Here is a 57,671-nt window from a genome sequence, read left to right as displayed (position 1 = left end):
GTCTCATGCGATACTTGCTTTGTCGCTGCGTGAATCTCAGGATGCAACTTGAAATGTGCTTTCTTCTCCAAAGACACCCATTCTCCAGTACATCTGAAGATCAATTCATGGAGCTTACATAACGCCTGGTGATGCGTAGCGATATAGATGAGACTAACCAAACAACTCGCTAATACGAAAGCAATCAGCGATAATATAATATTTTTTCCATTCATCTGCCAAGAAAGTACTCCTTTAGTATTTCCTATATCTTATCACGTACTTAACATATTTATTGTAATATGGTTTGCAATTTAAAATAAACGTAATATAGGTAATACAAAGGTAACAGACGCCGTCATTCTGCTACATTTTACAACACAATGTGCCTACAAGTATCCTTAAACCTTGCACTTACGTAACGCTTTTTCAATAAAAATCACACCGATACCTAAGACCATCACTAACGTGGACATGTAGAGCGGAAAGTTATAATTCACATCGTATAATCCACCTGCTACGAGCGGGCCGATAAAGTTCCCCATACTCGTAAAGGTTGAGTTGAGACCCCCTGCGAAGCCTTGACGGTTACCCGCGATGTTTGAAAAGTAATTCGTTAACGCAGGACGAATCATGTCGAAACCGATAAAGACGACGAAACTAATAATCATAATCGTCCAATAATGACTTGCGAATGTTAATGAAATCAAAATAATGCCTGAGTACACGAGCGCGTAGTTAATAAATGTAAGTTCTTTCAAATACTTCATAAACTTATCAAATAGCAAGACTTGGAAGATGGCGCCGAGTATACCACCGCCTGTGATGGCAATCGAAATATCAAACGGTTGATAGTGTGCTTTGTCAGCCGTGTAGAGTGGGAATAGTGTTTCGAACGCTGAGAGACCAAACGCGAGAATGAGTGTGATCAATACTGGTGTCACGAATACTTTCCAATTAATCTTGCCTAGCACATCTGTTTGATAATGTGTAAAGCCAGCCTGCGTATGATGTTTCGGATTGTGAAGTAACGTTACTGAAAGGATGAGCGCTAATACACCTGTCGTACCTGCCATATAGAATGGCAGACGGTGAGAGAACTCAGCTAGAAAGCCACCGAGACCAGGACCGAGGATAAAGCCTGAATTAATGATGGCTGACATGTACCCAAAGTTCTTCGCTTTATCTTTCGGATTGGAAATATCCGCAATCATGCCCGTTACACCAGGCATAATCATACCGGCACTCCAACCACCAAGCACACGTGAAACGATCAATAACGAGAACGTATGACTCGTCGCAAAGAGAAACTCAGAAATAGAGAAGAGGACGAGACCTATACAAATAATGAGTTTCTTCCCTAACTTGTCTGCGAGCGTCCCACCAAAGGGGGAAATAATCATTTGAGCCAGTGCGAAGACGGCTACGAGTATACCGAGGTCGCTCCCTTTCAACCCTAAATCTTTCAAATAGACTGGAAGAACTGGAATCACAAGACCAATACCTAGAAAGACAAGAAAAATATTAAAGTATAAGATGAGAAATTGTTTCTTCATATAGATCCTCCAATCCTATAATGATGTTATCTTTGATGTTCAACAACTTATGATTGATACAAGACTTATCGCTCATATTATTTTATAATTTTAAACTATCCGTGCGTTCCTACACAATCAATACATATTATAAGCCGTTAACCGTTGCATAAAGTACTACATCCTAGTATCATTTACATTTCAATTCTCACATCTTGCGTAGGTTTCACGTTAATATTTAATAATAGTTGCATGTCATCGTGACCGTGCGATAGTTAAACTTTATTTCATCATCGGGATCATTGATGACCATCGACGAAACCTGACATGCCGAGATGTGAATTTCAATGAAAGTAGGTGACGTTGTGAGCGCACGTTATATCGCTCGAATCGTCTTTCTCATATTATTTGTCTTATCTTTATTTGATCATATTTTTCAATTTATGACTTTGAATTTATTTTTAGCTTATGTACCGTTCGAACTGTGCTTTCTATTGAGACTGTTTAAACCACAACACCGTTTCGAATGGCCGTTATTTATTATTTTCAGCTTAATCTTTATATTTATGGTGCCGAATACGTTCTACATGATTACAGATTTAATCCATCTCAAGCAGTTTATCTTTAATTTCTACGCTGGATTGAATTTAACCGAATGGATGTATTTCACTTATCTCTTAGCTGGCGTGTTTCTCGCACTATATTGTCTCGTTCTTATGTTCCGTGAAATTCGTTATTTCACTCCGTATCGCTGGTTCAATCGCGCACTTATCTTGATCATGATGTACTTAAATGGTTTCGGTATTTACATCGGTCGTTTCCTGAGATTACATTCCGTATATCTCATTAACGAACCGCTTCGCATCATCCGTAAGCTCGTGACCCAAGTTGACTTGAAAGCGATGGCCTTTGTATTGTTGATGGTCGCCCTTCAACTCTTACTCTATATCTTTATGAAAGGAGTACGCAGCTTTAATTAATATGAATATCCTATTATTTATTATCATTATCGTCTTACTGCAACTGCTCATCGGTCATCTCTGGCACAAAGTCGGTATGAGCCGTGGAGTTGCGATCATTCTGTGCTGCCTTCCTTTAGGCATCGGACTTTTCCTAATGCAGCTCTTCTATTACGAACGCCGTTATCCACATTGGGAGCTTGATAAGGCCAAGAAATTGCCGTTAAAGTACATCTATCTTATGACCTTTGTCGAATTCGTCGCATTATATATTTGTATTTTTAAAATGTAAGCTAAAAAGAGCAGGACAATGCACACGCCATTGTCCCGCTCTTTCTTCGTATTCTCTATTTTCCTATTACAATCCGTGCTTTTTATCCAATAAGTGATTAGCATCTGCGTAAAGATACATTAACGTTCCAAATAAAGCTAAGGATAGTATAAACAATATCAATGTTAATATCGTCGCTCGTTTGAAATGTTTAATAAACGCAATAAATAAAATTCCACCATTATATAAGAAGAAAAGACCAAATAATACGAGCATGATATTGATATCCGCGAAAAAGATATTGCATAACAGCACGATTACTGCAAATACAACAAATGGAATTCGAATGAAATTACGTTCAAATTTGTATTGTCTTTCATAATAATCTTCATTATGAGTTGTCATAGCATCGTCGCTCCTTTTCCTTAATTATACTGTAAATCATGCACTAAAGATTGTCTATTTCATGACGTTCTTATCAAGTAAACTGCAACATATCTAATTGATTTCTTAAGCGATTGATATCCAACTCTTCTCCTATCAATACGAGCGTTAATGACGCTTCTCTTTCTACTATCTCATAACTTGGCATACCTGATGCATATTGGAAGAAGTAAGTCGTCTCAGGCATGTCTCGAAAGCGCATATAACCCTTTAACCGCAGTACATTTGAAGGTAGCTTTAAGATGAACTGATAGAACAACTGCCGATGTACAGGTCCCGTAAAGGTATACACCAAGCTGTTGATACCGAGATGAGATTTCTTGTAAGATTCATTCGCCGTGCCCTCAGGATGTTCCACAGGTTCAATCTGAGCGAGATCCACCTGCCCATAGGAAGTATACACACGTGGTGCAAAGGTATTACTGTATGACAACAGATGATCGATGTGCTTTAAATGGTCATCCTCAACTAAATCTGTCTTATTAATAATGATAAAATGACTCGCAGCAAGTTGATCACTCATCAATCGTGACATATCTTGTGAATATTCATCCGTTGTAAGTAAACCTTGTGCATCTGCCACTCCGATAATGGTTGGCACAGCCAAGCGGTCCGTTAAATCAGGAAACAGACATGCCGAATAAATATCGAGCGGCTGAGCAATTCCTGTTGCTTCTATTATAATGTGTGTCAGAGATTGATCTTTCGTTAATTCCATAAGTCGATCGATTAAATCTGTGCTCGAATCACAACATACACAACCATTCAATATTGGATACACCTTAGTTTGACTCTGCTTTATGTCATCTTCAACGTAAAAATTTCCATATTCATTAAGGATAATAGCTAATTTCTCATCATTATTTAATAATTATTTAATATACTCATTAAGAAAGGTCGTTTTACCACTCCCTAGAAATCCGGTGATAATTGTAACCCGCACTTCTTTATTTGTTCTTTTCTTCATATTATCACTCATTTCTTTTCAAACGTTTGCGTAAAAATTAAATATTATATTTTATTTGACCTTTAGTAGTTATCTCAGTAATTATCTTCTTACTTGATAAAACAAGGGATATCTTCTACACTTTAATCATACTTTATTTTAGCAATGCAGTGCGAAAAAGTATTTTAAAAAATTTGTATCACACAACAAAGACGGATTCAAATCCGAATACAGAGAGAGAAAATTACGGATAGAATGTCTGGAGGAGAACTTTATGTCTGAACAACTTAATTTGAAGGAGCAACTTTGCTTTAGTTTGTACAATGCTCAAAGACAAGTTAATCGCTACTATTCAAACAATGTCTTCAAAAAGTACAAACTTACTTACCCACAATTCCTAGTTCTTACTATATTGTGGTCAGAGTCACCAGTCAATGTTAAGAAAGTTGTTACTGAACTTGCATTGGACACTGGTACAGTTTCACCACTACTAAAACGCATGGAACAAGTTGACTTAATCAAACGTGAACGTTCCGAAATTGACCAACGTGAAGTGTTTATTCATTTAACAGAGAAGAGTGAACAAATTCGTCCAGAATTAGATTCTGCTTGTAACGAAGTAGCTGAAGCAACTTCACTTACAGAAGACGAATTTAGAGAACTTAACCGTTTACTCGGTAAGATTATCACTGCTTTTACTGAAAAAGATAAATAATAGACGATTGTTATATATAACTCATATCACAATGGTATATGTGTTAAGTGCGAGCGGGAGATGAATCTCTATGATTTCATACTCTCGCTCTATTTATGTGTGCTTAACTTTTTGCGGGAAATTGTGCTAGCACATTGCTTCTCACCCGTACTGCATAAAATGGAGTTTGGCACCCATCTCATCATATACTCCCCCTGCAATACCGTAAAATAAAGGTGCACCTCTAGTCAGTTCACGAAACCTAACTACTGAGGCGCACCATCAATCCATATGATCACAACTTAACTATTTTTAAACTTACTCTACTATACTTTCATCGTCCATAATCCCCACTACTTATGACAACTCAACTACACGTTTAAGATAAGAATCGGTAGACATCAATGTCTCGTAACGATCAAACTCAACAATTTGACCATCGATTACGACTGCCACTTTATCAAATTGCGGTAATACGTTGAGATCATGGGTTGCTACAACTAAAGTCTGCGCGCGCTCATGGAGTACATTCATAACTTGATCAGCAGTCACTCGATCTAGCGCCGTTGTAGGCTCATCGATAACCCATACAGGCAAATCGCGTAAGAGCAAACGCGCAATGCCGAGACGAACTTTCTCTCCACCTGACAGTGTTTGCCCTTCTAACGTCACCCTTTTATCTAGCTCTAGGTGGTCTAAATCTAAGAGATTTAACGTCTCGCGTAAAGTCTCATCGTTGGCATCGCTAAGTAAGTTATCTCTTAACGTTCCATCAAATAATTGTTGAGACTGAAGCGCACCACTCATATGTGTATATTTCTCTTCATCAGTAAGCTCGTGCGTAGGTGTACCTTGAATCTTTACACTGCCCGCTTCACTTTGATACAAACCTAAGATAAGTTGTAGCAACGTACTTTTACCAGAACCTGAAGGACCAATCAACGCAACATGCTCTCCTTCTTGAACACACAAGTTGACGTTACGCAGCAACTGAGTTTCTTGATTCGCATATCTAAAGTCTACATCACGTAATTCAATTTCATAAGGCTCAAATGAAGAATCATCGCTCTTATACGTGACCTCTTGAGACGTTGAATGCGCGATCACCTCATTAATATCATGCCAAGCGCGATCTGTCTCAGCCTTGTAGTACGCTACATTGCTCATCGGTACAGCTTGTTCAAACAATGTGAGCAACATCAAGACGATACTCGTTAAATAAATGACATTGACGTGTCCTGCTTGCACTTGAGCGACCCCAAGCCACAGTGTGAGAAAGAGCGCGACCATTGAAACGAGGTTCAATCCAAGGTCATAGAACGCGATAAACTGCTGCTCCTTATGACTCGAACGTTGATAACGGTGTAAATCATCCTGAGCCATTTGATGGTAGGTCGCTTGTTGGTTAAAACGAGCGAGTTCTGAATATCCTGCTTTATAATCGTAATATCGTCCTAAAAATTGCGATTCATCTCGCGCCACTTGTTGCATATAACGCTGTGCTTTCTTCGCACTCAACCAGGGCAATACACCTAAAGAAATGCTCATACTCACCAAGATGATTAACGCATGAACGTATGAAAAGAACATCATTGTTACCAATGTAATGATAGCAGTGATGCCAATAACAATGGGTGGATAGTATACTCTTAAATAAACATTCTGTAATGACTCGACGCGATTAACGATACGTGCGAGTAAATCACTTGAGCGAAAGCGACGATAGACATCTGGAACGACAGGAACAAGACCACGATACATTTGAACGCGAACGTCTCGCAACATCGTAAACGTCGTCCGATGAGAAAGGAGTCGTTCAATGTAACGTGCAATCGCTCTTAGAAAGCCAAACATTTTAACCGAAACAATCAACACCATTAAGGCAAAGAGTGGTGCACCTAATGCACTTTCTGTCACCATATAGCCACTGAGGAAGAACATACCTAGTGCAACTAAACTACCGATAATACCTACTAATATTGAAAGAATCAAATCTCTATCCGGTCTAATCTTCATTTGTGGCTTCACCTCTTCCACTCTCATACTTCGATTCAGACTGGTCGTGCGCACCGCTATGATGAATGCCACCGTCAAGTAGGACAATATGGTGCTGAACGTGATTTAACGTAGAGGCACGATGAGCTATCATCACCATAGCTGTGGTACTAAAATGTTTCTCAATTGCCTCTTGAATTAGCTGCTCGGTTTCAATATCAAGTCCGGTCGTTGGTTCGTCTAGAATAATCAAATCCGGCCGTAATAATAAGACACGAGAGAGTTCCAAACGGCGCATTTCACCACCTGAAAGCATTTCTCCCCCTTCGCCTATCGGAGTATCCAATCCATGTGTTAAATGCGTAACTTTGTCCTTGAGCCCTACTTCTTCTAAGACTTGCCAAACCTGAGCATCCGCATAATTGTAGAACATCGTCACATTCTCACGTATTGTCGCATTAAACAAATACGGGGATTGACTCAACATACCTATTTGTAAGTGAGACGAAGAATGTGTCACTGTGCCATGTGTCGGTCTTAACGATTGAGCAATTAATTGTGCAAGGGTCGTTTTACCTACACCGCTTGGTCCCACTAATGCCAGATGTTCACCTTGCCGGATGTCTAAATCGATGTGTTGCAACACTTGAGGTTGCTGGGCATCATATCGAAAGCTCACATCATTCAGACGAACGAGCGGCGTCTGAGTCGTATCATAAGCAGCGGTCGTACGATGCGTATCTTCTGATTCATCCAACATATCAAAGACCACGTCAGCAGCTCCCTCACTTTGTTTACCAGTATGGAAAGATTGTCCAAGATCTTTAATCGCGTTGTAGAACTCAGGCGCAAAGAGAATGGCGATGACTGCCGTTTCGAAAGAGATATTATGGAACAAGATGAGTCCTAATCCTACTTCTAAAGCGACAATTCCTATTCCTAACATACTGATAAATTCCAGCATCAATCCTGAGAGGAAGGCGCTTTTCAAGATTTGCATCGTCAGCGTTCTAAAGCGCGTACTTTCCTGCTCTACTGAAGCGATGGAGTCTTCCGTCTTTCTAAAGAGTCTTAGTGTCACGAGCCCTTGAACTTTGTTTAAGAAACGTTGGCTAAAATGATTGAGGTATGTCATCTTGTCTTTTGCTTCGTCTTGCGTTTTCAAACCAAAAACGATATAGAATAAAGGAATGAAAGGTGCTGTCACCATCATGATTAAAGCAGTATTGAGGTGAATCACACACATCGTTACGATAATGAAGGCTGGCACGAGCATCGATTTAAACACTTGAGGCAAATAATTATTAAAGAATGGAGAGATGTCATTGATGCTTTGCGTTAACGATGCGAGTTGAGCGCCAATCGGTTGGATGAGTCGCCGCTTTAACATAGTATTTCTGAGCCGATACTGCACACGTCCGGCTAAGTGATTACCTACCATGTCATTGGCGCTAGAGAATACTGCGCGTAGCAATAAACTTGCTAATAGAATCACCCACACCGTGACATGTGGTGCTTCGCCATGCATGAGAATACGATGGAGCACTTTACCAATCGTAATATTCTGTGCGATAACCGCACTTGCCACACCGATACTCATCAATCCTAATAACAACAGAAACCATTTATATTGAAATGCGTATTGCATGAGTCGTTTCACATTGATCACCTCTATCAATTATAAATCTTCACGTTGAAATATAAATCATTTCGCTTACTGAAACTTTAGACTGAATTAATAGAATTAGTAGCAAAATTTAAAAATCATGTGCTATGATAATGAATTGAAACGAAGATAATATTAATGAATATGAAAGTAGGTAAATTATGATCATCATTGAATTGATTAAAGGGATTATTCTCGGGATCGTTGAAGGTCTGACTGAGTTTGCCCCTGTATCTTCTACTGGTCACATGATCCTCGTAGATGATATTCTCTTGAAATCGAAAGAATTTCTTGGGCCTGAATCTGCTTTTACCTTTAAAGTAGTCATTCAACTCGGCTCAGTATTCGCAGCAGCGTGGGTCTTCCGCGAACGTTACTTCGAAATGTTACATATCGGTAAATACAAGAATGAACCGGTAGATGGTTTCCGCTCTAAACCGAAACGACTTAACTTGTTCCATATCTTAATCGGTATGATTCCTGCAGGTATACTTGGCGTGCTCTTTGACGATTTAATTGAAGAATATTTATTCAGTGTACCTACAGTTATGATCGGGCTACTCATCGGCGCATTCTACATGATCGGTGCTGATATCGTAAGTCGTCGCATCAAGAATCCACAAACGGTCGATCAAATCAGCTATTTCCAAGCTTTCGTGATTGGTCTATCTCAAGCCGTAGCGATGTGGCCAGGTTTCAGTCGTTCAGGCTCAACGATTTCCACGGGTGTATACATGAAGATGACGCATAAATCTGCATCTGACTTCACCTTTATCATGTCCGTACCGATTATGTTAGCCGCAAGCTGTCTCTCACTTGTGAAACATATTGGTAGTATTCATGCGACAGATATCGCCTTCTATTTCTTAGGTTTCGTCGCAGCATTTATCGTGGGCTTAATCGCAATCAAGACATTCTTACATTTAATCAATAAGATAAAATTAATTCCGTTCGCCATCTATCGTATTATCTTAGTCGTCATCATCGCTATTCTCTACTTTGGTTTCGGCTTAGGTACAGGTATTAGTGGTGAATAATAAGGATACACAAGGATATGTTCAGACATTCTAATCTGATGCTTGCATCGTTGCGTCTAGAACATATCCTTTTTTTACTATCTCAACTAGCTGTAGAAGAGACGTGTTATAATAAAAGTGAAATGGCGTATCAAGCCAAAGTTTACTGCCGAACGTTAAGGGGTATTAGACTACATAGTATAGATGAATATGGAGGCAACGTATATGGATAAACAGAAACTTATTCGCACAATCGTGACAGTCGCACCAGTATTTCTCGTGCCATTAATCACTGAACGTAAACGTATCAAAGAACATCCAGATGTTAAACGTGCTGCCGATGCTACAGGTCGCGCATCGAAGAAAGTAGCGCATAAATCCGTGGACTTTAAAGACGCGGTCGTTGATAAATCTGGAGACGCTAAAGACTACGTTGTTGAAAAGAAACATCAATATGATCAAAAACGCAGATTGAAACAAATCGCGAAACAAAACGATCCGAAATATATCGAAAAGCAAGAAAAGAAACAAGAGAAGAAAGACCGTAAAGAAGCACACAAACTCGACAAAAAGTTAGAGAAAAAAGCTGAAAAACGTCGTAAACAAGAAGCAAAAGTACAAAAACAGAACGAAAAACAACGTCAAAAAGATCTTAAAAAAGCCGACAAACACATGAAAAAAGCTGGCTTTACACCGAGCGAACTTGACGATGCTGCTACGCAAAAGAGTAAACAGCTCACACATGAACAAGTTCAGAACGAACAAGCAGAGCTCGCTCAGAAAGATCGTCGCGCTGCTACTAACCAAGACAACGGTGCACGCTAAGATGTTTAACCGCATACTTATAGATGGAGATGCTTGTCCAGTCATTGATTCAATCGTTGAACTTACTGAAGGAACAGGCATCTCCGTTCTTATATTACGTAGCTATACCCATTTCTCACTGAATGATTATCCAGAACATGTCAAAGTGACGTATGTTGACGATGGTCCAGATGCTGTAGACTACAAATTACTCGCCATCAGTCGTCCCACTGACTTAGTCATTACGCAGGACTATGGCTTGGCTAGCCTACTTCTCGACAAAGTCTATCAAGTTCGTAACCACAATGGTAAGCTATATAATAGTACCAATATTCAACAATTACTTGATCAACGCCACCAATCTGCACAATTACGTCGTAGTGGTGTGCGCACGAAAGGCCCTTCAAAGTACAGTGCGGAGCAGCGGCGTCAGTTTGAACAAGTGCTACAACAGTTGATTGAACATGATACAAAATAGGAGGAAACAATTGTGAAACGAATTGCAGTTTATTGCGGTGCAAGCAAAGGTCGAAATGAAATTTATGTCAAAGAAGCCTACCAACTTGGTAAATATATGGCCGAACAAGGCTACGAACTCGTCTTTGGCGCAGGTTCCGTTGGTATCATGGGAGCGATACAAGATGGCGTACTCGATGCAGGCGGTCATGCGATTGGCGTCATGCCGAAGATGTTAGATGAGAAAGAGATTACGAGTCAGAAAGTGAGCGAACTCGTACTCGTCGATTCCATGCACGAGCGCAAGAATAAGATGACTGAACTCGCAGATGCCTTTATCATGGCACCAGGTGGAGCAGGTTCTCTCGAGGAATTCTTTGAAATGTACAGTTGGTCTCAAATCGGTATTCATCAGAAACCGATTGCTGTCTTTAATATCAACGGTTTCTTTGAACCGCTTCAGAACATGCTCGATGGAATGATTACCGAAGGCTTTATCGATGCGAAATACAAGAACCTCGCGCCTCTGTGTGATACGAAAGAAGAATTGCTTGAAACGCTTGAGAACTATCAGCCACTCGGTGTACGTACATACGATTAAGTGGTAGTGGTCACTTAGGGTAAAATGCGCGCTTAGAGTGCGGGTGAAATTAGCGTTTCGTTTGAAATTTAAAGCGCCAGTCGTGGTGAGGTGAGTTTGGCACTGCACCCTTAATATGGTACTCGCATAAAAACACTTGAATTAGGCTGCTAATTTTCTGTATTGCACAAGAGATAAGTAGCCTAATTTTTGTTGAATTCGATTATTATAGTTTTCAATGTACTTTTCGACAATATCCTTTACAATGGAATTAAAGTTATTTAACTTATTTTCAGAAAGTTCCTCTAATCCTTTATTATAGTATTATAGGAGAATTGTTTGCCTACTTGTTGACTAAATCGATATGTTTCACCCTTTCTATACCATCTCCACCATGTTTTTACCTGTGTTCTATTTCTAATATTTAATTCACACATAATTTCTTTAGTTGTATAATCTTCTTCTTTCATCTTCACTGCTTTAAACTTTGTTTCAACTGAATACGCCACTCTGCGCATAGAAAAACACCTCCGTCAATTCATTTTAACTGAATTCAACGAAAGTGTTTTTATAAAGTTCCCACTATATGGGGGTCAGCTCAGTATGTTATAGAGCTCGTTTCAATATTTTAATGTCTAATCTTACCTAGTAATGAAGAAACTGCATACCAGAATGGTTTAATCGGTTTAATAAAGTCGCCGATGTACTCTTCGACTTGCGCGTTAAAGCCTTTCTTGAACTGTTGAACGCCGGCGTCTTCAGCATCCTCACTAAAGTCACCTGTGATACCATAGAAATTGTAGCGCTCAATACCGTTCTCTAACGCGAACTTAATCATTTCCCATTGTAAACGATAGGCGCCCATGTAACGATTGTACTTCGGATTGGAACCGCTCGATAAGTAATACACCTCGTGCTCGTTGTGAATGTAAAGCGCTGCGGCTAAATCTAATTCTTTGCCGTCTGTTTGAATCATTTCCTCAGTTTCAGCAATCTTGCGTTGGTTACCATTGAGTTGTTGTGAAAGCTGATTATGCTTATTCTTCTGTTTCTTAGAATTTGGACTCTCTTCTAAAGCTTTGTTGACTTCCGCAATCTGTTGCTCTAAATCATCATGTTTCTCGCGTAAAGTCGTCAAATATTTGTCTAAATCTACATAAGCTAATTTTAATGAAGCATTGTCACCATAGACTTTCTGCATATATTCAAAGTACGCTTCATCTCTAAATTTAAAGCCATGTTTTTCTTCAGCCATATGGAACAAACGATAGAACTTAGGCGTTTCCTCTATAGACAGATCTTTAACTTCTACGCCCATTTCATACGTTTTTTTAATATTACGACGTGTTTGATAGTCCATCTCATTCAGCACTTCTTTACCGTTCTTACCTTTGAGGTCGAGCACGGAAAGCCAACGAATTTGACTCATATCTGAATACCCCGTCGTATAGCCTTGATGTTTATAGCCGAGCTGTTCGAGTTCTTTTTTAAAATGTTCATTATGATAGTGTTCGAGAATTTCACCATCTGCGTTACGCACACTTTCTAACACATATGGATCTGCTAAGACGTAAAGACAATTCTCTTTTTTAAGATAGTCTGTCAGATTTTTAAAGAAAAAGTTGACCAGTTCAATATTGTTATAATCCATCACTGGTCCACGGTGCGTATAGAAATAGTTAAAGAATTTGAAAGAACGCGCTTTCGTTAATAAACAAGCGGCTAGGACGTTCTCACTATCGTCTTTCACACCTAACAAATATGCATCTTGATAGTGTTCAGCTCGATATTCATAATGCGCTGCGCTTTGGGTATAATGCGAAAAATGGTGATCGACAAATTCTTGAAATTCTTTAGTTGTAAGTTGAGTAAAATACATAGCGTAACTCCTTTATAATCATGACATCTCTTATTTCTACTTACTTTACAATGTTAAGAAACTTACAGCTTATTGTAACATTCTTTTAATATATTCGTCATATTGTACACAGCTTAACTGTGGTAGGCTAGCCATTCGACGCTAACATCCCACCACTTAAGAGGAAGTTAAATCTTTATAATATCTGACGTGGCGCTTCAACGGATGGTATTTTCCCAAATTAGGATATTCAAAGTCGTCGTAGTGCGACATCCCTATCTTCTCCATCACTTTACGTGAACTCGCATTTCCTTCCGCCGTCAACGCATATACTTCTGTGATACCTTGCTCCTGCGCATACGCTAACACCGCTTCAGCTCCTTCAGTCGCTAGGCCGTTCCCCCAAACTTCAGGAATTAACCGCCAACCTATTTCGTAAAATGGTAACTCTTTAAATTGATATTTACTTTCTTTCGGCAAATAATTCAAGCCGATAAAGCCTAACCACTCGTTCGTTTCCTTTAACTCAACGGCAAACAACCCAAGTTGATGTTTATGAATAATATCATTCATGAGCCGCATGTCCACTTCTGATTTGCGATAACTCAACAAATCCGGAAAGTACCGTCTCACTTGCGTATTCGCATTCATTCTTTGAAAGGGCAGTAAATCATCTTCGTTCCAATCCCTCAATATTAAACGGTCAGTTTCTATATAAATAGTCATATTTACACCTCTGATCCATCTCTGCTATACAGTAAATGAAAAGGGATGTTAATGACGTTGTTTCATGCGTTTCCTCGTCTAACATCCCACAGACTGTTCTATTTATAGTTGTTGGAAATCTCATCAATTTCAACTACATTTCATGCTATGACATTCCCTATTGATGCGAAGGCTCATCGCTATCATGCACGACAGATGTCATTATGACTTCGTGATATAGCTAATGAGTTCTACATGTACAGGTACTTCCTTCAAGCGTTTACGTTCTGACTTAGGTGCCGTAAACGTCGCATCGATGAAATCACTTTGATTATTCAAGTGATATGTAGCTACAAATGTATCTGTATCAGATTCGAAATTAGGTAAATGCGCAATGACGCGTTTAATTTCGCCAGTTGAATCTACAATTTCACGTCCTGTAATATTTTCAAGTTCTCTACCTAATTCTGGTAAAGTAATTGATCGACCTTCTAATAAACTGAATTCTTGTTCATGCATTTCGATTCATCTCCTTACTCTGATTACCCATCATCTCAGCACATCTTTTTTGACGGTGGCGTGCGCACCAACGTTGTTTATCTTCATTATTTTTAATTCTATTATTTGATAGCTTTCCTATAATTATCCTTTTTAATACCCTTTTTTTAAAATACTTAAACGTCTACACGAGAAAGCGAGGTCAGACGCTATCATATCAGAATGTAGCTCTTAACGTTCATTCTTGCACTTTATATATTATACAGCGAACGGTTTAACTTCGCAAAATTAGACTGGCAGTAGCGTCACCCAATGTATCCTTAGTCTTTTGACGAATTCGAATCGCTATCTTCATCACTTTTAGATTCAGTTGTGCTATCTTTGTCGTCGCTATCCGTATCCTTATCTTCCTCTTTATCACCTGCATCGCTGTCACTCTCAGAACTAGAACCGTTCACATCACTTTGAAGATCTTTTTCTTTATCTTTAAGCTTGTCGTTTTCCTCTTCAAGCTTTTTCTTTTCTTTTTTCAATGATTTATTCTCTTTTTCAAGTTTCTCTGAATCTTTCTGTAACGACGCTTTTTCGTTACTTTTACCACAAGCAGAAAGTGTCAGCGTTGCGGCGAGAATCAATACTAACCATTTCTTCATAAATGGACTCCTTTACTCAATATTTCATATTTATTCTACCATTTCAGACCGCGAAGTTCATGGATCAACTTAAATCGTCGTCATTTTACAGATAAAAGTAAAGAGAGTCATTCCTTTCAACTTCACAACTTAATCTTATATAGAAATAAGAATTGATTTATTTAAAATACTTCGTCATAATATGTCATAATACGAATTTATTAAAGCAAAGGACTGCTGACGACAATGAAATCTACCGATAAACTCACACGCGAGAACAATGTTAAAGCGCTGAGGCTAAACAATACCGACCGAGAAATCTTTGAGAACTACATGGCCTACGTCCGAGCAGAATTACGAGTGAATTCCCACGACTCTGAGAAGATGCTGAATCGCATACTCAAACGCTTGCTCGTGGCTGAAGATAAAGGCACACATGCGATGGATTTCTTCGACCATGACCCTAAGGCACACGCGCGCAAAGAGATCAAAGCGTTGCCTAACGAAACCTTTATCAATATATGTAAATATATTATTCAACATTTCATATTATTATTAGGTTTGTTCTGCTTTCTTAAAGGGTTTATTGGGTTCTTTATTCGAACTTCACGTATATATTTATACACCTTCCCTATTACGATTGTGGTAGGTATTGTTATTATCTTTCTTTTTATTTGGATGTTGTTTAAAACGATACAAATGCAGTGCTTTTCTAAATCACATTGGTCATGGATATTGGCGTATATCATCATTTTGTGCCTAATGATTTCGCTATTCTATGTTATTTTTATCCCACAATCATTTTTAGCGTTTGGTCCTTACATTCGAGTAGGTAATTGGACATTTATTCTGATTTCAATTGCGTTAGTTCCTATTTCGTTATATATTGATCACCATTTTGTGAATAAAGATGCGAATACGTCGTTGTAAACTTAGCCTGCGATATAAATTAAGCTTATTTTTTTCAATGTTATAACTCTCGCTTGCTTGGGTCTGAGACAAAATTAAAACTTATTAATTTTCAATGTTATAACTCTCGCTTGCTTATGGGACCACACTCAACTAATTCTTTTCGCTCAAAGAGCTCGAAGAATGGATTTTCGTTGTGGTCTTAAATCCATCAAGCGTCTCGAGTACACATTGAAAATTGACTTATAGTTTATTTAGATGCTACGAGTTTCAGGGTCGTAATCAATCTTCTTATATCTTAGATTGCTGTTGACCCCCCCCTCATTAATTCAATAATATTAAATATACTTAAAACGCCCTCAATTATTAGGTTTCTAATAATTGAGGGCGTTTATTTATACCTGACTTGCTTGTTCTTTCTTATTTATATACATATTAACTAATAGAAGAATTAAACCGATGAATGTGAGTATTGGTGCAATGAAACTTAAATATTGAATTGGTAAGCTTTCAACTACGACGCCACCAATAAAGGCACCGAGTGCATTTCCAAGGTTGAACGCTGATTGGTTCAGCGTACTTGCTAAAGTAGGTGCGTCTTGGGATACCAAAGTACTTTTAAACTGCAAGGAAGGGCTCATACTGAACCCGATGAAACCAAATAGGAAGATTCCTACGACCATCGCAACAGCACTCATCTGAATAAAGTAAAGTGCAATGAAGTAAACGATGAATGTGATGAAGATAAGTTGCAAGGCACGGTTCAGGTTCCAATCTGCGAGCTTACCTCCGAAGATATTTCCAAGTGTCACACCTACACCAAAGATGATGAGCATGCCAGAAATGAAGTGCTCAGGTATTTCAGTGACATCCGTCAATATCGTTGAAATATACGTGAAATAAGCAAACACACTACTGAAACCGAAGAGTGTGATGCCTAATGTGAGCCACATTTCTTTCTCTTTCAGAATACGAAGTTCTTTCAACATAGACGATTTCACTTCTTCACGCGTCATCGGTACGAAGAAGACGATACCTAAGAGCGCGATGAAACCGAGTATGGCAATAACGACGAAAGTCATTTGCCACCCAAGATTCTGACCGATGAGTGTACCAAATGGCACGCCTAAGATATTACTTAAGCTCAGTCCCATAAACATCAGCGCCATTGCACTCGCACGTTTCTCAGGTCTCACCATGCTTGCGGCAAGTATAGAACCAATCCCAAAGAATGAGCCATGTGCTAATGACGTAATGATACGGCTCGTTAACATAAAGCCGTAGTTAGGACTTAAGGCCGCAGCAACGTTACCAACAATAAATATTCCCATCAACGTCAGCAACAAATATTTACGGTTCCATTTAATCGTTAACATGACGAGAATAGGTCCACCGATTGCTACACCTAACGCGTAACCGGTAATCAGCTGTCCTGCATCACTTACTGAGACATTCAAATCACGCGCTACGTTTGGGAGTAATCCCATGATGACGAATTCTGTCATTCCAATCGCAAACGCGCCAATGGCTAACATCCAAATTGCTACAGGGTACTTCATTTCTAGCCCTCCCTCTCTTTTTTTATCAATGACATTATATATCACAAGTTTTGTAATAAAATTACACGAGAGCGATTATACTAAAAATGAAGTCCTTACCTCAACCCCTTTACTTAACTTTTTCTTATGAAAACGCACTCAAATCTAATTTTCACTAATATCCTGACGAGTAAAATGCATTGCGTGTCCCCACTTCAGCAAGGGAACATTACATAATGACAATAAATTACTCGGCCAACATAAAAACGACCAGCGCACGCTCTTCAAACATGCACTGGCCTATCATTCATTTTATCCTCAATAGTTAAAACACTAGCGCATCAAGCAAGAACCAGATCACCATAATGACCATGATTAATGCTTGTGCCACTGTGCTCGCTAAGAATGCGACAATCGAACCGAAGCTCGCGCTCAACGCTTTCGTGAAATTCGGTTCTTGAATCATTTCAACTACAAATACGGCGACGAAAGGTATGATGATAATACCAAATGGTGGAAAGACGAAACAACCCACTATTACACCAATCAATGCGACCCACTCGCTCGTCTTCGAACCGCCAAATTTGTTGACGAAATATTTATTCATCAAGAAATCAGCGAGCAGAATAAATACTGTAAATACAATCATCGCGACGTAGAATATCCACGAAAGATGACCGTTGTGTATACCAAATTGATAAATTAAGAATCCGATCCATAAGAACGGTAAGGATGGGATAATCGGTTTAATCAATCCGATAAATGCGACGACAAAGGCCGCAATAATTAATAACCATAATATGACTGTCATGCGTTATCTACTCCATTATCTTTTTTAGTAAACTGTTGGTCTTGTGTGAAAAAGATTAGTATAACTCCTAGCAAAAGCGATGTTGCAGAGACGAAGAAGACATGACCTAAACCTACCAAGTCACTCATTACCCCGCCAAGTAAATTCCCACACAGCTGACCAATGACCATCGCATTGGCGAATAGCGTTGAAGAATAACCTGGGAAATCAGGTAGAATGTCTTGGAAGTAAGTAATGCCAAGTCCTAACAGAATCGCTAGGAAGAAGGCCAAGAAGATTTGACCTATAATCATCGCAATAATGCTATCAAATATGCCTATACTAGCGAAGAAGACACTTCCGCTCAGACCACCTAACATCAGTAACGGTCGCGTACCCACCTTCGAGGACAACACGCCTAAGATAATCATGAACGGCACTTCTAAACCTGCACATATACCTGCAAGCACACCTACATAGCGGCTTGTGTCATGAAGATAATCCGTAATAAATAAAGGCATATTCATCGTATACATCCATTGCCCAATATGTAATAAGATAAACCCAACAAATGGGATGAGTAGCGGCAAATTCTTCAACATATTCGGTGCTTTCGCCTCCACATGAGTTTGCGTAGAGACTTGATGTTGCGTTTGTACATTTTTAAAGAAAAAGACTTGCAGAAGTAAGGTGAAAAGCACAATCGTAATTGTTCCTGCAAAGAGGCCAGAGAATCCTTGCGCATCAATAAAGAACGACCCGATAAAGGGGCCGAACGCGAAGCCAAAGGAGAACATCGATCTCAAAACGGCATTCGCAAACTTCGCTCGATCACGCAATGACGACTGGTTAATCGCTTCACGAGCTGACGCGTACATTTGTGGCATGGCAGGCGCAAACAAGCCCTGGAACAACGCGTACAACACGAGATAGAGCCACTTGTTATGTATATAGAAATAGAGTCCGAAACTCATCGCACCCATGAAGAGCGCACAGATAACTAAAAATTTACGGTTAATTGTATGCGTATCAGAGAAACGCGCCACTATCGCATTGACAGTGAATTGACTCACTGCGGCCGCTGCGAGCAACAGACCAAACTGCGGGCGCGACATCCCTAACTCTTTCGTAGCAAATAAGACGAGAAAAGGGATGGTAATGGCGATACCTATCCCTAATAACATCATATTGACTACAAATAATTTATAGTTCTTTATATGTAGTAGTTCTTTAAACATTGTAGTCCTCCTCGTCTCACTCAGGTTGAGACCTTTACGATTTCTTCACATACTCCATGACTAAGTTGATAAACGAATCGACTTGTGGTAACTGCACCATGCTTGAATCATAGCTGAGGAACGTTGAACGAATCAGTGGATCTTGACCGAGATGCACACGTTGCGTCGCAAATTGTTCTTGATCAATATGCTTCATCATAATCTCTGGTAGTATCGTTACACCCACGCCATTCAGCAACATTTCCTTACATGTCGCCACTTGGTCCACCGTAATCATCGCATGATAATCTTGCCCGAGATGTTGACTGTACCAATCTTTAATTTGATTAATATAAATTGGATCAGCTTGAAACTCAATAAACGGCAAATTGCTCACTTGTTCTTTACGATCACGTGGATAAATAAAGTAATGCTCATCATTGTAGAGATGCGTATTACTCAAATTCATAATCTTGTTACCGCGAATAATCATGACGTGATAATCTTTGTGATTTGCTTTAATCTGCTCACTGGAGCCAACTTGAACTTGTATTTCTACATTTGGAAATTGGCGTGTATAGAGATTGAGTACTTCAGGTAATAACGTTTGCCCAATAAGAGAGGAACAACCAATCGAAATCTTCCCATTGACCTCCCCGATATGCGCTTGCATCTTGTCACGGAAGAGACGCTCACGATTCAGCATATCCTTCGCATGCTCAATGATCATAGCTCCCTCCGTCGTCGTAATCAGCTGTTTCTTCGTACGGATAAAAATGTCTACGCCAAACGCACTCTCAATGGCTTTCAAACGTTGGGTTACTGCGGGTTGAGATATGTAGAGAATCTCAGCTGCTTTACGCAAAGTCTTGGTTTCATTCAGTGTAGTCAGTAAACGATAATCTTCTATCTTCATAGTTTCCCCCTATAACAACTTTTCAGATATTCTGACTTATCTTTAGAACATTATTAGTTAAATACATGAACCGTTATGCTTCTATCAAGAATAACCCTTCGTTAATTGAAATTTGCGGTCACTTCAACTTCACCTTGTATCCTATGCCCTGAGATGACAGGCGCTCGTTTGAGTGTTGCACTATTTACGAATAAACTTAGAGTAATCTTTCAAAGTCTTAGGTTGTTCTTTCTTTACAGTCCGAGTTTGCTGCTTGCTGTCACTGTGTTTCTGTTCATTCTTATGACGTTGCCACTGTCCTTTATTTTTACGCTGTGGCTTGTGATTGCCTTTATTATTAAAATGCGATTGTTGCGCACGCGTAGTATGTGATTTCTGATTACGGCCTTTATGTTTCGGCTTGAACTTATTTCGAAATTTCGAATGACGTCCTTGCGCTTTTTGTTTTATCTTATGAAAACAATACATAATCTTATCTTGCATTGCAGGAAAATCAGCGTCGATCTTAATCATAAGTTGATGCGCGATCACATACGCCTCATGATACTGCTTGTTCGTAATCTCTGCGTCGTTGAGGGCGCGCAATAAGTCATCTTCATCGACGAGCTCATACTCACCATTCGGTAAGACCAAGACATCCAAGAAGAGGTCAAGTGTACGCGCATGCCCACGTTGCGTAATATTCTTAATATTAATATCGAAATAATACTCAAGCGGATTCCCTTTGTCATCCATCATCACTGTAATACTATAGCGTTTCTTGTCAGGCAGAATCTGTAACCATTGATAGCCATCATCAGCCACGATAATATTGCGGTTGACCACCGATACCTCGAGAGGATCTCGCACCTTGTGCATCTCAACCAAGCCGATAATGCCTTTAAACTTATTGTTGTTAACTCTAACTTCGGTATAATCTCTATCTATAATACGACGCCAGTGACGTTTATCGATATATTTTACTTTCACTGCCATCACTCCTTGATATTAATTATATAGAAGTGCTTTCCCTATGTCATCCTCTGTCTCATATGTCCCACGAATTATTTCATAGATTGTATGGCGCATTAGGGTAAAATAGTGGGTTTTACAGCCCTAATATTTCGTCAACTTCCTCAGGAGAATAGGTGTGTGGGTCATTTCTGTATGCATTCATCGCTTCTTTATAGCTTGCGAGATCTTCTTCATCTTCAATTCTTTCTAATGTTGCTTCTTTCATTAATTGACTAGAATCAATATGATGTATTTCAGCGTAATTCCGTATAGCTTTCATCTCTTCTGCTGCTAGTTCTACTGTTATCTTATGCTTCATTATTATGTCTATCCTCCCTTTTATCTTATTTATAAAAAGAGATAGACTCCGTCTGTGCGAAATCTATCTCTACTCATGCTTATGCCTATTCTAAATCTTGCGCATCTAAAGCCATGATTTCATTAACCTCTTTCAAATGAGGATATTGTTCGTTGAGCGTTTCCTTACTGAACAACTCAAATTGATTAAAATCAAAGCCAGGCTGACACATGCATCCTACTAATGCATAGTCGCCACCCTCGATATTCGAACCAAATATCGTCCCTTTAGGAACTACATATTGCAGCACATCACCTTGTTCAATGTTTGGACCTATCGTCACTTTCTCATATAATCCATCCGGGTGAATCATATGAACCGTTAACGAATCACCGGCATGATAATACCAAATTTCATCAGAATCAATACGATGAAAATGAGAAATATTCGATTGAGTTAGAAGAAAATAAATACTCGTATATGCGGGACGTTCTGACGAATGACACTCGTCTTTAATAATCTCTTTATAATACCCACCTTCAGGATGCGCATTTAAATCCAATTGCTCAACCCAACGCTTCGCTTCAGCAATCATTAATCTGTGAGCTCCACGTTATGGAATACGTTCTGAACATCTTCTAACTCTTCAATCGCATCGATTAATTTTTCAAATTGAGCTTGATCATCTGCAGATAAAGTCACTTCGTTCTGCGGCAACATTTCAAACTCAGCCACCTCAAAGTCCGTTACACCATATTGTTTCAAGGCCTCTTGAACTTGAGCGAACTGATCAGGCTCCGCATAAACTACGATAAGCCCATCTTGATCCACAATATCTCGTACATCCACATCTTGTTCCATCAAGGATTCAAGCACCGCATCAGGGTCATCACCCTCGAAAGCGAACGTCGCTGTGTGGTCAAACATGTAAGTTACCGAACCAGAAACACCCATGTTACCACCATTCTTACCGAAAGCCGCACGTAAATCCGAAGCCGTACGATTCACATTATTCGTCAACGCATCAACGATAATCATGGAACCACTCGGACCAAAGCCTTCATATCTAAGGTGGTCATAATTCTCCTCGCCGCCACCTTTCGCCTTCTCAATCGCTTTATCAATAATATGACGCGGAACAGAATACGTCTTCGCTTTCTCCAACGTTAAACGCAACGCTTGGTTAGATTCCGGATCCGGCTCACCCGATTTCGCCGCCACATAAATCTCCTTACCAAAGCGCGCATAAATTCTACTCGTATTTTTATCTTTTTGGGCTTTCTTCTCTTTAATATTATTCCATTTACGACCCATAATGTCATCTCGCTTTCTATTTCACTACTAATTATCATTATATATTATACATCATACACAAGCTATAACCTAGACGTAGACGTTGATTCCAGTTTTAATATGCGTGGTAAAATGCGTATAACGTAAGTTAATATGCATTTAATTTTCAAATGGACATATAATTTTCAATGTTATGACTCTCGCTTGCATATGGGACCACACTCAACTAATTCCTTTCGCTTTAACAGCTCTAGGAATGGATTTTCGTTGTGGTCTAACTCCATCATGCGTCTCGAGTCTCCATTGAAAATTAACTTATATCACATTGTAATCACAATTCTCTTTACTTTCTTTCCCGTCCCCAAAATAGCTAGTATATGTGTGTAATAACGATAACTTAGTACGATACACTCTATTCCCCAACATCAAAATAGTTAGGTTGTATATAATATAGTGACAACTCAAAGTTAGAATAAGACGCTAAAATTTTAACTCTAAAATAGCAGAAATATATGGGAAAATAGAAACTCTTATTTAGAACTGTACACTCTATTCCCCAAACCCAAAAATCAAGCTACTGTTGTGTTGTGAACAGAAGCTTTTAATTATTATGAACTTACTTTTTTGCTATCGCTCTATTAAGACACAGGATTGCGCCAGACACTATATCTATGGCGTCTAGCCTCAAACGCGACGCCTGAGGGATCCAAGACGAAACCGAAAATCCATTTTCGCTTGCAACAAAAGCGAAAATTAGTTGAGGTCGTCCCCTAGGCAAGCGCGTTTTAGAGGCTCAGCCATACATTCCACTATCTCCTCAAATAAGCAATCCTATGTCGTAAGACATAGAAAAATTAATACAAAACACTATAATAGAACTAACAGAAACAAACAACACAATTAGTAAGAACAAATTAGAAGCAGACACAAAAGTAGCCACAAAAAAATTGCTACTGTTCACTCCCAAACAACAGTAGCAATTATAAAAATACAAAGATTCATTACCAAAGGTGCTATTTATCTATAAAAGCCTCAACCTCATCCAACAAATCACGATACCGCTGCGCATTCCCTTCATCCATAAACAGATGAACCTTACGCTCATCCTCTTCAGAACGCACTTTACTCACACGGTCTTGATTAATCAACTTGCGAATAGAGGCTAACACTTTAGTACGACTCAAATCCAGCTCTTTCGTCGCAATCTTCAAGAAAGGTTGCATCAACATATTTTGCTTACTACAATTCTCTTCAATTACTTCCAAAATCGCCAGATCATTGATTGATAATTTATAATGAGTACTTAGAAAATCCATTAAACCTTTGTACTTCTTATAAACTTCAAGCAACTTCGCCTTCTTCTCAGAATTCATGTTGTTACACCTCCCGTTATAAGTAGGCAGTTTATATACCATTTTCTCTTATAATAGGAGGCCTTGTCTTTGCTATTTGTTTCTATTCCTTTGTCATAATTACGAATAACCTCAAATTAAGTTGTAACAAACATATAGCAATGAGCAAATAGTTTTAGAATTTATCCGTCTGTTCATTTTTAAAAATATGCATAATACGCACGCTATTGTAATGCAACTTAAACTCTAAAGCCGATTGACTGAAATCATGCTCAAAAATTTCGAACTGCGGCTGATTAAATTGCTCAATCTTCTTCACAAGCGGCGTCGACCACTCATACTTGTCCCTTAAGCTCGATGGCACAATCTGGTTAATATTCCCTTGCTTACCATCAAAGTTCTCACTATAAATCAAGTGATTCCCATTAATAATGCTGTGTTGAATGTCCATGGTCATCCGTGCAGGCAGTGCTTCACGATCTAGCGCTTCACCCTCAAGTATGCGCCAGTCGTAAATGTAAATCGTGACCTTCTCTTCCTGCATCGCAACGATATAGTGGCCGTAATCTCTTAGCTTAATATCCTCTAACTCTAAGAAACGATGGAGCAAGATATTGAGCACGGAACTAAAGCCATTTTTATCATAAAGGTAAAGATGCTCACGACCGCTCAGCTGCTGAAACAGATCTACGCCAATCCCGCCAAAGCTATTCCACGTCTCCTTCAACATTTCCATCAGAATCGGCGGACTATCCATCAGTTCGGCGATTTGGTCGTTTGAAAGCAGACGGTTCTCTAAGTTGAGCAAGAAGTATTTCTGATCATCAATATCCATCCGCTGTATGATGTCTTTAATATTGGTAAAATGAACGAGCTGCTTCGTCAGTATTTGTTCTGAATCTTCAACGAGATACGGTGGATTCAACCGTGCATTATCGATAAAGTAATATTTAAAGTTAATACGTTTAAGCTGAGCCTCTAACTGTTTAAATTCTGTCGGCTGATTAAATAAATCAGTGATATCAATTCCGAAATCAACTTGGAAGTTGTAGTTCTGCACATGAATGAGGTGACGATAAATCGTCTTCAAATCCATCGTCGCTAAATTAAAGATATAAGCGAAACCTTGCGCCGCTTCTTTCGTCAGTTGTTCGTTATCTTCAATCGTACGTTTCACGAGTGGCCATAACAACTCAAGATGCCAACGAAGGTCCTCCTTAGAATTAATATGAAATGCAATACTCAGTTGATGCTCCAATAAACTACTCGTAATCTGATGTTTCTCTTCTTCAGTGAGTTCATAAGTTAACGTTTTCGCATCAACTAAACAATAGAAGATGATGTGTTCACTTGCTTCTGTGCGATAAAACGTGAAGTCTTCTAAAAATAGCTTTTTCAACTCAGCCACGGTATGAATTTGTAGCACATTACAACATGGTCGATACGATTTTGGATTCCTTTCATCTATGCGAATATCACTCGTATTACTACATTGCATCGCTTTATCGTTAATGAGAGAAAGCAACGTTTCTTCATCATAATGACACTCTTGCGTTGTACCGAGATGAACGACTTTCTGCGATTTATCTAAATTACGATAGTCATTCGGAGAAACGCCTATATAAGCTTTAAACTTTTTACTATAACTGGCACCATTACTGAAACCACACTGCTCAGAAATTTCCTCTAACGTATGATTGCCACCGATTAAATAACGCATTGAGCTAGCGATACGTATCGAGTCGACATAGTGCTTCACACCAATGCCTAATACGTTGTAGAACTGGCCGGAAATATTAGATTTCGAAATATATAATTTCTCAGACAATGCACTCAACGTTAGCTTATCTGGTAAATGATTGAAGATATATTCAAGTATTTCGCCAAACTTACCATAGCCGGTATAGTTCAAGTGCTGATTGACGATTGAAGCATTAATCTTAGCTTCATCGACAATAATTTGGACAATGTCCGTCATCCATTTCTCAAACTGTGCTTCGGTCAACGTATCCGTCAGTTGCGCATGGGCAAGTTGTAACATCTTACGCATTATTTCATTCGTCGATTGAATCAAGTTGATAATGTATTTATAATCGAAGAAATTCACGCCCACCTTCTCAAACCAGTCACTCGCAATATATAACATAATGCAAGTACCGTTCTGAGAAATCTGGTACGTTTCAACGTCGTTAATCAGTATGAAATCGTTTGTTACGGAATGCGCTTTGGAAATGCTATGTATATCGAGAGTGCCTTGGAGCGGTAGAAATAGCAATATGCCGTCAATACATCGTGCTGTGGGATAGTGCTTCTCAGTTAATAATTGCAAGCATTGTGTTTTCATAGTAGAACCTCTTTTAATATATGATCTTCATATGTATGAAAGGAGCGAAGTGCGACTGACATTTGTGAAGCGATAGGTAATAGGTGACAATCTTTCTATCATCAACTAATTGAGTATGAACTATTATTATAACTTATACATTAAACGATTACCTAGTATTTTATTTAACAAATCATTATATCTTATATCAAATTTGACTCTATCAATTGAATAATGAATGATCTTGAGTGGAGAATAACGAAAAAAGCTAGGACAACTTCTCGAATCATCACTTCAACAACGTTGCCCTAACTTTTCCATTGTATCTTATAGGTTAGTGCGTCTTGATGTTCATTGCGTCACTTTCTCAAACGATCAGCGATACGCAATACATATTTGATAATATGCAGTAAGTTTAAGAATAGATTAAAGCCGAGTTCTCTAGGGGTAAAGGAACCTCGTTTCATGCGGTTAAAATCATAAATCGTATACATTAAGAATAGGAGTAAACCGACTACCATGATGACCGTATGCAGAATCGGGTTATGGATAAAGATTCCGACGATACTCGCAATAATCAAGGCGATTAATGTCACGAACAGGTAGCGTCCCATTCCAGATGCATCATTAATAAGGAAATAACCAATTAAGCCAAAGACGATAAACGCTACGATAGCCAACGCAACGTTTTTATAAAAGACTTCAGCTCCTAAGCTCTGTAAGTAATACGTAAAGGTGGCATAGGATAATAATCCTAGCACAATAGTATAAATGTGCGATATAACAATACCGTATTTACGTGCGCGTTTCACGAACAACGTGATTAAGACGAGTACTAATAGCGCAAAGGATAACGGCTGACGCCATGACATTGGTAAATACTGACCGAAATAACAGCCGATACCAAAGATAATCCAATAATATACGAAGAATAGCCAAACCTTACCATAGGATTTGGAATTCGATTGAGACTGAGACTTAGATTGGGATTGTTTCTGATGTTGATGCTTTGACGATGCTGAATGTGTAGTTTCTGACACACGTTTCACTCCTTACTTTAGTCTTAATTATATGATTCACTATTTTAATAGTCATGAAACATATCAAGCAGTTCTTACCATATTACTATATGTAATACTTCATATTAAATATTACAACGTTATTAATACCTAATATTCTTAAATCTTTGCGATAACTTATTGCTATGCGCAAAACAAGGCTTTTTATATTTAAAATATTTGACTTTAAATTATTACAATATTACATCTTTATAACAACATACACAAAACGGATTAATTTTGTTAGTATGGGTTATAAATCAATTAGTAAATCACAATTCTTTTGTTAACAAGTTGAAGGAGGAGTACTTTTGAAAAAGAAAGTAGCATTTGCAGTAACAGCTGCGTCTGGCGCTGCTGCAGCTTTAGCGCATCATGATGCAGACGCTTCTACGCAACACACAGTGCAATCAGGAGAGTCATTATGGTCTATCGCTAACAAGTACAATACGACACCAGATCAATTGAAACAAAGCAATAACTTGAACAATAACATGGTCTTCCCAGGCCAAGTGATCAATATCGGTGGTGGCAGCGGAGCTCAAGGAGCAAGTGCTAGTTCAAACGGTACTTCTCAATCATCTGGTGCTTCTTCACACACTGTTCAAGCAGGCGAATCACTTAACATTATCGCTAACAAATACGGTGTTTCTGTTGATGCCTTAATGCAAGCGAACAACCTTAATGGTTATTTAATTTCACCAAACCAAACATTAAAGATTCCTAGTGGATCTTCAAACAACTCTACTCCAAATGTAGGTTCAGGTGGTTCTGGTAGCGCTACAAACATTTCAGACCAAGACACACCTACATTTAACGATTCTAACCTTTACGACTGGGGTCAATGTACTTGGCACGCATTCAACCGTCGTCAAGAAACTGGCAAACCTATCAGCACTTATTGGTATAACGCTGAAGGTTGGGCAGTTAAAGCGCAAGCTGACGGTTTCCGTGTAGACAATTCTCCAGCAGTAGGTTCAATCTTACAAACAACTGAAGGCCCAGTAGGCCACGTAGCTTACGTAGAACAAGTTAATCCAGACGGCAGTGTGCTCGTTTCAGAAATGAACTACAACACACCACCAGGCACAGTAGGCTACCGCACTATCCCAGCATCACAAGCTTCTAGCTATAGCTATATTCATTAATTAGATGAGAAAGAGAGACACGTCATTATCCATTTCACTGTTCGGCTGAATGTAGATAAGACGTGTCTTTTTTTGTGTGTTTATTGAGATCCGCTTCTCCTCCCCTTTCAGATAAAAGTATTGACGACATCCCTCTATTTACTCATTAAACAATCGATGACTGACCTCGAAATGACTTGTACTAATTCAACCTCGAGTCGTTCTTAAACCAGCCATTTCCACGTACACACTTATAACCATTTGTAATGACAGTCACTACCCATTATTGACGAAGCGCTTCATTCTCTCCCTATTTTTTAAGCGTCTTTCATATACGCTCTCACGTAGCTAGAACACTAAACTATGTCTCTTTCCTCCAATTTTACCCTTCATAATATAAAAAACGTTGCTCGCCTCCCCTGCTCACTCAAGAGAGACAAACAACGTCTAGACGCTTTATATTAAGTTAAAGAAGAAATTAACGATAAAGTACACAATTGCCGCTAATAACGCTGAAATTGGCAATGTGATGACCCACGTAATAATCATACGTTGCGCAGTCGTCCACTTCACACCTTTAATACGGTTAGACGCACCTACACCAAGGATAGATGAAGATACAACGTGTGTTGTTGAAAGTGGGAAGTGTAAAGATGACGCCACGAAGATTGTGAGCGCAGAAGATAAGTCTGCTGCTGCCCCGTTCGCTGGGCGAATCTTCATGATATTACCGCCGACCGTCTTGATAATCTTCCAACCCCCGATGGCTGTACCTAGACCCATCGCTGTCGCACAGGCAATCTTAACCCATAATTGCGGTTCGACACTTGGACCGTGCTGTAGGTTCGCAACGATTAAAGCGAGCGTGATAATCCCCATCGATTTCTGCGCATCATTCGTACCGTGTGAGAATGATTGCAGAGAAGCTGTGAAGATTTGGAAGAATCTAAAGTTACGGTTCGTCTTAGTTAAGTTCGCATTCTTGAAGACCACTTTGACGATAGAATAAATACAGAAACCGACACAGAATGCGATTAACGGTGATAGTAAAAGTACAATGATAATCTTCGTAAACCCTTGGTAATGCAAGACATCAAATGAACGTTGAGATGCAATGGCAGCACCTGCGATAGCACCGATCAACGCGTGAGATGATGAACTTGGAATACCATAGAGCCACGTTACCAAGTTCCAAATAATCGCAGCAAGTATTGCTGATAGGACGACAATCAAGCCGTTCTCAAGTTTAAATGGATCGACGATATCTTTCGTAATCGTACCAGCTACCCCTGTGAATGTGAGCGCACCGATGAAGTTCATTACGGCTGCTAACAAGATAGCCGTACGCGGTGTTAATGCACGAGTTGAAACAGCTGTTGCTACAGCGTTCGCAGTATCATGGAACCCGTTGATAAAGTCAAAGACGAGTGAGAAGATGACGATCGCTATCGTGACAACTAGAATATAATCCATAATTGAGGACTCCTTAGCTATTTTTCATGATTATTGTTTCAAAGTTATTTGCGACTGCCTGACATTTATCAGCAATTTCTTCCATGCTCTCGTATATTTCTTTAATTTTAATCAAAGTAATTGGATCAGTTTCGCTGTTGAAGATATGCTTGATAGACTGACGTAGGATGCCGTCACAGTTCGTTTCAAACTCTTTAATATTGATAGAGTGAATACGCATGTGCGTCAGCTTCTTATCTACGAGCAAGCCTACCGCAAGCTTCATTTCAGCGATGGCTTTCTGAATGTTCTCAACAAATTCTGCCATGTACTCGTCTGTATATTCGATAGAGTACATTTCAAACATTGCTGCCGTCTCTTCAATCGCGTCAAGGACATCGTCAATCGCATTACTGAGCGACAGAATATCCTCACGTTCAATTGGCGTGATAAACGTTTGATTCAGATCAGAAACCACTTGATGCATGAGTTCGTCGCCGTGTGACTCATACGTCTTGATATTGTCTGAATACGCCTTCAAATCTAAATGTGTATTGAAGTCCATCTTTCCAAATTCCACTGCTGCACGGTCGAGGTTAAAGACCATTTCTTCAAGTTGCACCATGAACTTGTCTTTTTTCTTGTTAAACATTCAAATAATCCTCCATTTTGTAGGTGTTCAACACCTGTACTTATTAAACCTTTCTCGACTACATAATACGTTAAGGGGACAAATGATCTGCGTAAAATGGGGGTGTGTGTACTCATCCAATTACTTGTAGTTATTTATGTATCTGACGATGTGTGAGCATCATTTATCTCTATAAAAAACACCCTTATAAATGATGATTTGTCTTACTTGAAAATAGCACAAAATTAACAATCCTACAATTAAATTTACAAAATCTTAAAGAAGTAAGTTGAAATTCATACGCGCTTAAAAAGCTACTAAAATATCATTCGAGGTCCGAGACAGTTTCTCGCTGGCGATAATGCAGATTAACGTATGATTTCGTTTTGCTTTTTTGTAATTGTATCTCCACCTCACAATGAAAAGATTGAAAAATTGAAGGCATGATCAAGAGGGCGGAACACTTTAAATGATTATAAAATGAATGAAAATCATATCTATAATTTGGTGATAAGTAACTTTTCAATGTGTACTCGAGAAGCTTGAGAGAACATAGCTGCAATGAAAATCCATTTCTGGAGCGCGAAGCGACAGAAATCAGTTGAATACAGCCCACCTTAGCAAGCGAGAGTTAAAACATTGCAAATTAGATAGCTTTAAATTAGTACCAACCTCTATCAAACCTTTACTACACCTCTATTGTACAAATTCAACCGCCTCTTCTACAATCTTCACCCCCAAATTTTTCGACACTTAACTCACTTTTTTATCTTATCAGAGCGTTTTAGTGAAGAATATAGCTGTACGTCATCTTTTTATCTAATGAGAAATTATTTTTAGTAAAAAGATCAAAAACTTCTGCTTTAATTATAGTAAATAAGTGTTTAAAGTGTTATTTTATATAATAATAACTGTTAAAAAAGTCCGAAAATGAGGTGACTGGATTGGCACATCTGATCCGTGAAATAAGTATTCAAGATGTAGAGGCATTCACGAAGCTATTAAGCTCGATTTATGACGATGCTGACTACATGTTATATAATCCTGGCGAATATGCGCCCTCTCAGTCGACAATCATCTCGAATCTCGAGCGCATCATCACGTCGCCATCTAATACCATCTTCGTCGCTGAGTACAATGATGAGCTCGTCGGTTATGCCATCGTTGAGACAGAGGACCTAGAGCGTGCGAAACACGAAGCGAAGTTTACGATGGGTGTCATTAAGCACTACCGTGAGAAAGGCTTAGGACAATCGCTTATCAACTCTGTTGAGGCGTGGTGTCTCAACCGTCACATTCGCCGCATCGAAATCTCTGTCGTTCCTCAGAACTCGACAGCAGTGACACTATTTAAAAATGCAGGCTACCAAATCGAGGGCGAGTTACGCGACAAACTTTATATCGATCACAAATACTACAATAAATACGTGATGTCTAAACTCTTACTTTAGTCATCATGCTGCTATATAACAATAGCCAACATTGGAAACACTCAAGTTCAAACTCGTTTGCGTCTTTCCAACGTTGGCTTATTTTAACCTAATAAGGATTTAACTCTACACCATAAGCGTTCTCGTCCTCAGGCTTCACATCTGTCTCTACACCAGAGGAATCGGTATTACGGCTGAGAAACTTCAGCGTATCCCTGATATTAGTCTTAGATTCAGGTAAGTCGAGGTGGAACTGATACTGATGATGTAAATGATGACTGCCATCATAGAACAACGTATCAATTGGAACACCTGTATCCTCTAGTTTCTTCGCAAAAGCTTTATTCTGACTGAAGAACGGATCCACATCTCCGACAGACAAGAACGTCGGCGGATAATCATCCGTCACCTGATTGATCGTGGACATTTGAGAAATATTCTTGAATTGGTTCTCCCAATCACGTTCACCCGTATAACTTTCCATAAACAATTGAATACGTGGGAACTCGGTCGCACGCACCGTCTTCATATCATAGAAACCACCATAGAAGATGGCTGCTTTAATCTGATCTGAATCAAATTGTGGTTTGAAATGCATCTCGTCTCTCAATGACTTATTCGTCTGCATCGCGACGTATTGACTCGACATTTGCGCGCCTGCAGAATCACCACCAAACACGACTTGATCGAAATTGATCGGTAAATCATGCTTATTCTCTTTAATAAACGACACCGCATCATTAATTTGCTTGATTTGAACGGGATATTTGTTATTCGGTGCGAGCGCATAGTTAATATTCACCACGATATACCCTTGTTCCGCCAACTTCGCGAGCAATGGGTTCTTATACTGCTTGTCCCCCGCGATAAATCCGCCCCCGTGCATCCAGAAGATGACCGGTAACTTGTTATCGTGATCCATCGAAGTCGGTGTTAAGATATCCAAGCGACTATTCGGATACGCTTTGCTGTACTGGATATTAGTAAAGGCATTCACATTCTTATTATTGATTTGTACTTTCTCTTTCGTATCTTTCTTATGATCATGATCGTAATGTATCTTGAGCAAGCCCGCAGTGATACACACGACGATAAATATGATAACGAAAGTGACCATCGTCCATCGTCTTTCTGTCTTCATGGCTTCTGTATCCCTTCACATCGTATTTATACACTCGCCTATCGTGAGTTAGCTTAACTTCATCTTAACTAAAATGACTAGGCGTGTGAAGTATAGTTGTTCTTGACGATTATAGCTGAGTGCTCTCAAGTTCTATCTTACGGTAAAAGGCAACTTGTCAGCCCCTCTTTTTTTCACTAATTAGACCATATTAAAAAAGCCATCCCATCGCGAACGATGAGATGACTTACGATTGAATTATGCAATGTGGTCCTCATCTTGACGTTTTCTAATAACGTATTTGATGATAACTGCAATAACGATTGCAAGACCAACAACACCCATAATTTTATATAATTTGTTTACGAGTACTTCGAATCCAACGAATGTACACAAGTAAGCTACAATACACATAATTACGATGAAAATGTGATATTTCTTACTATATGGTTCTGTAAAACGTGCTGCGAATGAATATAATAGACCTAAAATTGTATTATACATAACAGCAAGCATAATCACTGATAAGATAATACCTAAAATAGGATGAACGTCATTCGCTAATGTAATTGTTGGAATAGATGCCTCTGAAACGTGAGGGTACTCTGATTGTAATGCAAAGTTAATTAGTGCTAGTAATACTGTATAAATAATACCGCCTAATAATGCACCTCTTCCGGCAACACCACGTTTAGAAGCGTCACCACCAATAACAACAATGGTACTAAATCCAACTGCGAAGGCTAAGCCACCGTATAAAGTACCCATTCCAATACCTTTCCAAATACTTGGACTTGGAACGTTGTTATTAACTTGGTTAAGAGGTATATCTCCTTTAAAGAGATATACAGCTGCGATAATTACAACCATCACGATTAAGAATGGTGTAACAATACCTAATGCACGAACGATTTTATTAAAGTCCATGATTAGTGATAAGTAAATAACGATTGTCATCGCGAGTGAACCTAGCCAAATAGGCACACCATAACTTTGATGTAACGTAGAACCTGCACCGGCTATCATGGTTACTGCGATACCAAATAAGAAGAAGACTAATATATAGTCAAAGATTTTACTGAAATTTTTACCGAAAACATAACTTAATGTAGATTCATGGTTCTGAGCATCAAAGGCTACACCGATCTTCGCACATTGACGACCAATGAACGACAAGATCACACCTGAGATGATAACACCAATATATGACCATAAACCAAAATCTGAGAAGAATTGTTTAACTTCTTGTCCTGTTGAGAATCCGGCACCGACAACGATACCGACATAAGCGAAACCAATTTTAATAGCTTCTTTATTCAACCCCATGTGATTTATAACCTCCTCTTAGTTAACACATTTCGTAATTATAACGTACTTTAAACTTTTTGCAACCTCAAAAAAGTTATATTACGGCTTTTATACACTTATTTTAAAAAGATTTAAGAATATTGATGAAATTTTATTAATTCATTTAGATTTTTAAAAATCAATTCTTGAAAGCGCTATCCTCGATTATTCCAGTTGTGAGAAAAATAAAACTGAATCGATTTTGTATTTTTATTCATCTTCATTAATTACTCAATCATTTGTCGCACATTTTTAAAATAAAAAACAGAAGTATTGTTTAATTCAACACTTCTGTTTACATTTAAGTCATATTATTTCGCATTACGATAATTGTTGAGTTCGTCGAAATCAACGACTACATTATCGAGACGTTTCGCTGTGTCTTTCAAGACGTTACGCGCTACGTTATTTGATGGGTCAAGCTTTAATATTTGTCGTGAAATTTCCATAGCCTTTTTATCAGAAATCACAGGCTCTGGTACTGCGTGAAGTAAGAGCATCTGTAAGAGACTCTTAACCTCTTTGCCGTCAGTTAACTTTATGGAAGCTTCAGCATGATAATACGCTGAATCTAAAGCGCCTTTCACGTCACTGAGTGGATAGACGAGCAGTAAGAAAGCTAAATCGTGTAATTCAGCAGTTTCTTCTTGCTTCATCATATCTAAGATACATGTATAGAACATCGTACTTTCAACTTCGTGCGCACTTGATATATATGCTTCTTCAAAATCCATAAAATCTGTTTCGGACATTAATTGTTTCAATGATTCAAATTCGCCGTTTAAGACATGTTTCTTTATCAAATCTTGCATGGCAATGTCCTCCTAATAATCAGCTGTAGTGTTAAAGATGGGTTCTTTCTTAATAGATTAAGCATTCATCTTTTTCAAGTTAGTTAATATTAATTCTATCATATATGATGTCGTAAATCATTTAAAGGAATAATGTTTCTTCACTTCTTCTAGCGCTTCATCCAGTGATGCACCTGTAGAGAGCTTAACTGCCGCTGTGAAACTCCCTTCGACGATAGGCGCTTCGACTTTCACGCGCTCGTAGTCACCTTCATACATTTCTAACGCCATATCTACGTTCATCTCTGCAGAACCTAAATCGTAAAAGCACATGAGGTCTTCATCGATATTATTGATACGTTCTTGTATAGCATCAAAGGATGTGCCTATCTCTTTACCATCTTCCACGCCACCTACAGCGTAAACATCAACATCGCCTGCCATTTGTTTGAGCAATTGGCGCGTACCTTCTGCAATGTCTCGACTATGACTCACTAATAAGATCGCACTCATGTTACATCTCTCCAATCAATGCATTGAGAATATAGACACTACTTTGTGCCGCTGGATCCATGTGTCCGATAGATTCTTCTTTAAAGTACGCTGCTCGACCTTTCGTCGCTTCTAAATCTACCGTATCTTGCGCATAACTTTGGAGAACTTCTAGCGTCACTCGTTCTCCGTCTGCAACCGCTTCACGCGCACGGTCAATCACATCAAACATCGTTTTCTCACCACGTTCAACTTTACCTCTTTGCGCGACCGCTTCAGCAAACGCTTCTAACACGTTAGGTAACTGTTCTTTGCTGAAATCGTCATCAACGACTTGGGCCATTTTAACGAAACTGAAACCATAGAGCGGACCTGAAGCACCACCAATTTGTGACATGAGCGTCATCCCTGTCGACTTAAAGAGTTGCGCCATTGAGCTATCATCAATTTGATCCGGCAACGCTTTGAACCCTCTTAGCATGTTCACACCATGATCACCGTCACCAATTGCACGGTCCAACTCAGTTAAATGTGCTTCTTGTTCCGCAAATGTCTCCGCGAGTTGAAGTAATCTCTCTTTCATTTCAGCTACTTCCATCTTTCTCCCTCCTTAGTTAAAATAAGCACTCATCGTCGGCGCTTTCAATGCTTCATCTACTTTAGCATCATATGGAATCACCGTGAGTGAAAAACCTTCCATATTTAGTGATGTCATATAATCCCCAACGTAGCAATTCTTAACCGCAATCGACTGCTCATCTAAATAAGCGTTGAGGTATTTCGCCACAATATGCAATTCTGAAAGTGGCGTACCACCCATGCCGTTAACCATCACGATCCATTCTGTTACAGTCACTTCTTCACGTAGACGTTCCACGAGCTGCTTAACAATCTCATCTATCGGTTTAGCTTCAGTACGTTTAATGCCTCGTTCACCATGGATGCCAATACCGATTTCCATTTGGTCATCATGTAAATCGAAACCAAATTGTTCTGTCGTTGGCACATATGGAGGTTGCAATGCCATTCCGATTGATTTCATTTGAGTGAGCAAATGCTCTACTTGAGCCACGATATCTTCAAGCGACACACCTTGATCTGCGAGATAACCAGCATATTTGTGAACGAAGACTGTACCAGCTACGCCACGACGCTGTTCTTCGTTATCTACGGCAATATCATCTTTAACTATGACCATCTTCACAGAGATGCCTTCCATCTCAGCCATTTCTTGAGCCATTTCGAAGTTCATGACGTCACCCGCATAGTTCTTTACGATGAGCAACACGCCTGCATCCGTCGCGACAGCTTTAATCGCACTAAGAATCTTATCCGGGGTGGGCGAAGTGAAGATTTCACCACATACAGCTGCGTCCAGCATACCTTCTGCGACATAACCCGCGTGAGCAGGTTCATGTCCACTTCCACCACCAGACACAAGCGCTACACCTGAAGATTTCTTGTGCTTTCTCACTACCACAGTATCTTCAATAATCTCAATATCACTCTGACTCACATTTAAACCTGCCAACATATCTTGCACATAATCCGTCTTAGACTTGATGAGTTTCTTCATTTGAACAACCTCCTCTCAACTTACTTCCATTATAGAACATTTAAGACCTTCTCACCTATTTAGAGGTTTTGAGTAGTGTGTAAAATGCTAGCTGTATTCTTATAGTATGTAACACTCCAGTTTTTACTATTGCTTTAGATTCTAACTCTTCCTCTCCTTTATATTAAAAATAACCTTCAGATGACTTTGGCAATCCAAAGTTCATCTGAAGGTCTACCGAATCGATACTTTTCTTATTTTCCACCAACATCAAACTGACTTCGTACGATACATCAAGTACAAGAAGTATGGCGCACCGATAATCGCAACGACGATACCGGCTGGAACTCCGGTTGGTTGGATGATGGTTTGTCCAATCGTATCCGCAATGACGAGAAGACATGCACCGATTAATACAGACAACGGCATAAATAATTGATGTCGTGGGCCGACAATCGATTTCGCAATATGAGGCCCCATCAAACCGATAAAGCCAATTGCGCCGGCTACGGAAACAGCAGCTGAAGATAATAACACAGCTACAAATAGGATGATAAAGCGTTCACGTGACACCTTCACACCCATACCTTGCGCAATATCAGGATGTGTATTTAACAAGTTCAACACGTTCGATTTCGCAAATACATACGGGATGAGAAAGATTAACCATGGAATAAAGGAAATCACAAATGGCCATTCGTCACCCCAAATGTTTCCGGCTAACCATGAAGCAATAAATTCCGATTGATCTTTATCAAAGGTCGCCATGATCGTTAACGCACCGCCGCTTAAAGCAGAAGCCATACCTACACCGACGAGCACCATACTAGCAGGCGTAATACCTTTACCTCGATTGTAACTAAAGCTAAAGATTACAAAGCTTGTTAGCAAGCCACCGACCATACTAATCAATGGTAAGACGTAAACAAAGTTGTCCGCACTCACATGTCCGATACCAATAAATAACGCAATACAGAAACCGCTTCCTGCGTTCACACCTAGAATACCCGGTTCGGCAAGTGGGTTGCGTGTCACACTTTGTAGCAGCGCACCACTGAGTGCTAATGCCGCACCTGCTAAGATGGTAATTAACATACGTGGCATTCTGAATTGTAGGAGCACGAGTGAATCGGTATAATCTCCGAAACCAAATAAAGTTTTGAAGAAAGTACCGACAGACATTTTATAATCACCAGAAGTCATACTCCACGCACAAGCTAATAACAGTACGACAACCAAGATGACGAGCGTGACTAATTGTTTCAAGCGTAATTTGGGATCTATCATGAGAAACGACCCCCTCTTTTAACTAAAAATAAGAAATAAGGCACACCGATAAAGGATATGATCGCACCCATCGGCGCCTCTCCTAGCATACGAGCAAGCGTGTCAGCCAGCAAGACTAGTAGACCGCCTGCAATCGCAGAAACTGGAATCACTCGCGCATAATCGGTTCCGACTAAATAACGCACGATGTGTGGCACAAGCAAACCGACAAAGGCGACTTGACCTACCATCGCTACGGCTATCCCTGCGAGGATCATCGACATCACGAGGGTCACACCACGAATAGCCGCTACATTCTGTCCAAGGCCACGCGCTAAGCTTTCACCTAAGTTGAGAATCGTCAATTGCTTACTCATACCGAGGATGACAGCGAGTGAAATCAGAACGAAGGGGGCTGCCCACAGAATTTGATTCCATGTCGTTCCTGACACCCCACCTGCACTCCAGAAGGTAATACTTTGGTTAAGTTTAAACACTAGAGCGATACCTTGGCTCAGTGCCGTAAGTAACGCACTCACCGCCGCACCAGCTAAGATGATACGCATCGGGTTAAAGCCATCGCTTCGAGAGCGTCCAATCATCAAGACGATGAAGCCACCGAGCAATGCACCTACAAAGCCTGCGAACATCAACACGATAAATGGTGCACTCGGCCTCACCGCATACGTGAGCGCCAACATAAACGCCGCACCCGAGTTTAAGCCAATCAAGCTTGGGTCGGCTAAACCATTCTTCGTCACACCTTGGATGACGGCGCCTGCTGTCGCAAGTGCTATCCCTACTAATATCGCACCGATATCACGCGGAATACGAATCTCAGCAATAATATTATGTTGTTCATTGTGAGGATTGTAATGAAAGATGGCTTCAAAGATCGTCGTTAGGTTGACCTTCGCTTCTCCGAGTAAGATCGAACCAGCGAAGACAAGAAGGAGTAGACAAGTGGCGATAATCAGTGTTGTGATATAATTCATTTTACCTTTCGTCTTCATCTTGCATACTCCCTACACGTTTGGATAGTTTCTCTTACACAAGTCGTAAGTCACAAGCATAGGTTTGCCCGTTCTCGGATCTGTGCTAATTTCTACATCTATATTAAAGACGCGTTCTAATATATCTTCAGTGAGCACATCTGATGTCTCACCGTCTTTCACAATTTGTCCGTCTTTCATCGTGATAAGGTAGTCTGAAAAACGCACAGCTTGATTGATATCATGCAAGACCATCACAATTGTACAACCTTGTTCACGGTTGAGTTGTGTAATCAGTTCGAGTATTTCGAGTTGGTGTGAAATATCTAAATACGTCGTAGGTTCATCTAAGAAGATGATATCTGTCTTCTGAGCGAGCGCCATCGCTATCCATACACGTTGACGTTGCCCTCCACTTAAGTCGTTTATTGAGCGGAACTTGAATTCTTTCGTACCAGTCACTTCAAGTGCCCAATCGATTTGTTGTTTGTCTTCTGCTGACAAACGGCCAAAGCCTTTCTGATGTGGAAAGCGTCCGTAAGAAACGAGTTCGCCGACTGTTAAACCGTCCGCCACTTCAGGAGACTGCGGTAATATGGCAATCTTCTTCGCCACTTCTTTCGTAGATTGTGTATGAATACTTTCTCCATCAAGTACAATTTCTCCGCCTTTAATAGATAACAGACGTGAAAGTGCTTTTAATAACGTTGATTTCCCACAACCATTAGGTCCGATAATAGATGTGACTTTACCGTCTGGGATATTCACATCGAGTTGATCGACTATCGTATGGTCACCGTAACCTATCGTAACTTGATTACCTGCTAAACGTGTCATAAATTCCCTTCTCTCCTCCAACACTGAAATCATTTATTCTACAATTTGCGTCTATTTCATAAAGCTATAATGCTATTTAACGTGCTATCAATATATCCATTACGTTATGTTATTATAAACGTTTTTATCACTAAATGATAATCATTATCACAGGCGCTATTATATCATCTTTTCCATAATATGACTATCATCTCCAGCTATATATTAAGATTTCTTCCCATCATAAAAAAAGCTGCTCAAACGGCATTACAACCGTTCAGCAGCTCAATCTTCTTTCAAATATTAATCTTCCATTAAGAAACCATTACCATAAACGTCACGCACATCGTGAATGACTAAGAAAGCATCTTGGTCTGTTTGACGAATCAAACGCTTCGCCTTACTAATTTGCGTCTTCGTAATCACGACATACAGAATATCTTTCTCTTGTTTAGAGAAGTAACCACGACCATTTAAGATCGTTAAACCACGACCGACCTCGGTATCAATCACTTTGGCTACCTCGTCCGGTTTACTAGAAATAATTGTCATCGCTTTCTTCGTATTGAGACCCTCAATAACGAAGTCCATCACTTTCGTACCGATGTATAGTGAAACTACAGTTACGAGCGCTTTCGCAATCGGAATTTCTGTAAGTGAGATGAGTACAACAATTAAGTCGAAGAACAATAACGCATATGCTGTATTGAATTCTGTATACTTAGAAACAATACGCGCTAAGATTGTCGTTCCTCCAGATGTTCCGCCAGCAATAACGATGATACCAATTCCGAGTCCGACACATGAACCACCGAAGATCGCATTGATGATGATGTTATCCGTTTCTACATGCCATGTCTCAGTTAATTTTAAAAAGATAGACATTAACACTGTTGCGAGAATGGTTAAATACGTATTACGTCGACTTAAATATTTAAATCCTACAACGAGAAGAATCGCGTTTAATACAAAGTTAGAAATGGCGGGTGAAATATGAAACGCATAGTAAAGCGTGATGGCTAGACCGGTTACGCCACCTTCACCTAATTGACCTGATATGATAAATGTATTAACGCCAGCTGAGAATATAAAGGAACCAATAATGACGAGTATAATATCTCTAATTGTCTTGTTCATCCTCGCAACCTCCTTTAAAAATTGTTAATCACTAGCATAGTAGCAAATATTAAAGCTAACTACAACACTACGAGAGAAACTTCGAAAGATAATCGTGCTAATTTTGTGTTAATTTATAGTAGGTTGAACCCTCATCTGACGGTAACTCAGCGCAGTTAGAAATAACTTACAGTTGCTAACTTTCTGAATTTTCTATTTACTTATATTGTTGTGTTTGCTATAATTAATTTCATCTTCTTGTTGGAAACAGCAAGAAGCCATCTCCTTTGTGTTGTTTATAGTAACAAAACAAATTTTTGCTCGATGTATACACAAGTACTAGTCCTTGCTTGTCGTATACTCAAATTCATTTCCCGTAAAGCCAAGTCCATTGTAGGTCGACACCACTTACATATGACTTGGCTTTTTCGTATGGAATTTTTAACAACTTTTGTGCATTAAAAAAGCCCTAATATGAAGCAATTCAGCTTCATATTAAGGCTATAACTTTAAATCACATTACCAAGCGAAAAGACCGACAAAGCCTGCTGTCATTAATGAAACGAGGATACCTGCAAGCAACATCATCGGAACATATTTAGATACAAAGTCGGTCGTACGTTGGTCGACAATCCCTTTCAACGTACCGACAATCATACCAATCGTTGAGAAGTTCGCGAATGAAATTAAGAATGTCGTAATCACTGCACGATGGTGTGGCGAATAACTATTCACTTGATCTTTGATGCTACCCATCACGACAAACTCGTTAGTAACAATCTTCTTCGCCATCTGTTGCGCAACGAGCCAAGCTTCATCGAATGGCAAACCTAATAGTAGCGCGAATGGATACATGAAGACCCCGAGAATTTGGTCTAAACCAAAGCTACCTTTCCAGTGCATACCTTGTGCGATGAGACCAGTAATAAGATGGATGAAACGATCGATTAAATCTGAAAGCGCCACGAAACTGATGACAAACGCGATAATGATGAGTATCAATTTACCTGCGTTTAATACCGAATCACCTAAGAATGAGAAGAATGGCTGACGCTCTACTTCTTCATTACGAATACTATAAATGATGTCTTCTTGTTCTTTCACTGACACAGGATTCAATATCGATGCCACGATAATGGCATTAATAATATTGAGCGGAATCGCTGTGAGCACGAGATCACCAGGCACCATAGTGACGTAAGCCCCAACGATAGCGCCAGACACTGAACTCATCGACATCATCGCTACCGTTAAGACACGCGCTTCGTTCATGCGTTTTAACTGTTCACTCGAAACAGCAAGTGCTTCCGTATTTCCAAGAAACATCATTTCAATACCGAAGAACGATTCAAATCGAGGTTGACGTGTCACTTTTGCAAGCAACCAACCGATGGCACCGATGAAACGAGGTAAGATATTGAAATACATCAGAATATCAAATAAAGGTACGACGAGGAGGATTGGGAATAAGGCACTGATGGCCATATCCATCTGCTCGCCTACGAAACTATTGAAAGCAAACCCTGTACCATGATGCGCTGATTCAATGACCCACGCGATACCGTTTGCTAAACCTTTAACAACTGCTCTTCCCCACGGAAAGTAGATAAAGAACCACGCTAAGAACAAGTTGAGTACGACGAGTATAGCGACGGATTTCCATTGAATGTGACGTCGATTTCTTGAGAACAGCACGGCTATAGCAAGAAAGACGATTAAACCGATGATATTAATTAATAAATACACGCTGAATACACCCCTCAGATTAGTAAAAGTCATTGTATGTATAGTAAAAATGAACTATTAACTGTTAAGAATAGGATATTACAAGAATTATTATACCATTCACAGAACGGACGAGAAATAACAATTAGATGACATTCCACGGTTATACTTCGACTTTCTGCTTCATTTTTCTGTAATTATAGATTTACCGTACGGTTATTTGCGATGTTAAGAGGTGCTCTTACCTCGAAACATTCAATTTACAAAAGCCACCAACAAAGTCAACGACCTTGCTGGTGGCTTATAGAAAAATTACTTTATTAATTAAATTACGTTGCCATATCCATTAATCGCTTAAATTCTGCGTATGAACGAATTCTTGATATTTCTGGTGTTCAGCCATGAGTCCTTGGTGCGTACCTCTACCCGTCACATGACCGCCGTCGATAAAGATGATTTGTTCAGCTTTCTTAATCGTAGATAAACGGTGTGCGATAACGACAGTAGTACGATTCTCCATCAAGGTTTCAAGTGCTTCTTGAATCTTGCGCTCACTCTCACTATCTAAGTTAGCAGTGGCTTCGTCTAATAATAGGATGTCTGGGTTCTTCACGAAACTACGAGCAATGTCGATACGCTGACGTTGTCCACCTGATAGTTTGAGCCCACGCTCACCTACTACAGTGTCATAGCCATCCTCAAATTCTTGAATAAACTCATGACAGTTCGCTAATTTGGCATAATTAATCAACTCTTCATCACTGACTTCTCTATTAATACCATAAAGTAAGTTGTCACGAATTGTACCATTCATCATTGAATTGGATTGCATCACGTAACCAATCTTGTTACGCCACTGCGCGAGCGGAATGTCATAAATAGATTGCGTGCCATAGCTTATATCGCCACGTTCAATATCATACATGCGCTCAATAATATTGAAGATGGTACTTTTACCTGAACCTGATGGGCCAACAAAGGCAGTGACCGTCCCAGGTTGAATATCGAATGAAACATCTTCTAGAATCGGTTTCACGTCATATTTAAAGTCGACGTGTTGGAAACTTAATTTACCATCTTGAATAGGCTTGTGAACGTCTTGTTCGATATCCTCTAACGGTTCGCTCATAATCTCATGAATACGGCTACTTGCGCCGACTGCTTTACGATAATCTGTCGCTAATGTCGTTAAATTAACGAGCGGCATAGACAGTTGAATCACGTAGAAGATCATCGCGATTAACGTCCCTGCTGTCATCGCTCCAGAAGAAATACGCAACGCACCGAATCCGAGAATGATGGCAATCGTCAACAGCATGACAACACCTGAGATCGGTTGAATCACGGCAGTAATCTTCGCTTGTTTCAGACCTAAACGGTAAATTTCGTTCAAGTTCTTATGCGCTTTGTTGAGCTCTAATTGCTCCGTATTGGAGACTTTCACCAAACGCATTTCTGTTAACACCCGGCCGAGCAAACCACTGAAATTGGCGATCTCCGTTTGGGTTGAAGTTGAAATTCTCTGCATGACTTTCCCTAAAGGAATCATAATCATGATGAGAATTGGTATAGTGATAAAAGTAAGTAAAGTCATTTGCCAATCCATAACGAACAGCATGACAAGTGAGCCGACGATAGTGATGACAGAAGGAAATAATTCCGGCAACTTCTGTGAAACGAACTCATTGATGACTTTCGTATCATCTGTTAAACGACTCATAAGCTGTCCACTTTCATTCTGATCGAAGAACGGCATCTTCAACTGAATAATGTGTTTCCAAAGGATAGAACGAATCGCAAAGATGAGCTTCTCACCAATCTTACTCAATAGGTAGAGACCTAAACCACTTAATACCGCATTGAGAATAAAGATTCCTGCGAACAATACGATAAACATAGGATTGATGGAATCAAGTGAGAATTTATCTACCATCTGGCCGGTGAAAGCCGGAACGACTAACCCAGTTAAACTCCCTAGAGAGGAGATAAGTATCGCGGCAATAATTAAGCCCACGGGCCAGTTGAGTTTACGAAATAAGAAGAACAATGGATTTCCTTGTTTCATAGTATGTACCTCGTTGATAAGTTTAAGATTTAGTAGCCCTTCACACTGAAGGAAGACAACCCTCAGTCTAACCTCTTCATCAGTCAAAAGTATGATAAATTCAGCAGTGGCAATATTTTAATTTAGTCTACACATGTGCTAAAATATTGCTATTGCAAAATTATAGGTTAGTAAGAAAGAATGTTGATTATGAAAAAATTTATATGCGCGATTGTAACTGTACTCTTCGTTGTTTCAATTATAACACCTTTTGCACACGCGGAAACAGTTTCCCCTTCTCAAATCGCAAATCAGTACGGTTACAATAACGTCACCTCCGCCTATGAACCTGAAGGCGCAGCCAATGTCGCCCAAAATGGCCAAGTCCTCTATAAGTACAATTGGGATAAAAAATGGTACCCCGCTTCAATGACGAAACTCATGACGATGTATCTCACTATGGAAGCTGTACAGAAAGGTAAACTTTCACTTGACGATAAAGTAAAGATCACTGACGAACACTACCGCATGTCGACGTTACCAGAACTCAGCAACACTAAACTTTATCCAGGCGAAACCTATACAATCCGAGAACTACTACAAATTACCGTGTCAGCTTCAAGTAACGCTGCTGCATTGATTCTAGCTAAAGAGGTATCCGGTAGTGTATCAGACTTTACAGACGAAATGAATCATAAAGCCAAAGATTTAGGTATGAAAAACACGCACTTCGTCAATCCTACGGGTGCCGAGAATAATCAATTAAAGGACTTTGCGCCTAAAAAGTATAAGAACGAAGAAAATAGTACTTCCACTGCTAAAGACTTCGAATTGTTATCGCTCCATGTCGTTAAAGATACACCGAAATTACTGCATTTTACTAAACAACTCGCACCTACACAACATAACGTCACTTACTATACTTTAAATCACTCACTTGATGGCGCAGATATGAGTCTGAAAGGCACAGATGGTCTGAAGACAGGTTCAAGTGATGTGGCAGACTATAACCACACTTTATCAACGAAACGCGGCGGTTTACGCATCGTTCAAACGATTATGGGTGCCGGTGATTACGTGCATCTTGGTGGCGAGAAACAGCGTAATATGATGGGTAACGCGATGATGGAACAGTCTTACGATAACTATCAATACAAGAAAGTACTGAAGAAAGGTAAGCATGATATTGATGGTAAGACTTACTATATTGCCAAAGATCTGTACGATGTCGTACCGAAAGACATGAAAGCGAAAGACTATAACTTTGTCGTCAAAGATGGCCAAGTTCATCTTGACTATCAACGCGAGTTTATTGATAAAAGTTATGGCCCGCCTAGTGTGAAAGCGAAAAAGCCTGTACTACACGAAGCTACAACAGTTGCTAAGTCTTCTTGGGAAACACATCCGTTACTTACAGCACTCGGATTTGTGCTCATCATAGCTGCTTTAGCAATCATTGTGTATTTAATTATTGAGGCTGTAAAAAAACGTAAATAATCTAAATAAGAAATACTTGCGCAGACTCGGAACTATAATCCAGAGTTCACTGCGCTCGTTCTTACACATCAAAAGAGCCCTAGCTGATGTTGATTCGCTCGTTTCAACACCGACTAGGGCTTTCTTTACTATAGTAGGAAGGTTTGTGCTATCCAACTCTTTCTAGTCACAAACTTCCTCATACATCGTTATTAAGTTGCGTCGTCACCGTAAAGTTCACGTTTGATTTGAGTAGTCGAAATACCTTCTGTACGTTTTAAGTAGATCACGTCACATTTGTCTTTCAAGAAGTCAAATTCACCTTCCCAATCGTGACCCATGACGAAAGTATCTACTTCGTAACGATCGACATCTTTCTCTTTCTGTCCCCATCCATCTTCAGGGATGACAAGGTCAACGTAACGAATCGATTCTAACATCATCTTACGTTGTTCAAAGTTGTAATAAGATTTCTTGTGCTTAATACGGTTGAATTCGTCCGTTGAGAGCGCGACGATTAGGTAATCTCCCATTTCACGCGCACGACGCAATAGTTCGATATGGCCATAGTGTAATAAATCGTATGTACCATATGTAATTACACGTCTCATAATTTCACTCCTTCTGCCTTTTTAGTGGTTAAATTATAACACGTTGCTTTCAGTTATGATAATTATATTATCATTAGACAGAACGAAGTGAATTTCTGTCGGTCATACAGCCATTTAACGTTTAAGTATACGTTTTAAGCGTTGTTTAGACGAGAATTTCGTACGTTTTGGCAACACTTTAACTTTAAAAATGTAATACGGTGGACGGCCTACACCCATCTGTACGAGGGCTGAACGCCAAGGTTGGTACAGTGCTTTCGACCATCCTTGACCTGCTTGTTCCACTGCCTCAATAATTCTAAAGAACGCCTCACTAGAGCGGTCAGTTTCTTGCATTTCTCTTAAGTATTCAATCACTTGGTTGATGAGCTCAGACGTCAGTTGTGGATGTTCTGTTAAATAGTTCTGTATCAAATAACTTACAATCAAGTCATCCATACGATAGCTATAATATTCACGTTCTTCTCTGAGCAACAACTTACGCATCACGCGTTGACGCACCTTTTCAGCATCAACTAGATAGTCAGTAAAGCGCGCTACCCTTGAAGCAGTGACAGAGTCAGCTTCTGTATTATAGCCATAAATGAGCGTAGGAATAAGTTGAATATCACGTGCTTGATTATAGGCTTGAATGATAAACGTGTGCTCCTCACAGAACGTCACATCCGTGTCGAAACGTAAATCTTTAAAACGCGCGCTAAACATCTTCGCACCCGGACCTATCGACTGCATGACTTCTGGACAAGATTGTAAATTCACTAGCGCCTCACGTCTAATACTTTCATGTGTAGCAATAGGCACCCACGTACCATGTTCCTCTCGTGCTAGTTGTCCTACGACGATTTCGACGTCCTCGTTCGCTTGATAATACTTCAACATAAAGTCGATACGTCCTGTTAAAAACTCGTCATCGGCATCTAAAAACATAAATGCATCGCCTGTCATCGCCTCTAGGCCTTTGTTGCGAGCTACAGCAGCGCCTTGATTCGGTTGATCAATAATATTGATGTCAGAGCGTTCTCGCGCTAGACTTTTCAAGACATCTAAAGAGCCATCGGTTGAACCGTCATTCACACAAATGATTTCGTGTGTCTTTTTCGTATCGATTGATCGTATAGCACGTTCGATTGTCCGTTCTGCATTATATACAGGAATGATTATAGATATTTTCACTTTTTCACCATCAATTCTTCAATATAATTTGTTACTTTATCAATTGAATCTGCCGTTGTATACTCATGCCAATCTTCAAAGAGCGCCGTCCATGGTGTCTTCTCTGAAACAATCTTATTCAATAATTCACCTTCACTATACGCTTTAAACTTATCCGGAATGGCTTTATAATACATATTCAAGCCACGATCCCGTTCATATTCTTGCTCATCATAGACGTAAAAGAGTATCGGTTTATTGATGATACTCGCTTCAATCGCTAAGGAACTATAATCTGTTATAATCACATCCGCCAAGAGAATCAACGTTTGAATATCTAATTGACTTTGATGTGTGTCTGCTACAGCGGGATGCAATTTGTTGAGAAGCATATAGTTCGGCAACAATTCTTCAAACGCCTGCGTATTGATTTCTCGATTTTGTTTTTTATGTTCACGATAAGTCGGAAGATAAACCGCCACTTTCTTATTGATGCCGAGCTCTCGTTTAAGCTCCTTTTGGCGCGCTTTGGCATCGATTTGTTTATAGTAAGCAAGCCGTGGTAGACCCGTTTTAACAAACTGGTCACTTGTCGCACCAAAGGCCGCTTCAAAGCATTGGATCATCGGATTGCCGCCTACAAGATACTTATCCGTCGCATCATACACTTGCTTGTACTGTTCCACCATCTTTGTATTCTGTAAGTCCACTTGATGGTCTGTGAAGCCGAAGTTCTTCAATGCACCTGCCGCATGCCATGTTTGAATAACCGTTTGGCCTTCTTTTTTATTGAAACTACCTAGCATGAGGTAATATGTATCGATAATGATGACTTTTGCCGTACTCAACGCTTTAATTTGTTGAATCACGTATTTATTTCCAGCCGGCACCCATGTGACATTTTTCAAATTATCGAGCGTCGCGCGGTCTTTCTCTTGTGCGATGACTGTGAGTTGGTAACCTTTCTCGTCCAGCTGTTGTATAATAGGGAGCACATCTTCAGAGAAGGTCATCATCGCGACGATATGTCGGTTGTTGACCCTTTTACCTTTAAAAATAAAATTAAGAATATAAATCATAAAGAGATAAATCTTTTTGATAATAATACGCAAAGTTTCACCGCCAATTTCTATAAACTGATTCGTCTATATTATAGCTTTAACACACTTAAAATTATAGAAAAATCCTTTGCCGAATGTGACTCCGGCAAAGGACGATTTAATTACATAAAATCTGCAAAGTGATCTCGATATTTCATATGTAGTATGGATCCGAGAACAAATAAGACAATGATGACACCAAAGTTATATAACGTTAAATGCCAGTGGTCGATAAAGTACCATTGATGATGCAGTAATGCTGCACGATATCCTTCTGCTAGGAAATAAATCGGATTGAATTTGATGATGTCTAGCACGATACCCTCTGGCAAGTTAATGATAATATTCGATGCAAAGAACACGAGACGCATAATCGCTTGAATAATTTGTTGCGTATCTCGTACAATCACCCCGAGTGTGGAGGTGAAGAGTGCAATCGTTGTTGTTAGAATCAACGATAATGGCACAAAGAAGAGTAACTGTAATGTATAGAGGTTCGGATAATATCCGCCAATCGCACAAAGAATCATGACGATGGCCAGCAATGCGAGATGGCCGTAGAACCTACTCGATACAATATATGTTGGAATGATCGACAATGGGAAGTTCATCTTTGCGACCTGGTTGTATTTCATCGCAATGGATTTCGTTCCCTCTAAGATGCCTTGGTTAACGAAGAACCACATGTTAATCCCCGCAAGTAACCAGAAGATAAATGGTACACCCTCTTGCGCATGACCTTGTCTAAAGCCCAGTCCGAAGACGAACCAATAGACAGCGATTTGAAGGGCGGGGTTGATGAGTTCCCAGGCAATACCAAGGTAGTTATTTTTATTCGAAATCTTAACCTGGAACTGCGAGAGTCGGTTGATGAGGTAGAAATTCTTGAGATGTTCCTGTAATACTACCCACACTGCTTTCATAAGAATAAACCACACTTTCAAATGTTTTCACTAATCATTTTTACTATTTTATACACGCCACATCATGAAATCACAATATGTCTATCCCCTCATGATAGTGAAATGAGTATTTCATTAGTTCAATTACAACTTTTTATTATAGCAACTTATACGCTAAATTTCTCACAATATCATTCTTATTTTAACAATCTATCATTCATAACGTAAATTATTTTCCGTAAAAGTAAAACCACTTCTCGATCATAAAATTAATAATAGGACAAATTCACTACCGCAGAACAATTTGTAACAAATTAACGTCTCATAAGATGAATACATTTAACAACCTTCATTATATACTATATAATTGTATTAATCAGAACTAAGGAAGGACAATATTATGAACGTTTCGGTTACTATCGACCATGTCTCCAAAGAATATCGTATTTACCGCAATAATAAAGAACGCATGAAAGATGCCCTCATCCCTAAACATAAGAACAAGACGTTCTATGCGCTGAACGACCTCTCTCTTACTGCTTATGAGGGTGACGTCATTGGGCTCGTAGGTATCAACGGCTCTGGTAAATCTACGTTGAGTAATATGATTGGCGGCTCTCTCATGCCGACACATGGTAAGATTAAGCGCAACGGCGAAGTCAGCGTGATTGCGATTAATGCCGGTCTCAACAATCAACTAACTGGGCTGGAGAACATTGAGTTCAAGATGCTTTGCATGGGCTTCACGCGTAAGCAGATTAAAGATTTAACGCCTGAAATCATCGAATTTAGTGAATTAGGTGAGTTTATCTACCAACCGGTTAAAAAATATTCCAGTGGGATGCGTTCGAAACTCGGTTTCTCAATTAATATTACGACGAATCCAGATATTCTCGTTATTGACGAAGCACTATCTGTCGGAGACCAAACCTTTGCTCAAAAGTGTTTAGATAAAATTTACGAATATAAAAAGCAAAATAAAACCATCTTCTTCGTCAGTCACAATATGAGCCAAGTGCGTCAATTCTGCACGAAGATTGCTTGGATTGAAGGTGGCGTCCTTCGCGAATATGGCGATTTAGATGACGTCTTGCCACAATATGAGAAATTCTTAAAGGACTTCAAAAAACTATCTAAAAAAGATCAAAAAGCGTATAAAGATCAACTTAATGATTCACGTTTCGTTGTGAAATAGGGAGCGAGACAGAAATATGTAGTTGTGTCAATCTTCCTCTCCAATCCGAAAGAGCGCTTGTGGCAGTGATAGTTCTTTCAACTTTAGATCTCTCCTGTGAATAAGAGTAAACAGTCTGGGACACTAAAAGAAAATAGTATTTGAGACAGATGAAAATCACGCTTGAAATGAATCTATATTATATTTTCAATGTCGACTCGAGACGCATGATGGAGCTAGACCACAACGAAAATCCATTCCTAGAGCTCTAAGAGCGAGAGGAATTAGTTGAGTGTGGTCCCATATGCAAGCGAGAGTCATTACATTGAAAATTAAATAACTTTGATTTATGTCCCAGACTCTCATTATTCTTTCATACAAGAAAAGCCCTCATCTTCAACCCTTTTTCTTCATCAACTAAACCCTTAATTCTCACCCAATTTCTTCAACTTTGTGAACAAAATACTTTCCTTTTTCACACTAACGTATTATTATAATAATTGAGTCGTATTTGAGAATGTTTCTCATTTACATCACGCTCTATATTTTACACAACGAGGTGATGCTTTATCGCTGCAAACAAAGCTCAGACATTCGCTAACCTCGTGCGCAAATATCGTAAAGCGCATATCGGCAAAGGTCCTGAACACATTTCAGTCTTCTTCAAAGATAATTGGGCCATTGTGCATATGACAGGTAGCTTGAGCAAAGTTGAAACATTCTATTTAAGAAACGATGCTTATCGTCGTATGCTAAAGGAAGGACGTACTGAAGAAGTCAAAGAATTGTATCGCGATAACCCTCCTGTTGAAATGGAGGAACTCGTCGGTGCTAAATTCTTAAAACTCTTTACAGACGTTAATTTACAAGATGACGAAGTCGTATCCATCTTCGTCTTTGATCGCAATATTGAATAACGTATCATTCATCGCTATAAGAGCGATGCCTCATATAAATAGATAGAGAATTCCATATAACTGCATAGTATAGGGATTGGTTACAAAGTACCTGGTGCTGATTGGCTACTCCCTCTTTGATAAGAGTAATTGAACTCGAACCCATTCAAGGAGGTGGTATGCCAAATTAGTCCAGGTACTTTTTTGGTTTGCAGAGAAACCATATTGACGCCCAAACGTAACGCTTGCATTTACGTCAAATCATCATCATTTTACTAGGAGTGTTTATACTATGAAAATTGTAGTATTATTCCCTGAAGCTGTAGAAGGACAAGACAATCAATTACTCAACACAGATAAAGCCATTGGTTTGAAATCATTTTTACAAGACAAAGGACATGAACTCGTTATCTTGAAAGATGGTAAAGAAGATTTAGACAAACATCTTGAAGATATGGAAGTCGTAATTAGCGCGCCATTCTATCCTGCATATATGACGAAAGAACGCATCGAGAAAGCACCTAACTTGAAACTCGCAATCACAGCAGGCGTAGGTTCTGACCATGTGGACTTAGACGCGGCAAGCCAACACAACATCAGCGTAGTCGAAGTCACAGGAAGCAATACGGTAAGTGTCGCTGAACACGCTGTGATGGACCTACTCATCTTACTCCGCAACTATGAGGAAGGCCACCGTCAATCTAAAGAAGGCGAATGGAACCTATCTCAAGTCGGCAACGATGCTTACGAACTTCAACACAAGACGATCGGTATCTTCGGTTTCGGCCGTATCGGTCAACTCGTAGCTGAACGTCTTGCACCTTTCAATGTAACGATTCAACACTATGATCCAATCAATCAGAAAGACAACGAACATTCTAAATTCGTGAAATTCGACGAGCTCGTGAAGACAAGTGATGCTATCACTATCCATGCACCACTTACACCTGAGACAGATAACCTCTTTAACAGCGATGTCTTAGCGAAGATGAAAGATGGCAGTTTCTTAGTTAACACTGCAAGAGGTAAAATTGTAAATACAGACGCACTTGTGAAAGCACTCGAAGATAAACACATTCAAGGATATGCGGGCGATGTATGGTATCCACAACCTGCACCAGCAGATCATCCATGGAGAACCATGCCTCGTAACGCAATGACAGTACACTATTCAGGCATGACTTTAGAAGCTCAAAAACGTATTGAAGACGGTGTGAAAGATATATTAGACCGCTTCTTCAACGACCAACCTTTCCAAGACAAAGACGTAATCGTTTCTGGTGGTCGCATCTCTAGTGCAAGTTACAATGCTAAAAATGATTAATGCTTATTCTGTGATAAAACCATTCTAACCTTTGACCTAAAACGAATATGAGAGCAGCTCATATTAAATACAAGTTCACCTATCCTTTCCCCTTTGAACTATAATATTAAGGCGAGGAATATATCGGGACATATTTCATCGCCTTAAAATATCGATTGATAAAGAATAGATATCCATCCCCAAAAAAGCCGTTCCATCATCCATCGACGTGGAACGGCTTTTTTCTATCTTTGTTATTGGTTTAGATGCGTTTTTCAGATATTTGAAAGGTTAGCTGCGTTCAACGTCACATCGCACATTTATGCAAGACGTCTACACACTCTTTATACTTACCTTCGCCCTATCTTCTGCTTCATCACTTTATAGAGGAAGATTGGAACATTTTTTACACGCCCAATCCGCTTCCAGTCAATCAACAGACGATACACCCATTCCAGATTGAGCTTGCGGAACAACTTCGGCGCCCGCTTCTTCGTACCGCTAAACACCTCAAGCGAACCACCGACGCCCATCATCACTGTATGGGTAAAATGTTTCGCGTAACGCTGTAGCCACTCTTCCTGACGTGGGTAGCCCATCCCTACAAATAAATAGTCCGGGTTAAAGGCGGCAATCTCTTCAGCTATATGTTGATCATAAACATCGATATAACCGTGATGAGAAGCAAAATTTACATATGGATATTGAGCCTGCAATTGCTGCTCAGCTAATTCAACAATCTCAGGTTTCGAGCCAAGCAAATATACCCGCTGTTGCTTCTCATTAGCAATTTGAATACACGTTTCCATTAATTCGATTCCAGGCACACGCTCTTGCAACGGCGTCTTTAACATCTTCGCTCCCATCACGATACCTGTACCATCTGGAACAACATAGTCTGCGCGATTAACGAGCTGTTGATAGTCAGAATGTTGCGTCGCATAGTTAGCAATTTCTGGATTTGCAGTAACGATAAAGAGATTGTCTCGGTTCGTTTCACTCATATAGCGCAGTATATTCTCTTTCATTTGTGTCATCGTTACATTATCAAAGTGTAATCCTAATACGTTGACGCGTTGGTCTTTATTACGATTTACCATATTTGTATCTCCTTAAAGCCAGCTTAAGATTGCAATCTCATTTCAAATGAAACTTCCCTTTCATTCAACCTTGAATGGTGCCTTTACGTCATCCTACCAAAGTCTCAATGTCTTTTGATTACAAATAGCATATAATAGTACTATGTATTTTATACAATGAAAGGGTCAAACGATGCAGCAATTTAATTCTCTACTCACGAGCCACATCGATTTACAACTTTATATTCTCATCGGCATCGCCATATGTTATATTCTTGCGCATCAGTATCGCACGAATGCCATACTACGATTCGTCGATGTATGTCTCAATTATATTCCTGTGCTGACGCATGAGTTCGGTCATATTCTTTGTAACAAGATCAGTGGCGGCCGTGCTAAAGATCTCGTCATCGTCGTTTCACCTACTGAGCGCGAACAAACGATGCAACAAGGCTATGCGGTGACAAGTTCAGCCTCACGCTTGAGCCAAATTATCACGACATTCGGCGGTTACATCATGCCACCACTCATGCTGTATATTGGCGTGTTGACGATTCAACATAACTACGCAAGTTTATTCGTAGGTGCGTATATACTTATCTTTATATATTTCCTGATCTTAACTTCGAGAAAAGTGATGCCACTCATCATTCTCATTATACTTGCTGGCTTATTATATTTCATCTTTCAATATCATCAAGATTTACTTACTAGCCAGCTTATTAGCATCGTCATTCACTACATTCTCGGCGTACTACTCGGTGAAGTCCTTCAATCGTCGTGGACTATCTTACGCTTAACCTTTAACCCGCGTGTGACAGAATGGGATGGTAGTGCATTGCGTGATCTTACACATTTACCAGTCATATGTTTCAGCGCGTTATGGATTGTCATTAACCTTTATACACTCTATACGGTGTGGAATGGTTTAACCATAACTTAGCAAATCTCCACTTTAAACAAGCAGGATACGAGATTGAATCTGTGCTTAATTGCCCAGTCTCGTAACCTGCTTTATTCTTCTACATAAATATGCTTCGCGTTATCATAGCTCAAGATGGTAGAAATATCTCCTTTGCTAATGATAATCACGTTATTCGTATCATCTTTACTTTCAATCGTAATCGTATCTCCAATAGAGATTTCCTTACTAGAAAGATAGATAAGTAACTCAGTACGATCTCTTACTCTCTCGATCGTCACTACAGAACCTTCATCAAACTCGATTAAATTCTTCGTATAAATCTCTTTATATTGATTTTCGCGTGGAATCACACCACCGTGTGGACACGTCTTAGGATAATCGAGCACCTTGTCTAAACGTTCCACAAATAGATGGGACACACGATGTTCTAGAATTTCCGCTTCCTGATGCACTTCTTCCCAATTATAATCCAACACTTTGATTAAAAATAATTCGATTAAACGATGACGTTTGATGATATCTAATGTATAAGTTAATCCCGAATCAGTCAGACGCACACCTTTGTACGGCTTCGTTTCGACATAATTTGATTTCTCTAATCGATTTAACATTTCACTGACTGAAGGTGGTTTAATATTTAAATACTGCGATAGCACCTTATTAGTCACATATTCTGTGTCACCATGATGCGTTAAGATGGCTTTCAAGTAGTCCTCTTTCTCTTCAGTTAGCATGCTTTCACCTCTCAATGTGTTCACCTTATTGTATCACGAAATAACTTGACACGCTAAAAGTTCGTAGTATATTATGAAATAAATTAGGTTAACCTAAAAATTTTATTAAGGGAGTTAAATATGCTTGAAGTAAAAAACTTGAATTTAAATTTAGGGAATAAACATGTGCTTCAAAATATTAACTTTGAAATACCGTTGCATGGTGAAATCATCGGTATTATGGGACCTAACGGAGCAGGCAAATCTTCTCTCATTAAATCCATGATTGGAGAATTCAAGGCTTCTGGTCACAGCAAGATGAATGGCCAACCAACAACGGAACAGCTTAAGAACATTACATACATACCGCAGAAAGCACACATCGATTTAGACTTCCCTATTAACGTAGAAGAAGTTGTAGTCTCTGGCGCTTATCAAGATTTAGGCTGGTTCAAATGGGTGACGCCTAAAGTGAAAGCGAAGTTAAACACCCTATTGGAAGAACTCGAAATTGAAACGTTGAGAAAGCGACAATTGTCTCAACTCAGTGGCGGACAATTACAACGCGTACTCATCGCACGTGCACTCATGTCAGACAGTTCGCTTTATCTCTTAGACGAACCTTTCGTGGGAATTGACTTTCACAGTGAACAACTCATCATTCGTAAGATTCGTCAACTTAAATTACAGAACAAACTCGTCTTAATCGTC

At 39.5% G+C, this 57,671-nt stretch carries 56 protein-coding genes and 2 pseudogenes (1 of these 58 cut by a window edge); 16 read left to right on the top strand and 42 right to left on the bottom strand.

Annotated features, from left to right (window positions below; all coding sequences use genetic code 11):
* Positions 1-215, bottom strand: the 5' end (the start) of a protein-coding gene (locus CD039_RS01010) for a hypothetical protein (protein ID WP_103370769.1). Its footprint begins 481 nt before the window's first position; 215 of the gene's 696 nt are visible here — the first part of the coding sequence; its start codon is at positions 213-215; its stop codon lies beyond the left edge, outside the window.
* Between the two features lie 165 nt (positions 216-380).
* Entirely contained in the window at positions 381-1,535 is a 1,155-nt protein-coding gene (gene norA / locus CD039_RS01005) for a multidrug efflux MFS transporter NorA (RefSeq protein WP_103370768.1), read from the bottom strand.
* 344 nt (positions 1,536-1,879) lie between these two features.
* Here norA and CD039_RS01000 point away from each other — a divergent pair, with 344 nt between their 5' ends.
* Both CD039_RS01000 and CD039_RS00995 read left to right on the top strand, forming a co-directional pair.
* The gene (locus tag CD039_RS01000; RefSeq protein ID WP_167386232.1) at positions 1,880-2,494 is read left to right on the top strand and encodes a DUF1361 domain-containing protein; all 615 of its coding nucleotides are present in this window, start codon (positions 1,880-1,882) and stop codon (positions 2,492-2,494) included.
* 1 nt (position 2,495) lies between these two features.
* Entirely contained in the window at positions 2,496-2,765 is a 270-nt protein-coding gene (locus CD039_RS00995) for a hypothetical protein (protein WP_186303055.1), read from the top strand.
* Positions 2,766-2,831: 66 nt separating this feature from the next.
* Here the strand turns inward: CD039_RS00995 and CD039_RS00990 are convergent, their stop codons facing one another.
* Positions 2,832-3,149: a hypothetical protein gene (locus CD039_RS00990; protein ID WP_103370765.1), complete on the bottom strand. Its 318-nt coding sequence runs from the start codon at positions 3,147-3,149 to the stop codon at positions 2,832-2,834.
* 73 nt (positions 3,150-3,222) lie between these two features.
* Positions 3,223-4,155: pseudogene (locus CD039_RS12310) on the bottom strand (CobW family GTP-binding protein).
* 253 nt (positions 4,156-4,408) lie between these two features.
* Between CD039_RS12310 and mgrA the strand changes: the two are divergent.
* Positions 4,409-4,849, top strand: a complete 441-nt coding sequence (mgrA, locus tag CD039_RS00975; RefSeq protein ID WP_002472550.1) for a global transcriptional regulator MgrA — start codon at positions 4,409-4,411, stop codon at positions 4,847-4,849.
* Between the two features lie 336 nt (positions 4,850-5,185).
* Here mgrA and cydC read toward each other — a convergent pair whose 3' ends face one another.
* Both cydC and CD039_RS00965 read right to left on the bottom strand, forming a co-directional pair.
* Complete coding sequence (gene cydC / locus CD039_RS00970; RefSeq protein ID WP_240595014.1) at positions 5,186-6,844, bottom strand: thiol reductant ABC exporter subunit CydC; 1,659 nt, start codon at positions 6,842-6,844, stop codon at positions 5,186-5,188.
* Positions 6,834-8,483 carry an ABC transporter ATP-binding protein/permease gene (locus tag CD039_RS00965; RefSeq protein ID WP_240595012.1) on the bottom strand — a complete coding sequence of 550 codons (1,650 nt, stop codon included), beginning with the start codon at positions 8,481-8,483 and terminating at the stop codon, positions 6,834-6,836. The genes cydC and CD039_RS00965 overlap by 11 nt, the downstream gene beginning before the upstream one ends.
* Before the next feature lie 167 nt (positions 8,484-8,650).
* Here CD039_RS00965 and CD039_RS00960 point away from each other — a divergent pair, with 167 nt between their 5' ends.
* From CD039_RS00960 to CD039_RS00940, 4 genes are all read left to right on the top strand, one after another.
* Positions 8,651-9,526 carry an undecaprenyl-diphosphate phosphatase gene (locus CD039_RS00960; RefSeq protein WP_103370761.1) on the top strand — a complete coding sequence of 292 codons (876 nt, stop codon included), beginning with the start codon at positions 8,651-8,653 and terminating at the stop codon, positions 9,524-9,526.
* A 204-nt stretch (positions 9,527-9,730) separates the two neighbouring features.
* On the top strand, positions 9,731-10,330 hold the full coding sequence (locus CD039_RS00950) for a hypothetical protein (protein ID WP_002472512.1): 600 nt from the start codon (positions 9,731-9,733) through the stop codon (positions 10,328-10,330).
* 1 nt (position 10,331) lies between these two features.
* Positions 10,332-10,787: a YaiI/YqxD family protein gene (locus CD039_RS00945; protein ID WP_103370759.1), complete on the top strand. Its 456-nt coding sequence runs from the start codon at positions 10,332-10,334 to the stop codon at positions 10,785-10,787.
* A gap of 12 nt (positions 10,788-10,799) precedes the next feature.
* A complete protein-coding gene (locus CD039_RS00940) occupies positions 10,800-11,366 on the top strand; it encodes an LOG family protein (RefSeq protein ID WP_103370758.1) in 567 nt (188 codons plus the stop codon).
* Between the two features lie 305 nt (positions 11,367-11,671).
* On the opposite strand, the pseudogene CD039_RS00935 reads toward CD039_RS00940, so the two are convergent.
* The 5 genes and pseudogenes from CD039_RS00935 to CD039_RS00915 form a co-directional block, all read right to left on the bottom strand.
* Positions 11,672-11,863, bottom strand: a pseudogene (locus tag CD039_RS00935) (helix-turn-helix domain-containing protein); the annotation flags it as partial.
* Between the two features lie 110 nt (positions 11,864-11,973).
* Positions 11,974-13,224: an aminoacyltransferase gene (locus tag CD039_RS00930; protein ID WP_103370756.1), complete on the bottom strand. Its 1,251-nt coding sequence runs from the start codon at positions 13,222-13,224 to the stop codon at positions 11,974-11,976.
* A gap of 156 nt (positions 13,225-13,380) precedes the next feature.
* Positions 13,381-13,929: a GNAT family N-acetyltransferase gene (locus CD039_RS00925; RefSeq protein WP_103370755.1), complete on the bottom strand. Its 549-nt coding sequence runs from the start codon at positions 13,927-13,929 to the stop codon at positions 13,381-13,383.
* Positions 13,930-14,130: 201 nt separating this feature from the next.
* Entirely contained in the window at positions 14,131-14,427 is a 297-nt protein-coding gene (locus tag CD039_RS00920; protein ID WP_002472533.1) for a hypothetical protein, read from the bottom strand.
* Positions 14,428-14,726: 299 nt separating this feature from the next.
* Positions 14,727-15,059 carry an SA0632 family lipoprotein gene (locus tag CD039_RS00915; protein ID WP_103370754.1) on the bottom strand — a complete coding sequence of 111 codons (333 nt, stop codon included), beginning with the start codon at positions 15,057-15,059 and terminating at the stop codon, positions 14,727-14,729.
* A gap of 225 nt (positions 15,060-15,284) precedes the next feature.
* Here CD039_RS00915 and CD039_RS00910 point away from each other — a divergent pair, with 225 nt between their 5' ends.
* The gene (locus CD039_RS00910; protein WP_049408086.1) at positions 15,285-15,968 is read left to right on the top strand and encodes a DUF1129 family protein; all 684 of its coding nucleotides are present in this window, start codon (positions 15,285-15,287) and stop codon (positions 15,966-15,968) included.
* Positions 15,969-16,342: 374 nt separating this feature from the next.
* Here the strand turns inward: CD039_RS00910 and CD039_RS00905 are convergent, their stop codons facing one another.
* From CD039_RS00905 to CD039_RS00855, 11 genes are all read right to left on the bottom strand, one after another.
* Positions 16,343-17,506 carry an MFS transporter gene (locus CD039_RS00905; protein WP_103370753.1) on the bottom strand — a complete coding sequence of 388 codons (1,164 nt, stop codon included), beginning with the start codon at positions 17,504-17,506 and terminating at the stop codon, positions 16,343-16,345.
* Positions 17,507-17,810: 304 nt separating this feature from the next.
* Complete coding sequence (locus CD039_RS00900) at positions 17,811-18,296, bottom strand: DUF456 domain-containing protein (RefSeq protein WP_103370752.1); 486 nt, start codon at positions 18,294-18,296, stop codon at positions 17,811-17,813.
* Positions 18,293-19,513, bottom strand: a complete 1,221-nt coding sequence (locus tag CD039_RS00895) for a sugar efflux transporter (RefSeq protein WP_103370751.1) — start codon at positions 19,511-19,513, stop codon at positions 18,293-18,295. Before CD039_RS00895 ends, CD039_RS00900 begins: the two co-directional genes overlap by 4 nt.
* 34 nt (positions 19,514-19,547) lie before the next feature.
* Complete coding sequence (locus CD039_RS00890) at positions 19,548-20,408, bottom strand: LysR family transcriptional regulator (protein WP_002472595.1); 861 nt, start codon at positions 20,406-20,408, stop codon at positions 19,548-19,550.
* A 180-nt stretch (positions 20,409-20,588) separates the two neighbouring features.
* Positions 20,589-21,383, bottom strand: a complete 795-nt coding sequence (locus CD039_RS00885) for a ribonuclease FAU-1 family protein (RefSeq protein WP_240595010.1) — start codon at positions 21,381-21,383, stop codon at positions 20,589-20,591.
* 112 nt (positions 21,384-21,495) lie between these two features.
* On the bottom strand, positions 21,496-21,720 hold the full coding sequence (gene relB / locus CD039_RS00880) for a type II toxin-antitoxin system RelB family antitoxin (RefSeq protein ID WP_103370749.1): 225 nt from the start codon (positions 21,718-21,720) through the stop codon (positions 21,496-21,498).
* 85 nt (positions 21,721-21,805) lie between these two features.
* On the bottom strand, positions 21,806-22,291 hold the full coding sequence (locus CD039_RS00875; RefSeq protein ID WP_240595058.1) for a cupin domain-containing protein: 486 nt from the start codon (positions 22,289-22,291) through the stop codon (positions 21,806-21,808).
* A 2-nt stretch (positions 22,292-22,293) separates the two neighbouring features.
* Complete coding sequence (locus tag CD039_RS00870; protein ID WP_002472555.1) at positions 22,294-23,013, bottom strand: YebC/PmpR family DNA-binding transcriptional regulator; 720 nt, start codon at positions 23,011-23,013, stop codon at positions 22,294-22,296.
* Between the two features lie 992 nt (positions 23,014-24,005).
* Positions 24,006-24,365, bottom strand: a complete 360-nt coding sequence (locus CD039_RS00865; RefSeq protein ID WP_002472520.1) for a transcriptional regulator, SarA/Rot family — start codon at positions 24,363-24,365, stop codon at positions 24,006-24,008.
* Between the two features lie 154 nt (positions 24,366-24,519).
* Positions 24,520-26,688: a helix-turn-helix transcriptional regulator gene (locus CD039_RS00860; RefSeq protein WP_103370747.1), complete on the bottom strand. Its 2,169-nt coding sequence runs from the start codon at positions 26,686-26,688 to the stop codon at positions 24,520-24,522.
* A 338-nt stretch (positions 26,689-27,026) separates the two neighbouring features.
* Positions 27,027-27,707: a Bax inhibitor-1/YccA family protein gene (locus tag CD039_RS00855; protein WP_103370746.1), complete on the bottom strand. Its 681-nt coding sequence runs from the start codon at positions 27,705-27,707 to the stop codon at positions 27,027-27,029.
* 329 nt (positions 27,708-28,036) lie between these two features.
* On the opposite strand from CD039_RS00855, the gene CD039_RS00850 reads away from it, so the two are divergent.
* Complete coding sequence (locus CD039_RS00850; protein ID WP_103370745.1) at positions 28,037-28,873, top strand: CHAP domain-containing protein; 837 nt, start codon at positions 28,037-28,039, stop codon at positions 28,871-28,873.
* Between the two features lie 435 nt (positions 28,874-29,308).
* On the opposite strand, the gene CD039_RS00845 is transcribed toward CD039_RS00850, so the two are convergent.
* Positions 29,309-30,325: an inorganic phosphate transporter gene (locus CD039_RS00845; RefSeq protein ID WP_103370744.1), complete on the bottom strand. Its 1,017-nt coding sequence runs from the start codon at positions 30,323-30,325 to the stop codon at positions 29,309-29,311.
* 13 nt (positions 30,326-30,338) lie between these two features.
* Positions 30,339-30,956 (bottom strand): DUF47 domain-containing protein, encoded by a 618-nt coding sequence (locus CD039_RS00840; RefSeq protein WP_049408058.1) that lies wholly within the window; start codon positions 30,954-30,956, stop codon positions 30,339-30,341.
* 923 nt (positions 30,957-31,879) lie between these two features.
* Between CD039_RS00840 and CD039_RS00835 the strand changes: the two genes are divergently transcribed.
* The gene (locus tag CD039_RS00835; protein ID WP_103370743.1) at positions 31,880-32,386 is read left to right on the top strand and encodes a GNAT family N-acetyltransferase; all 507 of its coding nucleotides are present in this window, start codon (positions 31,880-31,882) and stop codon (positions 32,384-32,386) included.
* 88 nt (positions 32,387-32,474) lie between these two features.
* Here the strand turns inward: CD039_RS00835 and CD039_RS00830 are convergent, their stop codons facing one another.
* The 12 genes from CD039_RS00830 to CD039_RS00775 all read right to left on the bottom strand — a co-directional run bounded on the left by CD039_RS00830 (position 32,475) and on the right by CD039_RS00775 (position 45,650).
* Complete coding sequence (locus CD039_RS00830; protein WP_103370742.1) at positions 32,475-33,506, bottom strand: alpha/beta hydrolase; 1,032 nt, start codon at positions 33,504-33,506, stop codon at positions 32,475-32,477.
* A 237-nt stretch (positions 33,507-33,743) separates the two neighbouring features.
* Positions 33,744-34,811 carry a YkvI family membrane protein gene (locus tag CD039_RS00825; protein WP_103370741.1) on the bottom strand — a complete coding sequence of 356 codons (1,068 nt, stop codon included), beginning with the start codon at positions 34,809-34,811 and terminating at the stop codon, positions 33,744-33,746.
* A gap of 332 nt (positions 34,812-35,143) precedes the next feature.
* Positions 35,144-35,644, bottom strand: a complete 501-nt coding sequence (locus CD039_RS00820; protein WP_002472539.1) for a hypothetical protein — start codon at positions 35,642-35,644, stop codon at positions 35,144-35,146.
* 117 nt (positions 35,645-35,761) lie between these two features.
* Positions 35,762-36,136: a dihydroxyacetone kinase phosphoryl donor subunit DhaM gene (gene dhaM / locus CD039_RS00815; protein ID WP_103370740.1), complete on the bottom strand. Its 375-nt coding sequence runs from the start codon at positions 36,134-36,136 to the stop codon at positions 35,762-35,764.
* Between the two features lies 1 nt (position 36,137).
* Positions 36,138-36,713, bottom strand: coding sequence for a dihydroxyacetone kinase subunit DhaL (gene dhaL / locus CD039_RS00810; RefSeq protein ID WP_103370739.1), 576 nt, complete (start codon positions 36,711-36,713; stop codon positions 36,138-36,140).
* A 12-nt stretch (positions 36,714-36,725) separates the two neighbouring features.
* Positions 36,726-37,691 (bottom strand): dihydroxyacetone kinase subunit DhaK, encoded by a 966-nt coding sequence (gene dhaK / locus CD039_RS00805; protein WP_103370738.1) that lies wholly within the window; start codon positions 37,689-37,691, stop codon positions 36,726-36,728.
* Positions 37,692-37,940: 249 nt separating this feature from the next.
* On the bottom strand, positions 37,941-38,957 hold the full coding sequence (locus CD039_RS00800) for a FecCD family ABC transporter permease (RefSeq protein ID WP_103370737.1): 1,017 nt from the start codon (positions 38,955-38,957) through the stop codon (positions 37,941-37,943).
* Positions 38,954-39,931 (bottom strand): FecCD family ABC transporter permease, encoded by a 978-nt coding sequence (locus tag CD039_RS00795; RefSeq protein WP_412072753.1) that lies wholly within the window; start codon positions 39,929-39,931, stop codon positions 38,954-38,956. The genes CD039_RS00800 and CD039_RS00795 overlap by 4 nt, the downstream gene beginning before the upstream one ends.
* A 30-nt stretch (positions 39,932-39,961) precedes the next feature.
* Complete coding sequence (locus tag CD039_RS00790; protein WP_002472568.1) at positions 39,962-40,765, bottom strand: ABC transporter ATP-binding protein; 804 nt, start codon at positions 40,763-40,765, stop codon at positions 39,962-39,964.
* A 282-nt stretch (positions 40,766-41,047) separates the two neighbouring features.
* A complete protein-coding gene (locus CD039_RS00785; RefSeq protein WP_103370735.1) occupies positions 41,048-41,881 on the bottom strand; it encodes a YitT family protein in 834 nt (277 codons plus the stop codon).
* Positions 41,882-42,379: 498 nt separating this feature from the next.
* Positions 42,380-43,606, bottom strand: a complete 1,227-nt coding sequence (locus CD039_RS00780; protein WP_103370734.1) for a NupC/NupG family nucleoside CNT transporter — start codon at positions 43,604-43,606, stop codon at positions 42,380-42,382.
* A 325-nt stretch (positions 43,607-43,931) separates the two neighbouring features.
* Positions 43,932-45,650 (bottom strand): ABC transporter ATP-binding protein, encoded by a 1,719-nt coding sequence (locus CD039_RS00775; protein WP_103370733.1) that lies wholly within the window; start codon positions 45,648-45,650, stop codon positions 43,932-43,934.
* Positions 45,651-45,839: 189 nt separating this feature from the next.
* On the opposite strand from CD039_RS00775, the gene pbp4 reads away from it, so the two are divergent.
* Positions 45,840-47,126 (top strand): penicillin-binding protein PBP4, encoded by a 1,287-nt coding sequence (pbp4, locus tag CD039_RS00770; protein WP_103371575.1) that lies wholly within the window; start codon positions 45,840-45,842, stop codon positions 47,124-47,126.
* A 191-nt stretch (positions 47,127-47,317) separates the two neighbouring features.
* Here the strand turns inward: pbp4 and tagD are convergent, their stop codons facing one another.
* The 4 genes from tagD to CD039_RS00750 form a co-directional block, all read right to left on the bottom strand.
* On the bottom strand, positions 47,318-47,716 hold the full coding sequence (tagD, locus tag CD039_RS00765; protein WP_002472536.1) for a glycerol-3-phosphate cytidylyltransferase: 399 nt from the start codon (positions 47,714-47,716) through the stop codon (positions 47,318-47,320).
* A gap of 114 nt (positions 47,717-47,830) precedes the next feature.
* Positions 47,831-48,889 carry a glycosyltransferase family 2 protein gene (locus CD039_RS00760; protein WP_103370732.1) on the bottom strand — a complete coding sequence of 353 codons (1,059 nt, stop codon included), beginning with the start codon at positions 48,887-48,889 and terminating at the stop codon, positions 47,831-47,833.
* Positions 48,886-49,980, bottom strand: coding sequence for a teichoic acid glycerol-phosphate primase TarB (gene tarB / locus CD039_RS00755; protein ID WP_103370731.1), 1,095 nt, complete (start codon positions 49,978-49,980; stop codon positions 48,886-48,888). The genes CD039_RS00760 and tarB overlap by 4 nt, the downstream gene beginning before the upstream one ends.
* Before the next feature lie 110 nt (positions 49,981-50,090).
* On the bottom strand, positions 50,091-50,891 hold the full coding sequence (locus tag CD039_RS00750; protein WP_103370730.1) for an ABC transporter permease: 801 nt from the start codon (positions 50,889-50,891) through the stop codon (positions 50,091-50,093).
* Positions 50,892-51,270: 379 nt separating this feature from the next.
* On the opposite strand from CD039_RS00750, the gene tagH reads away from it, so the two are divergent.
* The 3 genes from tagH to CD039_RS00735 all read left to right on the top strand — a co-directional run bounded on the left by tagH (position 51,271) and on the right by CD039_RS00735 (position 54,264).
* A complete protein-coding gene (gene tagH / locus CD039_RS00745) occupies positions 51,271-52,065 on the top strand; it encodes a teichoic acids export ABC transporter ATP-binding subunit TagH (RefSeq protein WP_049408034.1) in 795 nt (264 codons plus the stop codon).
* A gap of 548 nt (positions 52,066-52,613) precedes the next feature.
* On the top strand, positions 52,614-52,961 hold the full coding sequence (locus CD039_RS00740) for a Na-translocating system protein MpsC family protein (protein ID WP_103370729.1): 348 nt from the start codon (positions 52,614-52,616) through the stop codon (positions 52,959-52,961).
* 271 nt (positions 52,962-53,232) lie between these two features.
* Entirely contained in the window at positions 53,233-54,264 is a 1,032-nt protein-coding gene (locus CD039_RS00735) for an NAD-dependent formate dehydrogenase (protein ID WP_103370728.1), read from the top strand.
* A gap of 329 nt (positions 54,265-54,593) precedes the next feature.
* On the opposite strand, the gene tarA is transcribed toward CD039_RS00735, so the two are convergent.
* Positions 54,594-55,343, bottom strand: coding sequence for an N-acetylglucosaminyldiphosphoundecaprenol N-acetyl-beta-D-mannosaminyltransferase TarA (gene tarA / locus CD039_RS00730; protein ID WP_103370727.1), 750 nt, complete (start codon positions 55,341-55,343; stop codon positions 54,594-54,596).
* Between the two features lie 172 nt (positions 55,344-55,515).
* Between tarA and CD039_RS00725 the strand changes: the two genes are divergently transcribed.
* A complete protein-coding gene (locus tag CD039_RS00725) occupies positions 55,516-56,265 on the top strand; it encodes a M50 family metallopeptidase (protein WP_103370726.1) in 750 nt (249 codons plus the stop codon).
* A gap of 71 nt (positions 56,266-56,336) precedes the next feature.
* Here the strand turns inward: CD039_RS00725 and CD039_RS00720 are convergent, their stop codons facing one another.
* On the bottom strand, positions 56,337-56,981 hold the full coding sequence (locus tag CD039_RS00720) for a metal-dependent transcriptional regulator (protein ID WP_103370725.1): 645 nt from the start codon (positions 56,979-56,981) through the stop codon (positions 56,337-56,339).
* Positions 56,982-57,101: 120 nt separating this feature from the next.
* Between CD039_RS00720 and CD039_RS00715 the strand changes: the two genes are divergently transcribed.
* Positions 57,102-57,671 (top strand): metal ABC transporter ATP-binding protein (locus tag CD039_RS00715; protein ID WP_240595008.1); only part of this gene is annotated, 570 nt, incomplete at its 3' end.

Origin of the sequence: Staphylococcus argensis (assembly GCF_002902305.1) — a bacterium.
In the GTDB taxonomy this organism is placed as follows: Bacteria; Bacillota; Bacilli; order Staphylococcales; family Staphylococcaceae; genus Staphylococcus; species Staphylococcus argensis.
Note: the sequence above shows the minus strand (reverse complement) of the source record. Positions and strands in the feature narration are given on the sequence as shown.

Excerpts from the sequence above, each read along its gene's own strand:
- norA (WP_103370768.1), bottom strand. The coding sequence starts at position 1,535 with ATGAAGAAACAATTTCTCATCTTATACTTTAATATTTTTCTTGTCTTT.
- CD039_RS00995 (WP_186303055.1), top strand. The coding sequence starts at position 2,496 with ATGAATATCCTATTATTTATTATCATTATCGTCTTACTGCAACTGCTC.
- CD039_RS00990 (WP_103370765.1), bottom strand. The coding sequence starts at position 3,149 with ATGACAACTCATAATGAAGATTATTATGAAAGACAATACAAATTTGAA.
- mgrA (WP_002472550.1), top strand. The coding sequence starts at position 4,409 with ATGTCTGAACAACTTAATTTGAAGGAGCAACTTTGCTTTAGTTTGTAC.
- cydC (WP_240595014.1), bottom strand. The coding sequence starts at position 6,844 with ATGAAGATTAGACCGGATAGAGATTTGATTCTTTCAATATTAGTAGGT.
- CD039_RS00960 (WP_103370761.1), top strand. The coding sequence starts at position 8,651 with ATGATCATCATTGAATTGATTAAAGGGATTATTCTCGGGATCGTTGAA.
- CD039_RS00950 (WP_002472512.1), top strand. The coding sequence starts at position 9,731 with ATGGATAAACAGAAACTTATTCGCACAATCGTGACAGTCGCACCAGTA.
- CD039_RS00945 (WP_103370759.1), top strand. The coding sequence starts at position 10,332 with ATGTTTAACCGCATACTTATAGATGGAGATGCTTGTCCAGTCATTGAT.
- CD039_RS00930 (WP_103370756.1), bottom strand. The coding sequence starts at position 13,224 with ATGTATTTTACTCAACTTACAACTAAAGAATTTCAAGAATTTGTCGAT.
- CD039_RS00925 (WP_103370755.1), bottom strand. The coding sequence starts at position 13,929 with ATGACTATTTATATAGAAACTGACCGTTTAATATTGAGGGATTGGAAC.
- CD039_RS00920 (WP_002472533.1), bottom strand. The coding sequence starts at position 14,427 with ATGCATGAACAAGAATTCAGTTTATTAGAAGGTCGATCAATTACTTTA.
- CD039_RS00915 (WP_103370754.1), bottom strand. The coding sequence starts at position 15,059 with ATGAAGAAATGGTTAGTATTGATTCTCGCCGCAACGCTGACACTTTCT.
- CD039_RS00910 (WP_049408086.1), top strand. The coding sequence starts at position 15,285 with ATGAAATCTACCGATAAACTCACACGCGAGAACAATGTTAAAGCGCTG.
- CD039_RS00905 (WP_103370753.1), bottom strand. The coding sequence starts at position 17,506 with ATGAAGTACCCTGTAGCAATTTGGATGTTAGCCATTGGCGCGTTTGCG.
- CD039_RS00900 (WP_103370752.1), bottom strand. The coding sequence starts at position 18,296 with ATGACAGTCATATTATGGTTATTAATTATTGCGGCCTTTGTCGTCGCA.
- CD039_RS00895 (WP_103370751.1), bottom strand. The coding sequence starts at position 19,513 with ATGTTTAAAGAACTACTACATATAAAGAACTATAAATTATTTGTAGTC.
- CD039_RS00890 (WP_002472595.1), bottom strand. The coding sequence starts at position 20,408 with ATGAAGATAGAAGATTATCGTTTACTGACTACACTGAATGAAACCAAG.
- CD039_RS00885 (WP_240595010.1), bottom strand. The coding sequence starts at position 21,383 with ATGGCAGTGAAAGTAAAATATATCGATAAACGTCACTGGCGTCGTATT.
- relB (WP_103370749.1), bottom strand. The coding sequence starts at position 21,720 with ATGAAGCATAAGATAACAGTAGAACTAGCAGCAGAAGAGATGAAAGCT.
- CD039_RS00870 (WP_002472555.1), bottom strand. The coding sequence starts at position 23,013 with ATGGGTCGTAAATGGAATAATATTAAAGAGAAGAAAGCCCAAAAAGAT.
- CD039_RS00865 (WP_002472520.1), bottom strand. The coding sequence starts at position 24,365 with ATGAATTCTGAGAAGAAGGCGAAGTTGCTTGAAGTTTATAAGAAGTAC.
- CD039_RS00860 (WP_103370747.1), bottom strand. The coding sequence starts at position 26,688 with ATGAAAACACAATGCTTGCAATTATTAACTGAGAAGCACTATCCCACA.
- CD039_RS00845 (WP_103370744.1), bottom strand. The coding sequence starts at position 30,325 with ATGGATTATATTCTAGTTGTCACGATAGCGATCGTCATCTTCTCACTC.
- CD039_RS00840 (WP_049408058.1), bottom strand. The coding sequence starts at position 30,956 with ATGTTTAACAAGAAAAAAGACAAGTTCATGGTGCAACTTGAAGAAATG.
- CD039_RS00830 (WP_103370742.1), bottom strand. The coding sequence starts at position 33,506 with ATGAAGACAGAAAGACGATGGACGATGGTCACTTTCGTTATCATATTT.
- CD039_RS00825 (WP_103370741.1), bottom strand. The coding sequence starts at position 34,811 with ATGGGGTTGAATAAAGAAGCTATTAAAATTGGTTTCGCTTATGTCGGT.
- CD039_RS00820 (WP_002472539.1), bottom strand. The coding sequence starts at position 35,644 with ATGCAAGATTTGATAAAGAAACATGTCTTAAACGGCGAATTTGAATCA.
- dhaM (WP_103370740.1), bottom strand. The coding sequence starts at position 36,136 with ATGAGTGCGATCTTATTAGTGAGTCATAGTCGAGACATTGCAGAAGGT.
- dhaL (WP_103370739.1), bottom strand. The coding sequence starts at position 36,713 with ATGGAAGTAGCTGAAATGAAAGAGAGATTACTTCAACTCGCGGAGACA.
- dhaK (WP_103370738.1), bottom strand. The coding sequence starts at position 37,691 with ATGAAGAAACTCATCAAGTCTAAGACGGATTATGTGCAAGATATGTTG.
- CD039_RS00800 (WP_103370737.1), bottom strand. The coding sequence starts at position 38,957 with ATGATAGATCCCAAATTACGCTTGAAACAATTAGTCACGCTCGTCATC.
- CD039_RS00795 (WP_412072753.1), bottom strand. The coding sequence starts at position 39,931 with ATGAATTATATCACAACACTGATTATCGCCACTTGTCTACTCCTTCTT.
- CD039_RS00790 (WP_002472568.1), bottom strand. The coding sequence starts at position 40,765 with ATGACACGTTTAGCAGGTAATCAAGTTACGATAGGTTACGGTGACCAT.
- CD039_RS00785 (WP_103370735.1), bottom strand. The coding sequence starts at position 41,881 with ATGAACAAGACAATTAGAGATATTATACTCGTCATTATTGGTTCCTTT.
- CD039_RS00775 (WP_103370733.1), bottom strand. The coding sequence starts at position 45,650 with ATGAAACAAGGAAATCCATTGTTCTTCTTATTTCGTAAACTCAACTGG.
- pbp4 (WP_103371575.1), top strand. The coding sequence starts at position 45,840 with ATGAAAAAATTTATATGCGCGATTGTAACTGTACTCTTCGTTGTTTCA.
- tagD (WP_002472536.1), bottom strand. The coding sequence starts at position 47,716 with ATGAGACGTGTAATTACATATGGTACATACGATTTATTACACTATGGC.
- CD039_RS00750 (WP_103370730.1), bottom strand. The coding sequence starts at position 50,891 with ATGAAAGCAGTGTGGGTAGTATTACAGGAACATCTCAAGAATTTCTAC.
- tagH (WP_049408034.1), top strand. The coding sequence starts at position 51,271 with ATGAACGTTTCGGTTACTATCGACCATGTCTCCAAAGAATATCGTATT.
- CD039_RS00735 (WP_103370728.1), top strand. The coding sequence starts at position 53,233 with ATGAAAATTGTAGTATTATTCCCTGAAGCTGTAGAAGGACAAGACAAT.
- tarA (WP_103370727.1), bottom strand. The coding sequence starts at position 55,343 with ATGGTAAATCGTAATAAAGACCAACGCGTCAACGTATTAGGATTACAC.
- CD039_RS00725 (WP_103370726.1), top strand. The coding sequence starts at position 55,516 with ATGCAGCAATTTAATTCTCTACTCACGAGCCACATCGATTTACAACTT.
- CD039_RS00720 (WP_103370725.1), bottom strand. The coding sequence starts at position 56,981 with ATGCTAACTGAAGAGAAAGAGGACTACTTGAAAGCCATCTTAACGCAT.